The sequence below is a fragment of the Stenotrophomonas sp. AGC87 genome (assembly GCF_057333975.1).
In genome coordinates, this window is record NZ_JBHFHW010000029.1 from 161,028 (window position 1) to 218,698 (window position 57,671).

Sequence of the window (57,671 nt, forward strand, 5' to 3'; positions counted from 1 at the left end):
CACCGACCGTTGGTCGGTGCGCCCTGAAACCGCGATGCATGCGGACAAACAAAAAACCCGCGCTGGCGACAGCGCGGGTTTTTTGCGTTTACGGTAGTGCCGGCCGCTGGCCGGCAACCTCATGAAACCAAGGCCTCAGATCGCCCAGATCCCAGCAATCACCGCCACCACCAGGCCCCACTTGATCACCTGGTAGGCCACCACGCTGCGCTCGCGCAGGGCCTTGGCCTTCAGGCGCACCTTGTAGACGCTGCCGAAGGCCTTGTTGACGCCACCGGTCGGGTCACCCGGCAGGTTTGGCGAGGCACCACCGGCCAGCAGCGTGGAGGCCACCGCGCGGTTGAACAGGCCCGGCAGGCCGAAGCGCAGCGGGCGGGCGATGTCGCAGAACAGGATCACCCGGTCGTCGGGCGTCTCGTTGTGCGCGTGGTGGATGTAGGTCTCATCGAACATCATCCACTCGCCATCACGCCAGCTCTTCTTGATGCCATCCACCACGATGTAGCAGCCATCGTCGTTCGGCGTGGCCAGGCCCAGGTGCAGACGCAGCGAGCCGGCGAAGGGATCGCGGTGCGGGCGCAGTTCGCTGCCCGAGGGCAGCTGGGCGAACATCGCCGCACGCACGTCCGGCAGTGATTCCAGCAGCGCGGTGGTCTTCGGGCACAGCGCCTTGGCCGAGGGGTGCGAGGGGCCGTACCACTTCAGATAGAAGCGCTTCCAGCCACGACGGAAGAACGAGTTGAAGCCGGCATCGTTGAACGTGCTGGACGCGGCGATCTTGTCCGCGTCGCGCAGGGCCAGCGCTTCGTCGCGGATCATCTGCCAGTTCTGGCGCAGCGGCTCGAGCTGCGGGAATTCCTTGCCCGGATCCAGGAACGGCGTGGTCGGTACCTTCGAGAACGCGTACATGATCACGTTGATCGGGGCCATGAAGCTGGAGTGGTCCAGCAGCTGGCGCGACCAGCGCGCACGCACTTTGCCGCGGTAATGGATGTACAGCACGCAGGCGATGAACAGCCCTGCCAGCACGATCTTGATCATCAGTCTTCCTCCGGCATGGCCGGACCCGAAATGGTGGGGGCGATGCACGGCAGTGACCGGCATCGATAGGGCGGCAGGAGGCGGGGACGTGCCGGGGAGGGGCGGCCGCCGATGTCGCGAGCAACAGCATATGGTCGGCAGCGCCCGCGTCGCGGTCAAGCACGAGGTGGGCGGCGTTCAGCGCAGCGTGGCTGAACAGACCGCCTAGACTGTCCCGATGCACGGTCCCGCCGCCTTCGATCCCTACCCCGCCCTCAGCCAAGCCTACCAAGGGTTTTTCGACCCGGTAGCCGGTGCTGTGGCGCCACGTGCGGAGCGCATTGAAGGTTCCTTCGGCGCCCTGCAACTGGATCGCCATGGCCCTGCCGACGCCGCGCTGAGCGTGGTGCTGGTGCATGGCGCCGGCGGTTACGGGCGCATGTTTGCGCCACTGGCACAGCGCCTGGCGGTGGCCGGCCATGAGGTATTGGCCCCCGATCTGCCGGGCTACGGGCTCAGCCCCGCGCCCTGGTCACAGGTGGACTACGCGGCGTGGAAGCGCACCCTGCTGACGCTCATCGAGGCCGAACACGCACAGCGCGCGCGACCCTTCGTCCTGCTCGGTGCCAGCATCGGCGGCTACCTGGCCTATCTGGTCGCCGCCGAATCGCCTTGGGTGCGCGGTCTGGTGGCCACCACCCTGGCCGACCCGCGCGATCCCGCCGTGCAGGCTGCGCTGGTGCGGAAGCCCTGGATGCGTCGGCTGCTGCCTGCCCTGCGCCCCTTGAGCCGGCTGACCCGCGGCCTGCGCGTGCCGGTGCGCTGGTTCACCCACATGGACCGGATGTCGCGCGATCCCGCGCTGTCAGCGCTGGTCTGCCGCGACCCGCTGGGCGGCGGCAACCGGGTACCGCTGGGCCTGCTCGCGTCCTTGTTCGACACCCCGCCAGCCGAGGAGCCCGAGCAGTTCACCCGTTGCCCGGTGTTGATGGTCCATCCCGCGTGCGACGCGTGGACGCCGGTTCAGATCAGCGATCCCTTCTTCGAGCGGCTGGCCGCGCCCCGCCAGCGGGTGCTGCTGGAGGCGTGCGGTCACTTCCCGATAGAACAGCCAGGCCTGGACCAGTTGCGCGACGCACTCCTGCCGTTCCTTCAACGGATTGCTCAATCGCCCGCCACCCAAGCGACTGATTGAAAACGAAATTATTCCAAACGATACAAGATTGTCCGCTTCAGCGTGACGAACTGTTCCACGCTGGGCGACGACATTTCTCCGACATCATCTGGATTCGTGTACTGGCGAGTACTAAAATTAACGAAATCTTTAGTTCCCCACAGTAAGCAGCACCGGTACGCCTGACGCATTGCGCCGACCGCCGGGTCGCACAGACCCCTATGAACACAATTGTTGCCCCGTGTGTCGATGACACCGCCCCCGCCGAGCTGCTCAAGCGCGGCGAACGCCTCCTGGAACCTGACGTCTACCGCACCTGCCTCAATGGTCAGCCCGCGGTGGTCAAGGATTACACCCGTTACCGCGGCACCCCGCTGTCGCCGATCGCGCGCCTGCTGGTCCGCCGCGAAGCACGCATCCTGCAGCGCCTCAGCGGCTGGAAGCACGCCCCGGCCCTGCTCGGCACCATCGGTGGCCTGGCGCTGGGCATGGAGTTCATTCCCGGCCAGACCCTGAGCGCGGCCCAGTCGGTCGGCGTGGAGGTGTTCGAGCAGCTGCAGTACGCGCTCACCCGCCTGCATGCCGCCGGCATCACCCACAACGATCTGCATGGCACCAATGTAATGGTCAGCGGTGGCGTGCCGGTGCTGGTGGATTTCACCTCGGCCTGGCGCAGCCCGCGCTGGCTGCCGGTGCACCCGGTCTCGCGCCAGCTGCGCCGCAGCGACATGAAGAACCTGCTGAAGATGCGCCAGCGCCTGACCGGCGAGCGCCCCAGCGCCTCCGAGGCGGCCCAGGTGGCCGACCCGCGCTGGGTGGCTGGCGTGCGCGCGGCCTGGAAGCGCTTCTACCGCAGGTTCAAGGGCCACGCCTGATCGAGGGTGCCCCCGGGAAAGCCGGCGCGCGTTACAGCGCGTCGGCGTCCAGTTCGCCGGTGCGGATGCGCACCACGCTGCCCAGGTCGTACACGAAGACCTTGCCGTCGCCGATCTTGCCGGTGCCGGCGGCTTTGACAATGGCTTCCACCACCTCCTCGACCTGATTGTCGACGACGGCCACCTCGATCTTCACCTTGGGCAGGAAATCGACCACGTACTCCGCCCCGCGGTAAAGCTCGGTGTGGCCTTTCTGCCGCCCGAAGCCCTTGACCTCGGTGACCGTGATCCCGGTGACGCCGCGCTCGGCCAGTGCTTCGCGCACATCGTCGAGCTTGAACGGCTTGACCACCGCCATGACCATCTTCATCCGTCTGCACTCCTGTGTTCCAGGCTGCGAGGATAACGCCTGTCCGCCGGTGAACGCGATGCACGCGGTCCGTGCTGCCGGCAGCGTGGCGCCTTATCCTTGGCGTATACCCCGCGGAGCCGCAGCATGATCGACCTCAACCACCTCGATGACCTCGCCCGCCGCCTGAGCGACATGGTCCCACCGGGCCTGCGCCAGTCGCGCGAAGAACTGCAGGCCACCTTCAAGACCGCGCTGCAGGCCGGGCTGGGCAAGCTGGACCTGGTGACCCGCGAGGAGTTCGATGTGCAGCGTGCCGTGCTGCTGCGCACCCGCGAGAAGCTGGAGGCGCTGGAGAAGGTGGTGGCCGAGCTGGAAGCGCGTGGGGCGGCTGCGCCTCGCGAGTGAGGCAACGCCAGGATCTGCGGAGGCGGCAGCGGCTGCCCTCCATCCACGATGCGAAAAGGACGTCTGAATGAGTGAACAAGGTTCCCAGATGCTGGCTATCGCCGGTGCCAGCCTCGCGGCGGTGATCGCCGCACTGTGCCTGATGCGGTTCATGCGCATTGACGGTGTGCGCTCGCGCAACGCCTACCGCATCGTGTTCTCCGGGTTGGCCGCCCTGCTCGCACCGACATTGATTGTCGCAGGCCATGGTGTTCTGCCTGCTCCATTCATCGCCTGTATACCTGTCCTGGCGTTCAACCTGACGTCCATCAGCGAACTGGAGCTGGGTGCGCTCGGCCTGCTCGCCATCGGCGCAGGCAAGGGTACCGGGGAGATGTGGGTCTTCACCCTGCCGACCCTGCTGGTGTTTGCACTGATGATGGCCTTGCCTTGGTCGCACGCAAAGCCGCGCCGCAGCGGCGCAGGCGAGTAACGCGCACGATCACACGTCCTGCAGCACGAACCGCTCGATCGCCAACGCTACGCCATCCTCGGCGTTGCTCGCCGTCTCGAAGCGCGCCGTCTGCTTCACCGCCGGAATCGCGTTGCCCATGGCGACGCTTGTCCCGGCGAACTGCAGCATGGTCAGGTCGTTCTCCTGGTCGCCGACCGCCATCACGTTGGCCCGGTCCACCCCCAGATGCGCGGCCAGCTTCTCCAGGCTCGGCCCCTTCCCGGCCCGATGATCGAACACCTCCAGGAAGAACGGCGCGCTCTTGAGCACCGCGAAGCGATCGGTCAGTTCCGACGGCAGGCGCTGGATGGCCGCATCCAGCACCTCCGGCTCATCGATCATCATGAGTTTGATGAACTGCATCGCCGGGTCCATATCCGCCACCCGGCGATACGACAGTGGCACATTCGACAGGTGCGAATCGGCCACTGTGTAGATACTGATGTCCTGGTTGGGCGTATACATGCGCCGGCCATCGAGCGCCTGGAAATGGATGCCCAGCTCGCGCGAGATCCGCTCGCAGAAGACGAAATCCTCGAAGCTCAGCGGAAACTCGATGACGCGCTGGCCGCTACCGATGTTCTGCACCACGGCGCCATTGCAGGCGATGCAGTAATCCTGCTCGCTCTCGATACCCAACTGTTGCAGGAACGGCGCCATGCCGGACACCGGGCGGCCACTGGCCAGCACCACTTGGACGCCCTGCGCGCGGGCGCGCGCGATGGCGTGCATGACCCGGGGCGTGAGCATGTGCGCGGGATCGAGCAGGGTCCCGTCCATATCGATGGCGACCAGTTCGATGGGGCCGGAGCGGTGGTGCATATCCATGGTGTTCGACGGCGTGGAGCGTGGGGGCATCCAGTCTAGCGGCAGTACCGGACACGGTGGCGGCGATTGCCTACCCCACGGCGCGGCAAGTGCCGATGGATCGGGTGCTCCATGCGCTGCCATTGTGCTCGGCATGCTGCAGACCCCGGAAACAACCGCATGAGCCTTGCGCTGGTGCACAGCCGTGCCCGCGCCGGCGTCAAAGCGCCGGCCGTACGGATCGAGGTATTTCTGTCCGGCGGGTTGCCGCATACCCAGATCGTGGGGCTGCCTGCCGCCGCCGTGCGGGAATCGCGTGACCGCGTGCGTGCTGCGCTGATCTGCGCGCGGTTCGAGTTTCCACAGCGGCGCATCACCATCAACCTGGCCCCGGCCGATCTGCCCAAGGAGGGCGGGCGATTCGATCTGGCCATCGCGCTGGGCATTCTCGCCGCCAGCGGTCAGATCGATGCGCAGTCGCTGGACAGGTTCGAGTTCCTGGGCGAGCTGGCCCTCACCGGTGAACTGCGCGGAGTCGACGGCGTCCTGCCTGCCGCGATCGCTGCCGCCCGGGACGGTCGCAGCCTCATCGTGGCCGCCGCGAACAGCGAAGAGGCCGCACTGGCCCAGCACGCCGACGTCCGCGTTGCCCGCACCCTGCTGGAGGTCTGCAGCGCCCTTGAGAGCGGCACGCTGCCACCTGCCGTGGCGGCTGACCCACTGCCGGCCAGCATTCCCGACCTGCGCGACGTGCGCGGCCAGCTGCAGGCGCGCCGGGCGCTGGAGGTCGCGGCGGCCGGCGGGCATCACCTGTTGCTGCTCGGCACGCCCGGCTGCGGCAAGACCCTGCTGGCCTCGCGCCTGCCCGGCATCCTGCCCGCCGCCAGCGAGCTGGAGGCCCTGGAAGCGGCCACCATCGCCTCGTGCAGCGGCCAGGGCATTGATGCGGGACGCTGGCGGCAGCGGCCCTACAGAGCGCCGCACCACACCGCCAGCGCCGTCGCGCTGATTGGCGGCGGCTCGCATCCGCGCCCTGGCGAGATCTCGCTGGCGCACAACGGCGTGTTGTTCCTGGATGAACTGCCCGAATGGAGTCGACACGCGCTGGAGGTCATGCGCGAGCCGATCGAATCCGGGGTGGCCGTGGTCAGCCGCGCGGCCCGCACCGAGCGCTTTCCTGCGCGGTTTCAGCTCGTTGCGGCAATGAATCCGTGCCCGTGTGGCTGGGCCGGGGATCGCAGCGGGCGCTGTCTCTGCACCGAGGAGGTCATCCGTCGCTACCGCGGGCGTGTCTCCGGGCCATTGATGGACCGCATCGATCTGCATGTGGAAGTGCCTCGGCTGGACCCGCGCGAGCTGCGCGATGACGCGCCGCTGGGCGAGGACAGTGCGAGTGTTCGCGCCCGTGTGGTGGCCGCGCGGGAAGTGCAGTTGCTGCGAAGTGGCAAGGCCAATGCACAGCTGCTGCCGTTCGAGCTGAGCGAGCATTGCCGGCTGTCACGAGAGGATCAGCAACTGCTGGAGGATGCAGTGGAGCGGTTGCAGCTGTCAGCGCGCTCGATGCATCGCATCCTGCGGGTGGCGCGGACATTGGCGGATCTGGGCCATGCGCAGGACATCGCGACGGCGCATGTGGCAGAGGCGATCGGGTATCGGCAGTTGGATCGAGGGATGGGGGTGCAATAGCAGTGCATCGGCGACCACCACATCCCACGCCACGCAACCAATCTGCCAGCAACGTTGGCCCTCGCGGTCAAGCACACACAGTGCCAGCAGGGAGCAGGAATCACATGGAGAGACGCTACACATGAAAAATACCGTAGGCATCGGACGCATCGCATCGTCTGCCGTTGTTGCCAGCCCCTCTGCCAGCGCTACGGCACTGCGGCATTCGGCTGCGAATATCGCTCTCTCAAGAGCAGGGGATGCGAGGACCCTCGTCAACGCGGCACTTACCCAGAGAACCGACGCCATGCGCGCCGCAACCGGCGGCCCTACCGATGAGATGCGGACAGCCCTCGCAAAGCTGGCCTCCGACTACCTATCAGGGAATTCCAGGATCAACCCGTTCAAGACGCTTGAGGGAACGCTCCTCATGGGAGTCATAGCGAATACCAATGCGGTCTTCACTGAGGACGAGCGTCGCGCGGCATTCGTCGAAGCGGAGTCTCGAGGAATACTGACGTCCGGGCCCCGCAACAATGCCATCAGCGCCTATACGACGACGCAGGCGTTCCAGAACATCGGTACGAAGACTCTCTTCGCTCACATCGCCCAGCACCGGTCCCAGAAGTGAAGTACTGTCGTTCAGCCGCGCTCAGCGACACACGGAACATGGCACTTCACTGCAATGGCGATGACTTCCAAGCACATCCAAGGAGCGTATGTGGAGCACACAGGTCCGCGCATCGAGATCGACGTGTCGTACCAGCTTGCGGAGTACCGGCAGTTGCTGCATGAAGTCATCGCGATGGACATGGTGGCCAGGAACGAGCATCTGAATCGCGCCAGCCCTTGGAGCTGGCCGATCGTGCAGAGCGTCGTCCTGGCCATTGTGGTGCCGCCGATCTTTGCCTGGAAGATGCTTCGCGTCGGTCGCTGTGCGTTCGTCTTCAGTGCGGCAGGCATCTCGCGCACGAGCAAAGGCAGGACTGCCTTCCGAACATGGCACCAGGTGAAGCACGTGCAGCGGTTGCAGGCGGCTTATCTCATCGAACTGGTAGAGGGCGGCGCGATGCCCATTCCCTTCCGGGAAATGGACACGGAGCAACACCAGCAGTTTGAGCGTCTGCTGGCATCTGTGCCGGTGGTGATCCTGGAACCAGCTCACTGACGGATTGGCAGCCGCCTCAGTAAGCCCGCTCCGGCCCCACCGGCACGATCCCCGACGGATTGAGATGCCGATGGCTCTCGTAATAGTGATGCTTGATGTGCTGGAAGTTCACCGTATCCGCCACCTCGGGAATCGCCATCATCCGCGCCACGAACGCATGCAGGCCAACGAAGTCCGCAATGCGCCGCACGTTGCACTTGAAGTGCACGTAGTACACCGAATCGAAGCGGATCAACGTCGTGAACAGACGGATATCGGCTTCGGTCATGGCATCGCCCACCAGCCACGCGTGTTGCTGCAGTCGCTCGTCCAACCAGGTGAGCGTATCGAACAACGGCCCAACAGCCTCTTCGTACGCCTCCTGCGTTGACGCAAAACCCGCTTGGTAAACTCCGTTGTTGACGGTGGCATAGACGCGTTCGTTGATCGCGTCGATCTCAGCACGCAGCGCGGCCGGATAGAAGTCACCGGCCTTCGCACCCAATCCGTCATAGGCTGTGTTGAACATCCGGATGATGTCCGCCGATTCATTGCTGACGATCGTCCCGCGCTCGCGATCCCACAGCACCGGCACGGTCACCTTGCCGGTCATTCCCGGCTTGGCGGCGGCGTACAGTTCGTGCAGATAGCGCGCGCCGCGTTCGGGCTCCGGCGTCACCTGCGGGCCGGGCTCAAAGTTCCAACCCTGATCGCCCATGTGCCAGTTCACCACCGACGCCGGCACCAGATCTTCCAGGCCCTTCAGCGCGCGCACGATGAGCGTGCGGTGTGCCCACGGGCAGGCGAGACTTACATACAGGCGGAACCGCCCAGGCGCCGCTTTGACACCAGGCTCGCCATTCGGGCCAGCACTGCCGTCGGCGCTCAACCAATCGCGGAAGGTGGACTCCTCGCGCTTGAAATGACCGTCCTTGTCAGCGGCACCCGCGGTGCCTTCCTGCCATGTTCCCTCGACCAGCATGCCCATCGCGGGACTACTCCTCTGATAGTGGTGTGTGGTGCGCCGGTGGTGCGTCCCGGCATCGATACATCGTTGTAGCAAATGCGGCAGCAATGCCCGGTGATAGGTGGCCGCGATCGGCTTATGGTGCATCGGGTTCATCAATGAGACACACGCATCTGCGGCAGAATGTCGACGTATCAATGTGGAGACTTACACCACCATGCGCATCCACCAGATCGATCTTCCCGTGTCCGATGTCGCCGCCACCGTGGCGTACTTCCGCGATGAACTTCAGCTGCCGGTTGAGGGCTCGGCCGTGCGCATCGGCTGGAGCACCCTACAGCTGCAACCCGCAGGATCGAACCCGGTCGGCGGTGTGCACCTGGCGTTCAACGTACCGGCCAATCGCTTCGAAGCGGCCACCGACTGGCTCAGAGCACGCGCCACTCTGCAGCGCGATCTGAAAGGCCATGACCACTTCACCTTCGATGGCCGCTGGGATTCGGAGTCGATCTACTTCACCGGGCCGGACGACCTGATCCTGGAGTTGATCGCGCGGCGGCGCCTCCCTGCCGGCGCGCGTCAGGGGGAGTTCCATGGCAGCGAGATGACCTGCATCAGTGAGGTTGGCCTGCCCGCTGAAGACGTGGGCGAAGTGCAGGCGAAGGCCGAGGCGGCCTTCGGGTTGAATCCGTTGTCACAGCCGACACCGCACTTCGCACCCCTCGGCGATGACGAAGGCCTGTTGATCGTGGTCGATGCCACGCGCCGCTGGTTCCCCGAGCAGAAAGTGCTGCCGAATGCGCGCGGCCTCCGCGTCGTGTTGCATGACGTCGTGCCTGGCGCGGTGGTCGCAGACGATGCGCTGGGCTGGCACCTGCGCTCGGCCTGAGCAGGCCGCAGACGAACGAAGCCCCGCCGGAGCGGGGCTTCAGTTCACACAACAGCCAGCTGGGCTCACTCTTCCTCGTCCTGCTGGCCGCCCTGCTGCTGGTTCTGGTTGCGCTGCTGCTGTTCCTGCTGCTGTTGCTGCTGCTGATCGCGACCACGTTCGGCCTGCTCACCGCGCTGATTCGGGTTCTGCTGGTTCTGCTGAGCCATCTCGATTCTCCGGTTGCCGCAAACGGAATGTCGCGGTCGGGGCCATCCTCTGCAGGGGCAGGTTAACGACGTGTGGGGGTTTGCATACGAACACGTCAACGCATCCGCGCCGACGTCTTCCGCGGTGTCAGGGCCCATGCAGCAGTAGGCGTTGCCCTGCATATGAACGGTTCGAATTCCCTTATTCCAAGGCCTTCCAACCCCCTCAATGTGTCACTGAACAGGGCATCTTCCAGCCTGCGCATGGAGATGACGCGCAGATGACGATCACGGCATCACCGGTGGCACATAGGTGAGCGTCATGCCGAGCAGCCACAGCAAGCCAAGCACCAGCGGGATGTGCACCAGCAGCTGGATGAAGGTGAAGCCGACGATGTCACGCGCCTTCAACCCAAGCACACCCAGCAGCGGCAGCATCCAGAACGGGTTGATCAGGTTCGGCAGCGCCTCGGCCGCGTTGTAGACCTGCACCGCCCAGCCCAGGTGGGCCTTGAGCTCGTTGGCAGCCTGCATGACGTACGGTGCTTCGATGATCCACTTGCCGCCGCCGGACGGCACGAAGAAGCCGAGCACCGCCGAGTACACGCCCATCACCAGCGCAAAGGTGTCGGTGGTGGCGATATGCACGAACAGCGTGGAGAGGCGATGGGCGAGGGTCTCATCGCCACTGCCGGCGGCGTGGGTGAGGATCATCGCGATGCCGCCATACAGCGGGAACTGGATCAGCACGCCGGTGGTGCTCGGTACGGCTTTGGCCACGGCGTTGAGGAAGCTGCGCGGGCGCCAGTGCAGCAGCAGGCCGAGCGAGATGAACAGGAAGTTGTAGGTGTTGAGGTTGGCGATGGCGGTGACGACCGGCTTGCTGGCGAACTCGCCGAACAGCCAGCCGAACGCGAGCAGCGAGAGCAGCACGGTCAGCAGCGGGCTGTACTCCAGCCACTCGCCGGGGCGGGTGCGCGGCTGCAGCGGCTCGGCCTCGGCGCGGGCGGCGCCTTCGAAGTCTTTGGCCGTGCGCGCGGTGGCGGCGCCGGGTGCGGTGAGCCAGGCAATCAGCAGCGACACCAGGATCAGCGCGGATGTCAGCGCGATCGACTGCCACAGGAAGATGGTTTCGGTGAAGGGCAGCACGCCGGTGATTTCCACCAGGCCGGGCGGCATGCTGGCCGGGTTGGCCTGCAGCTGGGCGGCCGAGGAGCTCAGGCCCATCGCCCAGACCGCGCCGAGGCCAAGGTAGGCCGAGGCACCGGCGGCGCGGTAGTCCATGTTGAGTGCTTCGCGACGCGCCAGTGCGCGCACCAGCAGGCCGCCGAACACCAGCGAGAAGCCCCAGCTGAGCAGCGAGGCGAGCATGCTGATCAGGCCGACATAGACCACCGCCCCACGGCCGGTCTTGGGCACACGGGCCAACAGCTCGATGAAGCGCGCCACGATCGGTGCGGTGGCGACCGCATAGCCACCGATGACCACGAAGGCCATCTGCATGGTGAAGGGGATCAGGCTCCAGAAGCCCTCGCCGAAGGCGGTGGCGGTGGCCTGCGGAGTTGCGCCGAAGCCCATCGCGGCGGCCGCGACGATGACCACGCCGAGCACCGCGAACACATAGGCATCCGGGAACCACTTTTCCGCCCAGGCGGCCGAGCGCAGTGCCGCGCGCGCCATCCAGCCGTCCTGCACCACCGTCGACGTGTTCATGGCCCACCCTCCCCGATCATTCAATGGGAGCGATTCTGGGCGCTGGGAACGGCGCTGTCAGTCGCCTAATGGTCGTAGTGCATGGGTCGGGTACCCCCTCAGCGCAGCGCCAGCGATACCGCGATGCCGGCGAACAGCGCGGCCCCGACCCAGTTGTTGTGCAGGAAGGCCTTGAAGCACGGGTCGCGCTCGCGCTTGCGGGCGATCCAGAACTCGTAGGCGATCAACCCTGCGGCAACGCCGACGCCGACGCCGTAATAGAACCCCAGCCCGGCGCGCAGGCCGACGAGCGCCATCGTGCCCAGGAACAGCGCGTAGAGAATCCCCTGGATGACCAGGTCCAGATCCCCGAACAGGATCGCGGTCGAATGCGAGCCCATCTTCAGGTCGTCATCGCGGTCGACCATGGCGTACCAAGTGTCATACGCGGTGGACCACAGGATGTTGGCGCCGTACAGCAGCCAGCCGATCACCGGCACCTCGCCCTGCACCGCGGCGAAGGCCATCGGGATGCCCCAGCCGAAGGCCATGCCGAGGTAGACCTGCGGCAGGTGGGTGTAGCGCTTCAGGTAAGGATAGCTGGCGGCCAGGAACACGCCGATGAAGCTCATGCCGATGGTGAGCCAGTTCAGGGTCAGCACCAGGGCGAAGGCGACGATCATCAGCCCGGCGAACAGGGCCAGCGCCTCACGGCCGGACACGGCCCCACTGGCCAGCGGGCGGTCCTTGGTGCGCTTGACGTGCGGGTCCAGCCAGCGGTCGGCGTAATCGTTGATCACGCACCCGGCCGAGCGGGTCAGCCAGACGCCGGCGGTGAACACGAACAGCGTCCACAGCGGCGGCCGCCCGCCGGAGGCCAGCCACAGCGCCCACCAGGTGGGCCAGAGCAGCAGCAGGGTGCCGATCGGGCGGTCGGCGCGCATCAGTTTCCAGTAGTGCCGCCAGCGCGACGGGGGCGCCGCCTCGGGCGCTTCAAAACGTTCGTAAGCCATCGGTAAAGGATACCGCCTGGGCTGGCCGGGCGCGCCGCCGCCGGGCGCATCGGTGCAGGGGGCAGACCTGCGCGGCGTTTACGGATAGAATGCTCCTCCCGCGCCGCTTTGGCGGTCCGTGGCCCCATCAGGCGGCCCGGCGGGACGCAGGACACAACGCGCTCGTAGCTCAGCCGGATAGAGTAGTGGCTTCCGAAGCCATTGGTCGGGGGTTCGAATCCCTCCGGGCGCACCATCTTCGCCATCTTCCCTTGCAGGTATTTCCGCTGCTGCGCGCCTTTGTGCGCTCGGACGGAGTGCCGTGCCGGCTGCCGCGCGCGAACGCACCGGATCGGGTGCCGCACAGATGACGCCACTCGAAGGGCTGGTCTTCCCACCGGCCTGGAGTGACGACACCTGCACGGCGCCCCGGTAGAACAGGTCAGCCGGCGGCGAGGTCGGCGAAGCGACCCAGCGAAGCCAGGTGGAAATACACCGGCGCCAGCCAGCCCTGGCGATGCCAGTGCACGAGGGTGGCATCCGGCAGCGCATCCAGGCGTGCGGGATCGACGACATGGAAACCCTGCAGGCTGTGGCGGCGGCCATCGGCCAGGACCACGTCGGCCTGGCGCTCGATCAGCACGCCGGCCTCGGCCAATGCGGCAGTGAAGGCTCGCGTGGCGATGTCTTCGCGGGTGAAGGCGTCGCAGAACTGCAGGGCATGACGCGTCATGGCCGAGGGCTGGTCGCCCTCGAACAGCGGCTGCCCCTGCTCGCCTTCCTGCACCACCATGTCCGCGTCGGCATCGATGGCCAGCACGTAGCCGTCCGGATCGGTAGTGCGCGCAAACACGAACGGGTAGCGCCGCACGTAGGCGGGAATGTAGGCGCGGGCCTGCCACTGGTCAGCGATGACGAAGCGGTTCTGCCCTGCTTCCAGGCCGAGCACGGCGAGCGGCAGATGATCGGGACCGGCGAAGACCAGCGGATACGCACGCGAGGCTTCGGCGAACTCACCGATCATCAGCGGAATCGAGTGACTGCCGGCAGCAAACGCGGCGCCGGTCTGGCGGACCCGCCAGTGGGCGTGGAACTGCGACGACAGTATGACCGGGCGGCGGTAGAGCATGGGCCAGCTGGCCGGTGGCGTGGCGTTGTCAGCCTGTGCCGAGCCGGTATCGACATCGTCGCTGACATCAGGCGCGAGGGTAGTGTCGGTGTTCATGGTGGGATTCCAAGGTAGGGCGGCAGTGGGGGGGGGCATGCCGCCTCCCGAAGACATGCCGGGTGTCGATCAGAAACCTGCGTTGACTTCCAGCTGGAAGACGTCGATCGACAACGGGGCGCCGGTCACTTCCTTGGCGGCCATCCAGCGCCCGGTCAGCCACACGTTCTTGTCGAACATGTAGGAGCTGCTCAGGTAGTAGCCCTTGGCATTGGTGCCACCGAGGTGGAAGTTGGAATCATTGTAGGCATCGGGCAGCGCATCGCCTTCCAGGCGTTTGTAGCCCACCGCCAGGTTCCAGTCACCGGCCTGCTTCATCGCCAGCTGGCCGAAGGTCGCCTGGGCCATATACGCCATGTCGCCGCTCTGGATGTCCTGCGGCCCGGCCATGCCGTTGGCGGCGGTGCCCAGGTTGGTGACGATGCCGCCCTGCGCGCGTTCCCACATGCGGTTGGGATCGTAGGCCAGGTTCTTGATCGCGTGCCCTTCCAAGCGCAGGGCATTGCCCGCGAACAGCGGCGTTTCCCAGGCCAGGTTGAGGTCGAGCAGTTCGAACTCGGAGGCCAGGCCGACGTACTGCGGCATCGGCGTGTTGGCCGGATCGAGCGGATTGAGCGCGATGTTCCGCAGCAGCATCAGCGTGTTGCCCTTCTGCATGAACGCAGGGCGCGACCAGTCGCTGCTGCAGAAGTCCGCACCGGCATACAGCGCGCACGGCTGCGAGTACTCGCCGGCGATGTTGCGGAAATCGTAGTAGCCGACCGCGGCGCGCAGCTTCTGCGCATCACCGAACTGCCACTCGGCGCCGACCTGCGCGCCGTTGAGCCACTTGTTCTCGCTCTTCATCTTGTCCTGGCTGGTGTTGGGGAAGCTGTCGGAGGAGTACTCCAGCGGCGTCAGCCCCAGCGTGGCGAAAAAGGACAGACCGTCATCGCCGATCGGCTGCGCGTATTTGAACGCCAGGCCGTCGAAGTTGAGGTCGTTGGAGAACAGCGTGTCAGTGGACCAGTACGGGTTGCCGAAGCGGCCACCGAGGATGTCCAGCCCCGCCACCGGTGACCACGACAGCCACGCCTGGTCGAGCCAGGCATCTTTCTTGGCCAGGCCGCCGCCCAGCGTCTGGGTGGACGACACCGGGCCGTTGTCGTTGCCGGTGGCCAGGCGCACGCCGGCACGGGTGTGCTCACCCAGTTCGGCGATCACGCCCAGGCGTGCACGGATGCGCCAGGAATTGTTGCGGTCCTGGCGGGTATTGCGCAGCGGCGGCAGATCCAGGTTGGTGTTGCCGTTGACGTCGTAGCCGTTGCCGGCGTTGATCCGCGCCCAGTCCACTTCGATGTCGCTGTTGCGCTCGGAGTACAGGCGGCTTTCGTTGCGCACGCGCACATCGCCCTGCACGCGCAGGCGCTGGGTCCATTCGGGTACCTGGTCCGGCGCGGCCCAGCGTTCGGCCTTGGCCTCGGCCATGACGCTGGCTTTGACCTCTTCGCGGATCTCATCACGCACGGTCTGCGGGATGTAGGGCACGCGCACGTCACCGGGCTGTGCGGCAATCGCGGTGGTGGCCGGCGCTGCCGGGGCTGCGGCCGATTCGCGCTGCGCTTCCAGCAGCAGGGCCTGGCCGGCCTCGGGCTTGAGCGCGCCGCTGTCCATCAGGCCGCGGATCAGCTTGATCATGGTGCTCTCGCCGCCCGCGGCCTGGGCGTGGGCGCCGCCGCTGACCAGAACCAGCGCGACGCCGGTGGCGATGGCGGTGCTGCGCAGTCCCAGCAGCGCGGAGTGAAGGGTTGAACGGGTCATCGGCTTGCTCGCAGAAAGAAAATATCAGGGAAGAAGAAAGACAGCGCAGCTCATCCGGCCGGGCGACGGCCCTGCACCAGCACGCGTGCGGGGAAGCTCAACGACGCCGGTGGCCGCTCGTCGATGCGGCCGATCGCGCGGATCGCCTGCAGCACCGCTTCATCGGCTTCGGTGTTGCCGCTGCCGCGCGCGAGCTCGACGCGGGTCACCTGCCCGGCGTCATCCAGCCAGACGTTGACCGTCAGCTGGAAGGCCAGGCGCTGCACCTTGGGATCACGTGCCACGGCTTGTTGCAGCACGTAGCCCAGGTAACGGCCGTAACTCGCGTTGCCGGCGCCACCGGCACCGACGCCACTGCGCCCGCCGCCGGAACCGGATTGGATACCGAAGCTGTCGCCGCCGGCCTGCGCGTCGGCATCCATCGTCACCGGGTCGGCGGTGTCCGGCGTCGGCGCCTCTTCGGTGGGCTTGGGTACCTCGTCCAGCGGCTCGGGCTCGGGCATGACCTCTTCAGGGGTCACCTCCGGCTCGGGCTCGGGCTCCGGTGGGGGCGGCGGCGGTGGCGGCGGCAACATCACCATCGGGATCTCGGCCACGGGCCGGCGGGTACTGGCGGTGTCCTTGAACAGCAGGTACCAGAGCAGCAACGCCACGGCCGCCAGGCCGACGATCAACGCCGCCACGGGCCACCAGCGGCGCCACGCAGGCACGCTGTCACCGCTGCGGGAGTGGAGGGAAGTCACGCCCTCACCCCTGCACTTTGCCGGTGACCAGGCCGACCTGGGTCAGCTCGATCTTGCGCAGCAGGTCGAGCACTTCGACTACACGCGCGTACTGCACCTGCGCATCGCCGCGCACGATCACCGGGATATCCGGGTTCAGCGCTTTCTCCGTGCGCAGGCGATCCTCCAGCTCGGCCAGGCTGACCGGGTAGGCGTCCAGGAAGATCTGGCCGGCGTTGTCGACCGTGATCGCCTTGGTCTTGGGCTTCTCCAGCGCCATGCTGGAACTGGCCTTCGGCAGGTTGACCTCGATCCCGGGAATGGTGGCGTTGCTGGTGAGGATGAAGATCACCAGCACCACCAGCAGCACGTCCACGAACGGGGTGACGTTGATGCCTTTTTCGCGTTTCTTGATGCCGAACCGCTTTGCCCTGGCCATGGTGGTCTCCTCAGGCCAGCGCCGGGCGCGCTGCGGCGGCCGGTGCGGTGCGGTCGAACTCTTCGGCCAGGCGCGCGGTGAACTCATCGACAAACACCGACATGTCCGCCGCGATCGCTTCAGCGCGCGAGGCCAGCCAGTTGTAGCCAAACAGCGCCGGTATCGCGACGCCCAGGCCGGCTGCCGTACACAGCAAGGCGGCTGCCATGCCCGGGGCCACCGAGTTGATGTCCACCGCGCCGGCCATCGCCGCCACCGCAAACACCAGCATGATGCCGATCACGGTGCCGAACAGGCCGATGTACGGCGCGCCTTCGATCGTGGTGGAGAGCCAGTTCATGCGCTTGGACATGCGCTCGGTCTCGCGCGTGACTTCGGCATCCATCGAGGCGCGGATAGAGGTGATCGCCGCGGCGGTGAGGCCGTGGTGGTGCGAACCGCGGCCGTCCATTTCGTCCATCGCGATGCGGTACAGGCGCCACAGCGTGGAGTCGTCGCGAATCTGCGGGGCCAGGCTGCCGGTACGTTCCAGCGCCTGCAGCGATGCGACCGGTGCACCGGTGACCTTCTTGTACTGGGCGGTGAAAGCCTCGTTGGCCTTGGCCACGGTACCGAAGTAGCGGCTCTTGGCGATCATGATCGCCCACGACAGCAGCAGCATCAGGCCCAGCACGATCACCACCACCCAGGCATCGACCGGCATCGCCTTGAGGATGAAGCCGAAGTGGCTCACACCGGCCGATTGCTCGTCTTCGCCGAACGCGATCAGGCGCGACTCGGCGCCCTGCGCGGTGGCATCGGCCAGCAGCGCGGTGGCCGGGCGCGCCACTTTGGACACGCGCACTTCATCGATCACACCCAGGAACGGCTGCGCGGCCGGGAGGGCCGCCGCATCACCCGCGGCGCCCGAGGCGAGTGCGTCACCACCGAGCAGGGCTTCACCGGTGAAGGCCGGCAGGCCGGTGGCAAGCCGCACCGCTTCGCGGCCGGCGACGTACAGGATCACCGCATTCTCGGTGCTGGTCACCGCCACGTGTGCCCACTGGCCGGCCACCAGTGCCGGGATCGGCTGGCTGCGCTGGTCGTTGACGCGCACGTAGGGCACGCCGTTGTCGAGGCCGACGAGCAGGACGTTGTCGCCTTCGCGGCGGCTGTAGATCGCCTGGTCCGGGCCGAGCTGGTCCGGTTTGATCCAGGCCGAGACGGTCATCGCACCATTGGCCACCACCGCAAGCGACGGTGCGCCCGGCAAGTGCAGCGGTGTACCTGCGAACTGGGCGCCACGGCCGATGATGGCGCCGTCGGCCGGCTTGAACTCACCGGTGAGCGTGTTGACGTAGGCGGTGGTGTCGCGTGCCTCGGTGCCGCTGTCGGCGAAGTGATAGACCGCGCTGTAGTCCGGATCGAACACGCGCTGGCCATTGGCCGCCCCCGGTGCCCCGGCGTTGCCGTAGTACATCCAGATCGTCTGCGCCGCGGTACCGCTGATCGTAGGCACATCCACCCAGATCAGGGCCATGCCCAGCGCCGCGTCGTACTGCTCCACCTGGTGGTTGAGCACCGTGTGGCCATCGGCACCGATGAAGCGCAGGTCGTTGCCGCCCTCGGCAACGCCATCAAAGGCGAAGTTGCCGGTGTGCAGGCGGATGAGCACGGGGGTGCGCCCGAGATTGCCGCCCAGGGCGGCACCGTTGGGGCTGGCATCGAGCGTGATCGGTTTGCGGTACTTCCAATCGGCCTGCCACCACGCGGTTTCCGCGTGGGCGACGCCGAGCGTGGACATGCTCAGACAGAACAACAACAGGGCAAGAAGGCGTTGCATGGACGGTATCTCCGGAAAATGCTTGGGAAAGTCAGGCTCAGTAGCTGGCGCCGACGCTCAGGTGCAGGCGGTTGGCATCTTTGGTCGTGGTCGGGCCGTCGCGCAGCGTCCGGCCGTAGTCGAAGCGGAGGTTGTAGTGCTCGCCGATGCGCAGGCTGCTGCCCACGCCGATGGCGCTCATCGCGGCGCTGTCGGCCTGCTCAGGCAGTGGCCGGCGCAGGCCCAGCCAGGCGCCATCGAGGAAGCCGTAGAAGCGCCAGTCCTGCAGGCCCCACAGGCCGAGCGGACGCGTGCGCCATTCCAGCGTGGCCAGCGCGCCGTAATCGCCGATGCCTTCGGCCGAGCGATAGCCACGTGTAGTGAACATGCCGCCGGCGGCGAACTGCTCGCCGGAGACCAGCGGCTGGTCAGTCATCTGCGCCGACAGCCGCGCGAACCACTGCGCACCACTGGCCAGCGTGTAGGTGTCGCTCAGCTCCAGCTTGAGCGCGAAGAAGCTGGGATCGGCGTAGGCGCGCTTCCAGTCGAACTCATCGTCCGTGCTGCCATAGCCGAACAGGCTGCGTGCACCGAACACCGCCTGCACGCCGACATTGAGCTGGTGCTTGGTGCCCTGGCGGAAGCCGCTGTAGGCCACGGTCACCGGCGCGTACTTGAGCGGGGCGAAATCCGAGGCCTGGCCGACCATCGCGACCGATTCGTCCAGATCCTTGAAGTCGACACCGGCCGAGAGCTGGTGCCACCAGGCGCCCGTCATCGGGAAGGTGTGGCTGAGCTTGACGCCGACCGCGTGGCCCTTGCCGGTGACATTGGTCTGGCCGGTGGACACCACGTTGCTGTCGGAGCGGTAGCCGGAGAAATCCAGCATCCAGTCCGGGCTGCCCAACGGCAGACCGTAGGCACCGGACCACACGTTGGCCTGGTCCAGGTCCTGCGGCGCGGCGAAGAAGGTCAGCGAGGCGGTGTGCTCGCGCTGCCAGAGGTTGTCGTGGCCGACGGTAAGGATGCTGCGCAGCGGCTCGGTGTCCACGCTGTGGTCGTTGTTGAGCGTGGCGCTGTAGCGCCAAGGGGATGTGTCGTCGACCTTGAGCTCCACATCCATCGTGCCGTCGGCAACACCTGGCTTGACCAGCGGCACGACCTGACGCTTGCCGCCGCGGTTGAGTTCGGTCAGCTGCGCCTGCGCGCGCTCGAAGTCCGGCACGGCGCCTGCCTGCAGCGCCGGCACGCGCTCGGCCAGACGTGCAGGATCGTTGTGCTCGGCGCCGACCACCTTGACTTGGCCGATGCGGGTTTCGGTGACCTGCAGGATCACTACGCCGCCATCGACCTGCTGCTCGGGCAGATCCACATAAACCGACTGGTAGCCCTTGCCCTGGTAGGCCGACTGCAGCGCCGCACGGGCCGCCTCGACGTCCTGCAGGGTGCGGCCGGGGCCGAGATGCGGGGAGACGGCCTGCTCGATGTCGCGCGCGCCGAGCACGGTGTTGCCGCGCACCAGGTACTCGTTGATGTTGACGCGGGCAGCCGGAGTCGCCATCGGGGCCGCGCCGCCGTCGGCAGGCGCGGTCTGTGCGTTGGCCAGCGAGATCGCGCAGAGCAGGCCCAGTGGCAGGGATGCCCGTGCCAGCGCCGGGGAGATTGAAGACATCAGTGGCTTCTCAATACGGAAAGGGAGGCAGATGCGCAGGAGGTGAGCGTGCGCAACGGCGGTAACAGTGCCGTTGCACCGGCAAGGCAGTTGCGCGCGCGCGTGGGGTTGGCCACGCACGCTGGCCAGGGGCAGGAAAGACGTCGGCATCACTGTCGCTTCGTCGTCGCAGCGTCGAGGCGGGCGCGCTGCTCGGTGCTCAGCTCGCCCATGCCGACCACCTGCACCACGCTGTCCGGGTCGTAGCGATCCTCGTGCTTCGGCGGTGCCACGCTGCTGGTTTCGCTGCCAAAGCCCAGCACCTGCACGCTGATGGTGGAGGGGCGGGTCTGCTGCGTCTGGCGCTTGACCATCTCCTGCGCCGCCTGCACTGCGGTGTTCGCCGCCGCGCTGGCCGAGGTCAGCGCGCTGACGTTGACCGCCGCGACCACCGGAATGCCCACCGCCTTGCCCTGTACCTGGATGTTGTCGGCATTGAGCACCTGCAGTGCAGCCAGGTTGACGTTGCCCGAGACCCGGATACCGGCCTCACCCGCATCGATGGTGCCCAGCGGCGCGATCAGGTCGATGTCGCCCGGCGGAATCTCCGCGATCGGGTTGAGCGTGGCGATGCCTGCGCCGGTGCTGGGTGCATTCGGCGACAGGGTCACGTTGCCCACGGTGTCGTACGCGCGGCGCTGCGGGGTGTACACCACGGTGGTCTTGCTGCCGCGGCCCGCATTGATATCGCCTTGCGCCGACCACCCCAGGATGTTGCCGCCGAAGGTGGTGAAGATACGGCTCTGGCCCATCAGGATGCTGTCGCGGGCGTAGATGGCGATGTCGCCCTCGCCCTGGGTCATGACGCCCGAGCCCGGGCCGGGTACGAACCCGCCGTCGATCCCCACCAGGGTGCGGCCACCGGGGGTCATGATCTGGATGTCGCCGCCGAACTGGGTGTGGATGCCGGCATCCAGTACTTCGTAGTACGCCACCCCGTAGCCCGGCCTGCCCATGGCAACCCACTCTTCTTTGCTGATGTACGTCTTGCCCGGCGTCGGGCGATCCTTGCCGATGCCATTGGTGCTGACGTACTCATCGATGTACTGCGCACTGCTGAACAGGGTGAGGTCGCCCTGGTAGCGCCCGGCCTTGTCTGTACCATCCGACCCAGGCAGCAGGGTGGCGATCGCTTCGCGGCCACGTACATAGCTGCCGAAACGCCGGCCATCGGCGTCGTTGTACTCGCGGCCGGCCGCCTTGAGTTCGGCGTAATACACGTTACGTAGGAAGGCACGCTGCTGCTCGGCCGGCAACGCATCGAAGAAGGCGCGCGCATCCATCGTAGTGGGATTGAACGTCACGCCCAGCCGGTTGATGCCGCCGAAGCGATCGCTCAACCAGTTGACCAGGTGCAGTTGGCTTTCCAACCGGTACTCACGGGCCAGCGAGCGATTGGTCGCGCTGCCACCGTCAGCGAGAGCGGCCTGCCTGGCCTGGTCCAGTTCGCCCTGCTTGGTCGTCAGGTAAGCGACCGCACCCGCCTCATCGCCGCTGTAGCCGAACTCCTTGCGCAACCAGCCGGTCAGCGACAACGACCCGTTGTAGAGGGTCACCGCCTTGCCGGTCTGGTCGGCCAGCGGGCGATCAGGATCGGCGAGATTGGCCGCATCCAGATAGCGATCCGCGAACCCGTTCCAGTTCGCACCCGCACCCATGCCAGCGGCCACCACAATGCTGGCGCCGTTGCTGCGGTCGCCCGGCTTCACGTCAACCACTGCACCGAGGGATTTGATCTCGCCCTTGTCGGCCAGATACACGTTGCGACCGGCGGTGACTTCCAGCAGGCCTGGGCCGGCGACGTAGAAGCTGCTGGCACGGATATCACGGCCAGCCTCCACGACTGAGATGTCATCGGCGTGGCCATGAGCGATGAGATTGCCACGGCCCTCGCCCACGGTGTCCTTCTGGCCGAGCCGGGTACCGCTGTCACTGATGTCGCGGCCCGCACGCACTGCGACGGGAATCGAGCCGTCGTAGCGGTCACCGTCGCGCCCTTGGAAGCCCAGTGCGGCCACCTGGCCCATGCGCAGGCCGACGATGTCGCCGTCTACGGCGTAGTAGCGGGCAGGCTGCTGGCCTACCCCGGCGTAGCCTGACGTGGCCTGGCTGCCGAAGTTCAGCAGGGAGGCGTTGCTCAGGCGTCCATTGCCATCGCTGATCCAGTCGTTGAAGCCGACATTGGCCGGGGCCGCGTTGTGTACCTGCACCGGATCGAAGCCGTACTGACCACCGCCAGTCTGCGCGGTGATGCCCAGGAACGCCGGACGGTACGGGCTGCTCAACCCTGCCGGATCCGCCGTGGACGCGGTGATGGCGTAGCCGCCGGCAAAGATCGACCCACCGGCCAGCAGACTCAGCTCACCGGTGCCAGTGACGTTGGTGAATTGGCTGCCCTGCGGCGAGGGCGCCAACGTGAGGCCACGCAGGATGCGCAGTGGCGTAGTGCCGAAGTTGTTGCGTAATGCGGCGGTACCGACGCCGTAGTACATGCTGCCGTTGGCGGCTGCGGCCCGCAGGATGGACGGATAGAAGCTGCCATCGTAGGTGCCCGATGCGTTTCCGCCGCGGCGGCCAACCGCCACATCTTCGTGCGTACCGCCTTCGGCCCAGTCCGTGGTCGGTGTCAGGTTGCCGCCGGCACTGAAGAGATCGACGCTGGTTGCCGGCGTCCACAGCGAGAACGCGCTCCAGCCAAGGCCCGCGTGGTACTGCCCGTCGTAGGTGAACGGGGTGGAATTGAGCAGCTTGGTACGGCCCGCATCGGCAACGCCGCCCAGCACCAGGTCACCGCGCGTATCCAGCTTCGCTGCTGCATCGCCAAGGACCAGCACCGGGCCACCGCCCGCGTAGGCACGGCCGGCGCTGAACGGATCACCGCCGCGCGAGTCCAGGTGGTCGGCCACGCCGTATCGCAACTCCAGCCCGCCGAGTGCGCCGGCCTCCACCCGCAGCGCACCGCGCAGGTTGACCAGGGTGCTGTTGAGATCATGGTCGTTCTGGCGGATGCCGGCATTGGGGTTGAGGCTGCCGCCCAGCCGCAGATCCAGATCGCCGCCGCCGGTCAGTATCAGCTCGCCCGAAGCGTTCATGCGGCCGGTGCTTGCCACGGCCAGATTCAGGCCTTGGCTGCGAGGCGCGAAGTTCGCCTGGCCGATCCCGCCGTTGATGTTGTCCTTCGCATCACCGCGCGCCGTCATGATGCCGGCATTGCCTCGCGCCTCGACCACCAGGTTGCCGCCGCCCAGCGTACCTACGCCGGTGAAGCCGACCAGGTACGGGTCGTTGATGAACAGATCCCGCTCGTAAGGGTAGTAGGTGCCATCCACCATTCCAGGCACATACGTGCCGAAGTTGATCCACCACGCCGCCGGCGTTCCCTCGGCCCCGGTGGTGACACTCCCGGTCCCCTGCCGCCACAGCCAGTTGGCCACTGCAGCCGTGCCGATCTGGGCACGCACCATACCCAACGGAAGGTCCGGCCGGATGTCGCCGCCGGAACCGACCAGATCGCCATGAATATCGCCACCGGCGCGAAGCAGCACGTTGCCGCCCTGATCGGGATACCAGGCGCTGTAGAGGCTCTGCTCGCCACCATCCACCAGATGCTGGTAGGCCGTGCCTTCCTTTTTCCACAGAAGGCTGCCATCGGTGAGCAGGCCACGCGGCAGGTTGTAGGGGTCACGTCCGTCGCTGCCCACCGTGGCTGCCGATGCAGTGCCGGCCGTGTAGATGCCATACAGCGAGCGCATCTGCAGATCGCCACCGGACACCAGATCAAGATCGCCGGTACCGGTGCGCAGCACACTGAACAGTTGCTCGCGCGCGGGGCGCGCGCGGTTTTCGTAATCCGGCGCGGTGCCTTCGCTTTCCTGCGCGATGGTATCGCCCAGTCCCCAGTCATTGAGCTCCAGCGGATTCTCACCGATGAACCCCCACAGGAACAGGATATCCAGGTCCTCCTGCGCGATGATCGCGCCGGGCACCAGCACGAACGGCATGCCCATCATTTCCCACTGCTCGACGTCGAGATTCTCGGACCAGCGATAGATCGCCGGCGAACCGGTGCCGGGGATCGGGCTGAGCTCACTGCCCATGCCGTAATGGCTGTCACCCAGACGCAACGTGCCGGTCCCGCTGGCAGCAACGGCACGATTGTCGGCAGCGTCCAGATCCGCGCCGGCCACCAGACGCAGGTCGAACGAGCGCGAGCCGGCGGGCAGCATCGGGGCCAACGCCCAGGTGCGGCCCTGGTTTCCATCTGCATCGGCCGGGCGCAGATTGACCATCTCCGCTCCGCCGGGCAGCTTGACCTGGGTCTCGGAGGGAAGGATCGCGCCCTTGGCCAGCAGCAGCGGCTGCGCCAACTGCATGCCCACCGGCAACGTCGCGCCCGCCGGCCAGATGCCTGCGGCAACGCGCGCATCCGCCGGCAGTTGGAATCCGGCGTCCAGTCGGGTGCCCGTCGGCAGGGTCACTGCCGCGGTTACAACGCTGCCGGCCGCATGCAGTACCGCGCCGTCGGCGTCCCGGATGGCTGCGCCGAGCACCACGCCCGGGGCGAGCAACAGTGGTCCGTCCAGCACCATGGTTGATGGCAGCACTGCCCCTGCGGGCAAGGTCATCGCAGCGGCGGGCACGTCAAAGTTCAGCACATGGCCAAGCTGGAAGCTGGTCCCGGTATCCAGTGTCACCACGCCGCCATGCGGAATGAGCACCTCCCCGCCGAAAGGCAGACGTCCCTGCGGAAGGACCCAGCCCCGATCATCCGGCGTGGTCCCCAGGGTCAGGCGCGAGCCGTCGAACCCATCGCTGATGCTGCCAAACACCGCCAGGTCACCAGCGGCACGCAGCACCAGTGCGCCGGCTTCGCCGGAGCCGTACACCGCAGTCTTCCGGGTGGCCGGATTCAGGCTGGCGTAGCGATGGCCGGAAAGGTCGATGTCGCCATCGACATGCAGATTGCCGTCGGCATTGCGCGTTGGATCACCGCTGGTGACGATTTCCACACCCGGGCGCAGGTGGAACTGGTCGCCGTAAGCGCGCAATCCCGCCAGCTTGCCATCGATCAACGCCGGGTTGGCCAAGGCGTTGTCGATGAACGCAACGCTGTCGGCATGTTTTCCGTCCAGGTAGGCCTGGTCGATCACCTGGTAGGTGCGCCCGTCCGTAGTCGTGTCGGTGCCGATGGCGGCATCGTCGTAGCGCTGGAAGGCATTGACGGTGACCGAGCGGGCGCCATCGATACGGACCGGCGCCACTGCATCGATGGCGATGTCGTTGCCGCGCGCGCCACCCAGACGCGGGGCGTTCAACGCGACGGTGCCGAAGTTCCGGTCCGCGCCGGTGACGCCGAGGTCCAGCCGTGCGCCACCAGCGATCAACAGCACGCCTTGACCCGAATCGATCTCGATCACCGCACGGTTGGGCGCGTCGATGGCCTGACCGTAACTATCCCTGCGCAACACGCTGGCGTGTGCGTCGAGCATGGCGCTGCCGGCGAGCGTGACGCCCTGCGAGGCCGCCAGGCGGATGCTGCCGACCTGCTCACCACTGGCATCGATACGCCCGTTGACCCGCAGGTGTCCGTTGTCCACGGAGAGATTGATCTCACGTGCTTTGAACTCATCGCCGATGACCAGATCGCCCTGCTTGAGCTGGATACTGCGGCCGCCGAAGAACTGCCCCTGGTTGAGGCGCGTGTTGAGGCCTGCGAAGTCGCCGATGTGCTGTGCACGCAGATCCAGATAGCCGCTGGCGTAGGGCACCCAGGTGCCGCCGGCGTCGTAGCGGCCGCTGCTGCCACCGCTGAGCTGGCCAGCCAGCGTGACGGTGCCGGCCGCGGCATCGAGGGCGAACGCACTGAGTCGGCCAGCGCGATTGTTGACCGCAGAGACATCGATGCGCGAATCCGCCGCCTGGAGGATATTGCCGCCGTGGCTCAGGAGATTGACATCGCCACCCCAGCTGTAGCGGCTGACGTCGAAGAAATCCATCCTGCGTCCGGCAAGGTCCAGCTGCGCACCGGCATCCAGCACGAGGTCGCGCTGGGCGGTGAGCGACAGCTTTCCGCTGGGCAGCAGCATTGCGGTGTCCAGAGTCAACGCTGCACCGGCGTCAAGCGAAAGCTCCGCGCCCAGCGCACCGGTCAGCGCGGCATTGTCGACGGGCGTGCGGGTGCTGCCTTGCGGTGCGCTCACGGAAATGTTGCCGCCCGCGCTGATGTGATTCACCGAGCCTGCCTTGCCGGTGAGCAGCGGCGTACTGATCCGCAGATCACCGCCGCTGTAGCCGAACGCGTGTTGCTGAGCGTCCCAGCCTCCCTGTGTCTGGTGTACTGCGAGGCTGCCCTGGTGATTGGCGGTGATCCGCTCGCTGGCATTGAGCGCCACCGTGGCAAAGCCCAAGGTACGGCGGTCGTGCGAGGCCACCGTATTGGGCTGGCTCTGCTCTGCATAGCCAAACACGATCTGGCGCGCATCGATCTCCAGTTGGCCGCTGCCCGTTCCGGCTCCCCCAGCCACCACGGCACCTGCAGGCGCAGCGCTGCCATTCCAGACCAGCGAGTCGGTCTGGATGCGTGCAACGTCATCGACGCTACCGAAGCCATGGATCGCCGGGGTCGTGAGCACCAGTTCGTCCAGCGTGGACTTACCGGCGCTGTCGAGCGTGGAGAGCTGCACCGATTCGTAGAAGTTGACCGAATCGGCCGCCGTCAGCACCAGCCGCTCCAACGCCGGCGCACCCGTGCTCGTATCACCCCGCAGCAGACGATCCAGCACCTGCTGGTTCAGTGTCAGTCCCGGTGGCAGCAGGCCATCGGTCGCCAGTCTTGCCAGCGCGGCGGTGCTACCGACGTTGATGCTGCCCACCGCCAGCACCAGATTGCGCGCGCCATAGCGCGCGGATTCGGCCAGCTCGAATCGAGCCGTCGTTGCGGCGGTGAGTGTGCCACCGGCGTATAGCGCGGCGCTGCCGGTGCATGCGGCTTCCGTGACGCATACGCCGATACGTATGTCGCCCTGGCCCGAGCGGACATCGTTGCTGAGCGTCGGCGCCAGCATGTCCAGCCAGCCATTGGACACGGCCAGCACCGAGGCCTGGCCCGGGTCGAACATGTAACCGGCACGGGAATCCCATGCCGCATCGCCGCGACCCAGGGTGGTGATGGTCGCGCCCTGCTCCAGGGTGATGCCGCCATCCTTCTTGCCGGTTACCAGAAACACCTGTGCGGCGCTTAGTTCCGCACCTTCGCGCATCACGATGCTGTGGGCGGCGTTGTAGACATTACCGAAGCCCACCTTGTAGGCGTTCTGGGTGATGCGGTTGAGCTGGAACAGCGAGGTCGGCGTGCCGCCGATGGTGACGGTGTTGGCGCCGATCGCGTTGATCGAATCGGCGTGCAGCGAAAGGCCATCGAAGTCGACGGTCGGGGATTGACCCGGTCCCAGCAGTTCGATCGCCCGCGCGTTGCTCAGTACGACCAGTTCGCTGCCGAAGCCGCCCGTGGCAGGCGCCTGGGTGACCGTGCCAGGCGCGATCGTCACCCCCGGGTCGTCGATCGGCCGCATGCCCAGATCCAACGTCAATCGGCCGGCGTCGCGTTCCAGGCGCGGCCGCGGTGCGCCATCACGCAGCGCCCAGTCCAGGCCGAACTGCGCGTAGCTGGTTTCGTTGTACTGCGAGTACTGCCGCAGCGTATCCGCCGACGTTACGATGACCTGCGCGTTGACCGAATCCTGGATCTGCGTATTGGCTGTGCTGAAACGCGCCGAGGTGGTCCAGGAACCATTGCGCATGGCCGTGCTGGCGCCAAACCGAGCGTGGCTCTCGGCCAGGCCGTTGACCTCCACACGGAAAGCACCCGGCATCAGGGCATACGTGGACGGCAGCAACGTATAAGTGCCGGCGGGCAGCCCGGGAACGCCCTCGCCGATCTGGATCTGGCGGCCGATGGCCGGATCGCCGGCCCCCTTCTCGGCGGCGACCGGCGCCGCTCCTGGCTGAGCCCCGGGCATGATCGCGTAGACCGGATTGGTGGACAGCCCTGGCAGCACGAATCCTTCGCCATGGGGCGCGATCTGTACCAGCGGGTGCAGGCGAGCATCCGTAGAGCCGCCCCGACCGCTCAAGAACGCCGCGCCGCTCAGCTCGCCGCCGCCGGTCAGATCGATCACCGCCCCCGCATCCACCACGATCTGCTCGCCGCGCAGGGTGACACCACCGAGTTCGGCACCGTCGCCGCCAATGCCTTTGTAGACGGCGTCGATGCCGTCGTAGACATAGGTGAGCCCGTCCTTGGTACCGCCATAAGGCAGTCTCAGCCCAGCACCGCTGGTGGAGCTGATGCTGCCCGGCTGCAGGTGGACCCGGGCGCCAGTGGCGATGGCGCTGTTCTCGGACTGGCCTAGAATGAGGCTGCCCAGCGGTGCGCGCAGCACGCCGCCCTGTTCGATGTTTGCCGACATCAACCGCAGGCTGCCGAAGGCGCTCAGCGGCATCGCCGGCTCGGCGCCGGCTGTCCGCTCTATACGCAGGTGGCGGTCCGGGTCATACGCAGCCTTGAATTGTCCGTCCGTATCGACACGGCCCACCTTGCCCGCGCGGATCTCCGTGATCGCGTTGGTTGCCGGGTAGATCTGGCTGGCAGCCATGACCAGATTGCCGACCGTATCGAGCGAGGTGCGATCACGCACTTTCGACTTGAGCAGGCGCAGATCGCCTTCACTGCGCAGCTCCACCGTATCGAAGCCACTCCGCTGCACTTCGATCTTGCCGGTGACCTGGGACAGCTGGCCCGAGGTGCCAAAGGCCACACTCTCCAGGATGTCGATCGTGCTGGCGTCCACGCGCAGGTGGGTGTCATCCAGCACCAGCGGCAGACGCGTGATATCAGGCAGCGGCAGCGTGTGGTGATCCTTGGCGGTACGGGTGCTGCCGGCCAACCGGACATAGGGCGCAGCCAACGTGACCTGTGCACCGGACACACTCTCCTCGGCCAGGCTGAGCGAGTTGCTGATCAGACGCAGACTCTGGCCCAGCGTCAGATCGACCCTGTCCTGGAAGCTGAGCACGCCGCTGACCAGTACACCCAGGGTGCCGAAGCCACCGGCCTGCACCTGGTCGACCCCGAGCGCGCCTTGGCCGTACTGCATGGCCGGATCCGCCTGGCCTGGCCTCAGGTCGGTCGCCAACCCTGAGCCGGGGTGCGCCTGCGCCATGACCATTTCGCGAAGCGAGCGCACGCGGGCATCGGGAACGTCCGTGTTCAGGTAGTTCGGCGTCTCCAGCGTCACCGACAGCGTGCCGCCCGCAGCCCCCTGGCCACCTGCCGCTGCGCGCATCGATCCATCCAGGAACAGGCCGTTGAAGCTGGCCAGATGGACGACGCCGCCATCGCTGGCCAACGGGGTGGCGCCCAACTGCGGCAGGTCCACGGTAGCGGCAGCACCGGACGCTTCCAGGCGGGCCCCCGGGCGCACCACGACGAAGGCATCCACGCCATCCGCCGCCGTGGCATCGGGATCGTATCGGCCACCGATCTGGATGCGTCCGCCGTCCGTTACCTCGCCAAAGCGCTGCCCGGCCGCGTCGATTCCCGAATGGGCCGCACCGGACACATCAAGCAGGGCCTGTTCACCGATCCAGAACGAGCGATCGTGACCCTTCGCCGAGGCGCCCTCCTGGCCGAATCCATGGTCCAGCAGATTGATCTGACCCGTATTGGCCTGCAGCGTGCCCTCGACCGTCATCTGCCCGCCCGTGGTGAGGCCGATGCTGCGGCCGCTGTCCACCTGCAGGTGCGCGCCACGCCCGATCGACAACGAGGCGATGGAGCCGATGCCATACCCCGCCGTCAATTGAAGGTCCGCGCCACGGCGCTGGGACAACGTGCCCTTGGCAACGTCGGCCGTGAACTCCGGCGCCAACCAGGTCTGCAGTGCGCCCTCCGGTTCACTGTCCGTGGACAGGCCACGGGCGAGCAGCGGATTCACCCGCAGCACCGGCATGGTCACGCGGAGATCGGCAGTCGGGGCCACCGCCAGACTCTGGTGGCCGGTCACCTCGTAGCGCGAGAAGCCGCGGTCGAACACCCCCACATCCAGCTGGAAGGGACGGGCCACGGCGACATCCTGCGCCAACACGTTACCGGCGCCGATACGGGTGCCTGCAGGCAGGAGCAGATCGGTGGCCGCGATCGTGCCGGCACGGATCATGGCCGCGCTTGGCTGGACACCGATGCCACGTGGGAATGCGTCGCCCGGCACCACGTAGTTGACCGGGAATCCCCCCAGGTTGGTGGTGATCTGATTGATCACCGTACCTGCGGGCAGCACGACCGGCGCGGACCAGAAGCTCACCGAATAGGCCAACCCGGTGCTGGTACGCACAACGTAGCTGTCGTTGCTGCCCAGCGGCTTGGGCAGCGTCCATGGCGCCTGCAATGTCAGATGGCTCGCTGGATCGGCCGGATTCACCACGGGCTGGGTGCCGATGGATTCCCCTGCGCCCGCTTGTACACGCGTGTAGTGATAGTCCACCGGCAGCACGCTGCCTGCGGTGATCTGGATGCCCTCCGCCGCGATCAGATCGACCGGGGAGGCCTCACCCGCACGCAGCATTCCATCGCTGCCGGCAACTTGGCCACCGATGACGACGGCGTTGCCCGTCTGCAGGCGCAGCGTGCCGCCGCCCTTGATGCCATGACCGCGCAGTTCACCCTCCAGCGTCAGCTGGCCCGCCGGCGCAGCATCCGTGCCGACGGCAAAGCGACCGTTGGCAATCACCGACACGTCGCCGCCCCGGCCACCCTCCAGCGCATCGTTGGCCTTGAGCGTGGCGCCCGAGGAAACATCCAGGCGCGCGCCACGCGATACCACGACATCATCGCTGCCGTGCAGCGTGATGGAGCCGCCGTCGATGAAGGGCAATCCAGCAATCCCCTCTGCGGTGGCCTGCAGGTTGTTCCAGATACCCCGCGCGTCAAGCAGCACGTCCTCGCCAAGGGCGGTGCGCGCGCGGGTGCCTGTGCGCGGTGCGGCGATCGGGCTGTCCAGCCACCCATTGGAGGGCGTCCACTGGGACACCTGGTCACCCAGGGCGATGGACCCGCCCCGTGCCACAAGATCCGCATCGACCTGCACATCGACGGCGTGCAGCCCGATCCCGCCGCCGGCAGCGACCTGTATCGCTTCCTCCACGTTCACGCTGTCGCGGGCAAGTACCAGCAGCCTGCCCAATGCAAGCTCATTGAGCCAGGCCGCATCCAGGTGCACCGCTGGCGATACAGTGGTCGTCTCGCCGGCGTCCCCATCCGGAGCAGCACCACCGATCATCACCCGAGAGGTGATGGCCGAGGGCGAGTACGTAAGACCCCGGGTGTTTTTGTCATTGATCGCAGTGAGCTGGCCGATGATCAACTGGCCATTGCGCGCCACTGCCGTCTGCGCCTGCAGATAGCCATCCAGGTCCTTTTCACGCGCGCGGATCTGACGGTCGCCCTGGAAGGTCGTGGTTTCCACGTCACCGGCGAGTGCTGCCGATTGTGTGGCGATCACCAGCCGACCTGCATCCCGGCCGACCACATAGCCGTTCTCCAGCTGCTGCTGGCGCCCGATCAACGGGTTGTAGTGGTAATCGGTGGTGCCCCATCGCGCATGCGTGTCTTCAAAGCCACGATAGAGGCCGCTGTAGAGCAGGTCGCCGGGCGCCGTGGACGCGTTGTAGAGCTTGCCGTCGGCGCCCTTGAGATGGCTCTGCTGGATATAGCCGGTCTGGACGTCCAGCGTGCCGCCGGACAGATTGATGCTGGAGCCCCGCTGCGTCGTCAGGTTGCCGCCTGAGAACTGCACCGTGCCACCCTGCGCGGACCATTCGCCGATGCCATGGCCGGTGACACCCAGGTATCCCCCGACTTCCAGCAGACCACCGGCGGTGTACCAGCGGTCGGTCTCATAGCCGTTGGTGCCAGCCGGGACCAGGACCAGATCGCGGCGGTCCAACCAGATGTTCTTGCTGTTGAGGGACTTGTCGTCGCGGTTGACCGATGCGTCGCGTTGTTCGTTGCCCTGTACGTTGATCTGGACGTTGTTGGCTTCCATCGCGATCTTGACGCCGACATGCCCGGACACGTCGATACGCGCGCCATCGGCGACGTTGCTGCTGCCCACCGCATCAACCATCACCTGGCCGCCAGTGGCCAGGGTGAGGCTCCCACCCTCGATATCGATATCTCCACCACTGATGATCTGCACCAGTGACTGATCGCGCCGATGTTGGATACCGTCGCCGGCATTGACCGCGTCCAGCATCAACGTCTCGCGCTGGACATCCAGTGCGGTGGTCGCCGTGTCGTCGAGGGCGATCACGGTCAGGCTGCCCGCGCCGAGCGTGACGTTGCCCTCCACGTCCTTGCGCTCGGTCTGCAGGTGGACGGTGCCACGGGTGTTCACCGAGCTGGTCGAGACCAGCGCACCCTGCTGGCGCACATCATGGCCGGCCAGGGTGATGTCGCCGGTGGTCGCCTGGATCAGGCCACTGTTGCTGACCACACCGCTGGCGGGGCCGACGGCAGCATCGGCTGCCACCGGCTTGCGCAGCGTGGTGACGACGTTGCCACGGGTCGTGGAGGTCTGGTTCTGGTCGGTGCCCATGCCCTTGCGGATCACGAACGCATCGCCGGCGGCCAGCGTGGTCTGGCCGTTGGCGGTGGTGATCTGGCCGTGGTTGTGCACCTGGCGGCCGAGCAGCAGCACGTAGCCGCCGCCTTCGGTGACCGAGGTGGGGACTGCCGTGGTGATCTGCGCGCCGCGCTCCACCACTACGTCGCCGGTAGCCGCGCCGTGGGCGAAGCTGTTGGCGGTGGTGGTCAGTTCATTGCCGAAGGTCGGGATGTAGGCATTGCCCTGCGCGTCGCTGTACAGACCCTTGCGGAACTGCGCATCGCTGATGTTGACCGCCGAGGCGGCCAGGTTCTTGACGTTGACCTGGCTGCTGCCGTCGAACACCACGCCATTGCGGTTGACCAGCATCACCGTGCCCTGGCCCTGGATGCGGCCGAGAATCTGCGACGGGAGCGCATTGGGATCATTGACCCGGTTGAGCAGCGACCAGCTCGCCTGCTGGTCGAAATCGACCACGGTGTTGCGACCGACGTTGAAGGTCTCCCAGTTGAGGATGGCCTTGTCGCCGGTCTGCGCGATGCTGACGGTGGTGGTGCCGTCCTTGCTGCTCTGGGTGGGGGCGCTGGCGTTGAACCAGCCGCGCGTCAGGGCGTCGTCATCGATCTTCAGCCCGCCCTCGCCCAGCCCATCGGGCACCTGGCCGGCGCGCCGCCGCGCCGCATCGCGGGCGGTCTGCTGCATGCGCTGCTGCATGGCGATCGCCTGCGCGGCAGTGTTGAGGTTCTCCAGCGACGTCTTGAGCGTCTCGCGCGCCTGCTGCGCCTGTTGATCGGTACGCACCAGGTTGGATGGCATGCCGTTGGGCAGGCGACCGGTCTGCGCGGCGGTCTGCTGCTGCGCGCCCTTGTTGGCGAACCATGCCGGGCTGAAGGCCTGCTGCGCGTTGACGCCAGCGGCAACGCCGCCAGCCATCAGCAACACCGCGATGGCCTGCGACAGCGCGCGCACCTGCGGTACCTGCGAGGGCCTGCTTCCGATCGAACCGCTCTGCTGCTTCACCATCGCTGTCACCCGTCGCAATATCGTTCGCTGATAAGGGCAAGCGCGTGCTGCCGTCCTGCAGCGCGATCCCGTCCATGGCAGGAGCGAGCGTGGCAGTGCAATGCGTTGCGCTTGTTACGAGGGATAAGACGGGGGCGGGTGACAACGACTGAACCATTGCAACAAAAAATTCATCTGCGCACGACGCGATCGCGATGCGGTGTCTGATCGTCATGTCGGTGTCATCGGAGCATGCTTGGATCACGCGCGTTCGCGCGGTGCACGAGCGCGGCTCAACTGAGCAGAACGACGCCGCCGGGCATGCTGACCACCTTCGCGCCATAGGCATCGCGCACCAGATCGATGAAGGTATCGATGCGCGCCAGTGGAATGCGCGCCTGTACGCGCCGGGCCGGCAATGCGCTGCCGGTCAGCACAAGGCGACCAGTGCGGTAGCGGTTGATCTCATCGACCACGTCCTGCAGCGGTTGATCATCGAACACCAGCCAACCGCGCCGCCATGCATCGATGGTGTCGGTCGCCACCGGCGCCACAGAGGCGATCCGGTCTACGGTCAGGCGTGCCTGCCAGGAGGGCTGCAGCACCACGGTGCGCGCCTCCCGCACCAGTTCGGCCCGCCCGGCAAGGCAGGTGATGCGGATATCGCCGCCGACACAGCGCACGTTGACCCGCGCACCCGGTGCGGGTAACAGCCGCGCGCCTTCAACGCCGATCACGAACCCGGCAGCCGCCGAGGCCGGCAATGCGAACTGCGCCTCGCCCTGGCTCACCACGATCCCGGCCGAGCCGTCGGCGGGACGACGCATCGTGGTGCGCGCGGCCATGGCCACGGCCACGCTGCCGATGCTGAGGTCGCGGCGCTCGCCGGTCGCGGTGCGGTAGTCGGCACCCAGCGCGTCCAGCGCCGGCCACAGCCCCAGCGGCGACTGCACCGCCACCCAGCCGACCGCGGCGGCGGCCACAGCGCTGCCCAGGAACGCACGGCGGCCTGGATTGAAACGGCGGGGGCGCTGCCGTACCGGGAGGACGGTTGCGGATGCGGGCAGCGGCACGCCGGCGTTCGGCACCGTGGCCTGGGCCGGGCCCGTACTGCCCTGCAGTGCCGGCGCCAGCGCCGACCACAGCCGGCGTGCCTGGGCGAACGCCACGGCATGGCGGGGGTCGAGCGCGCGCCAGCGGCGGAACGCGTCCGCCTCGGCAGCCGTCACCGGGCCGGTCTGCAGGCGCAGCAGCCAATCATGCGCTTGCGCCTGCACATCAGCGGGCGATGGGGATACGGAGGTCTTCATATCAGTCATGACGGTTTTCCCGCCCCGGGACCGAAACGCTGCACGAGCGGCCGGTCCAGCCGACCTGCGCAGTGCTGCAGCGCCTTCTTGAGGTCCTTGCCAATCATCCGCGAGGAGACCCCGTGCTGGTCGGCGATGGTGTCGATCGGCTGCTGGTCGATGCGCGCGGCGATCAGGATGGCGCGCTGGCGCTCGGGCAGCTCGCGCAGGGCATCGGCCAGTGCCGCGATCTCGGCCTGGCCATGCGCCACATCGGACGGGTCCAGGTAATCCGGGGCTTCGTCCATCAGCGCCTCCACCTCGGCACCGGTCAGCACCCGGCCGTGGGCGATGCGCTGATCGGTCGCGGCATTGACCGCCATGCGGAACAGGTAGGCCACCGGATTGCGCTGCGGCTGTGTGCTGCCCATGCGCTCCACCCGCAGCCAGGTCTCCTGCAGCGCATCCATGGCCAGGTCATCCGAGCCCAGCCGGCGCCGCAGGCGCTTGCGGAAGGCTTCGTAGTGATCCAGGAACAGGGTGCGCAGACCGCTCATCACCGGCTCCGGCACGGCGGCGTCGCGCCCGGTGTTTCGGGCAGCAACAGCAGGGTGATCGGTTGCGGCAGGTCGGCTGGCAGCCCCGGCAACGGCAGGTCGCGCAGCCGTCGGAGGATCGCCGCGTCGCGCTGGGTGTCGCCGGTGGAGTCCAGCAATTCAGGGGCGCGGATACGACGATCCGCGTCGGTCAGCCAAAAGCGCAGGCTCGCCCGGTACGCGCCCGGCCGGGTCAACGCCGCGCTGCACAGCGCTTGTTCCAGCGATTGCTGGATGACGCGGGCACCGCGCTGGCGGGTTCGCTCCGGCAACGATGGCGTGCTCACGGGCGTGGTGTCGGGCAACGCGTCATCGGCATCCGCCACCGAACCCACCGGGACCAGCGTGAACGCGCCGCTTTCCACGAAATGCGGGGCCAACCCCGTTCCGGTCAGCATCCGCTGCAATGCGTCGTGCGGCGCATATCGCCCTGAGACCGTAGCCGAACGCAGGCCACCCAACAATCGGGCATCGATCAGTACCGCCACCCCGGTGATCTCCCCATAGGACTGCAAGGCCTCCGGCAGCGGCTGCGCCGGAACATCGAACGTGTATTGCGTGTGCGTGGCATCGAGGATGTCCTGCGCCAGCGTCATCTTCGGCGGCCAGGCCATCGCCAGCAGGATGAGGAGCCAGTTGCAGCGACGCAGACGGTATCCGCGTCGGTTGCCCGTGCGCCTGTCTGCCCGCCCCTGTTGGTCATGCGCCCCGGTGTCATAAAACTGCATGCAAGACGCGCCAGCATCACAACGCCAAGCCGGTCACGTTAGGTCGGCTTCATTGCAGAGCGGTGACACCCATGCCGAGCCCTCGATCACCCGCCACGGCGGGCCTGTGCATCGCCCTGCTGGTGGTGCCCTGGGTTGCCCGCGCGCAGACCGACCCGCCGCCCGCGTGCATCGAGGTGGAGGTCAACGGCGAGCGCATCCGTGATTACGATTGCTTCAGCCGGCTGCTCGCGCCTGCGGCGGCCTCGGCGGCACCCGCACAGGCACCCGGCTCCCTGCTGATCGTCCGCCAGCCGCCATCGGCGCTGGGGCTGGCCCATCGCGCGGCCACCCAGCAACGCATGGGCAATACCTTCGGAATATCCACCCAACCACAGCGTCCGCCACCGCCGCCACCACCGGTCAGGCCCGGACGATGACGCTCAGGGGATAGGCGTGTCGCCGGCCGCAGTGGGGATGAGTGAAAGCCCAAGATTCAACGGCTGGCGCATGTCCGGCGGCGGTGCGGCGGGCAACGGCGCAGCACTGAGCAGCGCACTCAGCTCGGCATCTGCCACGGCATCGCCCAGTGAGGCGAAGCGGCTATCGATGATGTTGCCGGTGGTATCGATCCACAACGACACGGTCAGCGCGGCCCCCGGATCCTTGCGCTCGGCAAGACGGGCCTGCAACCGCTCAACGCGCGGATCGCCGGTGTTGCTCAGGCGCTGCGAGAGCACCTCACCCGACTGCGCGGCATAGGCCATCCAGTGCGCAGGCGCGGCATCGGCGGCCGTGGCGGCGCCCGCCACGACCAGCCCACCCAACACGCTCCAGCGGCGGGCCTGCTGCCACCATCGGTGCAGCCGCGCTCTCCACCCACACCTATGTTCTGCCACTGCCGTCATGCTGCCGCCCCCGAAATGGAACCGGGCCGCGCAGGGCGGCCCGGTGGGCGATTACTGTGCGGCCCGTGCGTGACAGAACGATGGCGGGTGGTATCGCTCAGTACGTCCCATCAAACGCGAAGATCGGCTTGCGCTGCTTCCACAGCCCGGCGGTGAAATCCGGGAACTCCAGCGTCTGGAAGCTGTTGGCGATGGACTGCTCGGACAGCGGTGTGATCGCGCTCCAGGTGATCGCATCGTAGATGTCGATCGGCATCGGTGCCTTGGCCTTGAGAGCCTCCACGAAGGCATGGATGACGAACCAGTCCATGCCACCGTGGCCGGCGCTGGCAGCGGTATCGGCATGCTGCTTCCACAGCGGGTGCTCGTACTGATCCTGATAGGCCTGGAACGGTTCCCACTTGTGCGGCGGGCTGCGGCCTTCGATATGGATGGACTGGTTCACGTCCATCCACAGGCCCTTGGTGCCCTGCACGCGGAAGCCCATCGAGTACGGGCGCGGCAGCGAGGTGTCGTGCTGCAGCAGGATGGTCTCGCCGTTTTCGCAGGCCAGGGTAGTGGTGACGATGTCGCCGAGCTTGAAGGTGACCTTGGTGCTCGGATGCTTGGTGCCGCCGCTCTTGGCCACGGTGTAGTCGTGCAGGCCGCGTGCCTTGCTGGCAAACGCATTGATGTGGGTGAAGCGGTTGCCACGGTTGATGCCGGTGTACATCGCGCACGGGCCGATGCCATGGCTGGGGTACAACTCGCCATTGCGCCTCACCGAATGCTCGGTGCGCCAGCGTGCTTCGGACCAGCCCTTGGCACCGAACTCCACGCCGCTGTCATACGGCTGGCTGGGATCGCCGGAATTGAACTTCACCCCGCGCAGATCGTGCTGGTAACCGCCCTGCAGGTGCACGAGTTCGCCGAACAGGCCTTGCCGCACCATCTGCAGCGCCGCCATCACGTCGCGGCGGTAGCAGACGTTCTCCAGCAGCATGTAGGGCGTACCGGTCGCCAGCTGGGTCTTGAGGACATCCCAGTGGTCCTGCAGGGTGATGCCGGCCACCACTTCGCAACCCACCGCGATCTTGGCCTGCATGGCCGCGATCGCCATCGGTGCATGGTATTCCCACGGCGTGGCGATGATCACCCCGTCCAGGCCGCGCTGCTCGATCAACCGCTTCCAGGCGTTGACGTCGCCATCCTGGCCGTACGCCTTGGGCGCCGGTTTGCCGGCCTTGGCCACCATGTCCATGCCGCGCTTGAGCATGATCGGTTCGATATCGCACAGCGCGACCACCTCCACGTCATCGCGGCGGACCAGCTCTTTGAGCAGCACCTGGCCGCGCATGCCGGTGCCGATCAGGCCCAGCCGCACCTTGCGCGCGCGTGCCCAGGCGGGCGTGTTGGGCAGCAGGCTGGTGGCGGCGACGGCCGCGCTGGCGGCGATGAATTCTCTGCGTTTCATGGACAGTACCTCGTGTGAAGATCGCACCGGCCGGGACCGGCGCGGGGGAAGCATCAGAACTTATAGCCGACGGTGAGACTGTAGCCGCGACCGAAGATGGTGGCGTAATCACTGGAATCGCCGAGGAAGCTGTTCGGGTCATAGAACGGCAGACGGTCGAACAGGTTCTTGATGGTGAAGCCGACGTTCCAGTGGGCATCCGGGCGCCAGGCCACGCTCAGGTTGGCGGTCCACCACGACGGGGCGCCATCGCACTTGCTCTGCTCCACCGGCAGGTAGCCGGCGGTGCAGCTCTGCGGATTGTTGTCTTCCTCGTCGATCTGCTGCAGCGCCCACTTGGTGCCGCCCACGTAATTGACGAAGACGCTGGTGGTGACCTGCTTGTAGCTCCAGTCCGCGTTCAACGTGGCGCGCAGGCGCGGGTTGTTGTAGTAGCCGACCAGGTCGCCGTAGTACCAGCCGCTTTCATCATCCAGGTAGGAACGGTTGCGGTTGGCGATGGTGGCGGCCACACCGATGTTGAGGTTGCCCCACTCGCCCAGCGAGAAGCGGCTGCGCGCATCGATGTCGAAGCCGTCGATCAGGGTCTTGCCACGGTTCTTGTACTGGCCCACCACGCTGGCCACGTTGCCCACGCTGTAGCCGGGCAGCGTGCCGGGACAGGCCACGCCGCTGGCCGGGTCGGCACACATCGCCGCCAGGGCAGCCAGGTTGGCGCGGTCGCTTTCCGTGATCGGCGAACGGGTCGAAGAGATGATGTCTTCGTCGCGGGTGAAATCCGGGGCGACGATTTCATTGCTGCGGTAGATGAACCAGTAATCGGCCGACACCGACAACCACTGCGTCGGCTCGTAGACGAAGCCGAGCGTCGTGATCTTGGCCTTCTCCGGCTTCAGATCCGGGTTGGGTTGGGTCATGCGCGCCACGGTGCGGCTGCAGTCGGTATTGAGCAGCGTATTGCCGAGGTCGACATCCCCCCCGCGCTGCGACTGCAACAGCAGGTTGGCGATGGCGTTGGTCTCGTTGCAGCGCACTTCATCGCGATAGCCGCCCAGCTGGGCGAACACACCCCCGTTGCCGGACTCGGCCAGGCTGGGGGCGCGGAAGCCGGTGGAGTAGGTGCCGCGCAGCATCAGCTGATCGAACATCTGGTACTTCAGGCCGATCTTCGGGGCCAGGTTGGCGCTGAAGTCCGGGTACTTGTCCACGCGCAGTGCGGCGTCCAGTTCCAGCTTCTCGGTGAGCGGCGCCACCGTCTCGGCGAACAGCGCATAGGTGTTGCGCTTGCCGTCGAACCACGAGCCACCCTGCTGGGTGATCAGGCCGTTGGCCGCGTCCGGGTTGCCCGGCGTGTAGAAGGTTTCGCGGCTGGCGTTGAAGCCGAAGGCCGCACGCACTTCGCCGGCCGGCATCTGGAACAGCGGGCCCTCGATCTTGCCATCCAGGGTATGCAGGCGCGTCCAGGACTGGATGTCGAAGGTGGGGAACGCTTCGCGGATCAGCGCGGCGTTGGCCTCGCTGATCTCACCGAATTTGTATGCCGGATGGTCGGAAATGATCACGCGGCCAGTGCCCGGGTCGACCGAGTACGGACCAAAGGCCTTCTCGAAGCCGGCCAGGTTCACGTTGGTGGTCTGGTAGGTGACCGAGTGGCTGCCGGCGGTGGCGAACGCGGTTTCCCAGTTCCAGTCGCCGATGTCACCGCGCATTCCGGCCACCACGCGGTAGCTCTGGTCGGTGTTGCGCTGGCCGAAGTGGTTGGCACCCACGTCCTGCAGCAGGTACTGCAGGCCGACCACGCCGCCCATCAGTGCCTTCAGCTCGGGCGAGGCGTGGTTGTATTCGTTGTTCGGGCCCAGGTACGGATACAGGAACTGGTTGACCGTGGTGCCGGTGTTGCGCGAGAACCAGCTGGTCGGGTTGCCGGTGGTGGTGCCGTAGGCGCGCGGCGTGCCACCGTTGGCGGTCAGGTCGATGTCGGTGTAGGTCGCTTCGGCGAAGGCTTCGGTGCTGTCGCCGATCAGGAAGTGCGCGTTTACATAAGCAGTGTTCCGCTCGGACTTGGCGCCGGCGTCGATCTCGTTGTTCATCCACGTCTCCCAGATACAGCGCGGGCCGGCCGCTTCGCTGGTGAGCACGTTGTTGCAGCCCGGGGCGGCTTCCTGCACGCGGCGGCCGGTGACCGGGTCGAACGCGAAGTAGCTGCCCGGGTTGAACTCGCCCGGCTTGCTGCCGGTGCCCAGGCGCAGGTTGGGCAGGTAGTTGGGGTTGTTGACGTAGTACTGGTCGGGCCGCTTGTCGTAGAAGTCGCTCAGCGGAATCGCATCGCGCCGGTACAGATTGACCGAGGCGTACACGTTGTAGCGGTCTTCATCCAGATCGCCGAAGCCGGCGGTGATGCTGCCCTGGTGTTCGCCGTAGGAGCTGATCCGCGAGGATTTGTCCGTGGTGAGGTTGATCTCCGCGCCCTGGTAGGAGCGTTTGGTGATCACGTTGATCACGCCGGCCACCGCATCGGTGCCGTACACGGCCGAAGCACCGTCGGTCAGCACTTCCATGCGTTCGATCGCTGCGGCGGGGATCGCATCGATGTTGACGAACTGGGTCTGGAAGCCGGCCGGCGCCCCGTAGTAGGACAGGCGGCGGCCGTTCAACAGCACCAGCGTGCCCTGTGCGCCGAGGCCACGCAGGTTGGCCTGCGAGGCACCGTCCGAGCCGGTGAACAGTGAACGCGAGTCCTGCTGGCCCGGCCGCGCGGCGGGCAGGTTGTCGAGCACCTGCAACAGCGTGCGCGCGCCCATGTTCTCGATGTCCTGCTTGCTGATCACCTGCACCGGCGAGGCGGTTTCCACATCACTGCGGCGGATGTTGGAGCCGGTCACTTCGATGCGCGACAGCTCGGTGGCTTTGGTATCGGGCGTTGCGTCCTGGGCGCTGGCACTGCCGACCACCGCAACGGCCAGGCCGAGTGCGATGGACAAGGGGGTGGCGGTGATGCGGCGATGGCGATGGCGATGGCGTTCGGTCAACATCTTGGGCTCCTTGTTCGATCCGCAGCGTGGGGCTGGCGGTGGATGGGTGTGTTCGGGCAAACGTCCCCCGTGCCGCGGCCAAAGGGCCGCAGACGGGAAACGGGAGAGAGCGGTGCTTCGGAAGGCGGTTCGGTTACGGCGACACGATGCTGGCGGTATCGCCCTCCTGGCCGATCAGGGCGGCATTGGCCCAGTTGCCACAGACCTGCGCGGGGTGGTCACCCTGCGCCCCGAGCGTGCGCAGGCTCAGCCGCTGCAGGCCGCGCACGTCCAGCTCCGGTTTGACCACGCCGGGTGCGTTGACCAGCCCGCTGTCATACAGCAACCGACCTTCACCCCACACCTGGAACTGCATGCCGCCGGCGGTGCGGCACTGATCATCGATCCCCAGGTCGGCGCGCAGCAGGCGCCAGCCGCCGCCCAGCTGCAGATCGATCCGGCTGCTGGCGTTGACGCCCAGGCCGCGGCGGAAATGCAGCCCGTTCATGCGCATTTCGGCCTCGCCCCCGAAGGCGTGGTCGGTGGCGATGCTGGCCTTCAACGGGCCGGGCAGCGGCAACGCGGACAGGTACAGCTGCTGCGCTGGGCCCTCCGCCTGCGGGTGCTCCAGCACGTGGAACGTGGACAGCACGATCGGGCCGACATCGCGCGGCTGCAGCGCATCCACCGCACGCGCCACGCTGCCCTGCGCCGCGGTCACCATCGGGTCGGCACCGCTGGCACCGTCGCCTTCCGGGTTCTGCGTGCTGAGCACGCGGAAGCGCAGCAGGCGGCCGGCATGGGCGGGGAAGTCGATCTGCTGCATGCCTTGCTGCAGGGTCAGGCGGCCGCGCTTGATCGGCTCACCCCATTCGCCGTTGCTGTCGGCCATGTAGATTTCGTAATCGCGGATCTGCCCACTCTTCCAGTGCTGGTCGTTGCGCGGCGCCAGTTCGATGCCGTCGATCAGCTTGCGTTCGCCGAAGCCGAGCACCCATTCGTGCGCACCGGTCTTGACCGCCTGGTTGCGCACCGTGCGGAACCACGTGGCCGGATCATCGTCGAAGGCCTTCTCCATTTCGTAGCCCTGCTCCTCGGCCGGGCGGTTGACCACCAGCAGGCTGTCGGAGGGCAGCGCGCGGCCCAGTTCCGGTGCGGCCGGGAAGGCATCGTCGGCAGGTGCGGCGGCGATCGGCAGCTCCAGCTGCAGCGCGAGTGCCTGGCGGATGTCGGTCGGTGCGGTGCGCACATGCAGGGTGCCGCGGCGCTCGGCCGCATCGAAGTACCAGCCCTCGCCTGCGGCCTGCCACGCTGCCGGGTCGGCCAGCATCGGCAGCGCGCGGCCATCCAGCGTCACCGCGGCGGGGCGCTGGCGGCTGAGCACGCGCAGCGCATAACGGCGCTGCGGCAGCTGGCCGGCGTACTGGCCCTGCACCGCCTCGATGCGCACCTGCACCGGGCCACTGCCCTGCGCTGGTCCCTGCACCGTGATCGCCTGCGTGCTCGATTCGCCTTTCTCATAGCGGCGGGTGGCGCCATCATCTTCGTACAGCGTGTACTGCGAGGTGCCCTGCGGGTACAGATCGAAGGTCACTTCATCCAGCGGCTTCTCACCGTCGTAGAGCATCGCCGGATACATCGGGATGATCGCCCCGGCGCGCACGAACACCGGGATCGTGGCCAGATCGACCGCGCGATCCAGCGAACGTCCCTCGGCACCGGCGGCCAACTGGCGGCCGTCCCAGTAGTCGATCCAGCGGCCCTGCGGCAGGTGGATGTCGCGGCGCCAGCCACGGCTCGCGGCCTGGCTGCGGTACACCGGCGCGATCAGCAGCTCGCGGCCGAGCAGGAACTGGTACTTGTGCGCTTCGGTATAGGCCTGCGGGTCCTGCGGGTAGTCCCACATCAGCGCGCGCAGCAGCGGCGCGCCGCTGGTCGCCGCATCGTGTGCCAGCCCGTACATGTACGGGGTCATGCGCATCTTCAGCTTGAGGTAGTCGCGGTTGACGCTGCGGTAGGGTTCATCGAACCACCACGGGTGCTTGCGCGCGTTGCCGGACCAACCGGACATGCCCATCAGCACAGGGGTGAAGCTCTTCCACTGCAGGTCACGGGTGAAGGTCTCGGCGCTGCCACCGAAGATCGCATCCACGTCCCCACTGGCGTAGGCCATGCCGGACAGGCCCGAGCCGATCAGGGTCGGGATGTGCCAGCGGATGTAATGCCAGCTGCTGCTCTGGTCGCCGGTCCAGGCCACCGCGTAACGCTGGATGCCGCCCCAGCCCATCACCGTCCACAGGAACGGGCGCGAGTCGGAATTGTTCAGGATGCCGTTGAAGGCGGACTGGTTGGCGTCCATCGCGAACTGGTAGCCCTTGCCGGTCCAGGCCACGTCCAGCTTCTGCACGCGGCTGCCGGCAGTACCGACTTCCCAGGCGATCTTGTCGACGCCGTTCTCGGTCCACAGGCCGGTCTTGAAGCCGTATTTGGCCAGGCCCTGCACGGTTTCGGGCAGCTTCTTGTAGCCGCAGCCGTAACCATCGTTGGGCAGGATCCAGCCGCCGGGCATGTCGTGCTCTCGGTACTGCCTGGCCACGCTGTCCACCACATCGGGGGTGGTGCCGGTGGGGCCGTCGCGCCAGCCGTCGGGCACGCTGCCGGGCTTCTTGATGTTGTCGCCATCGTTGTAGCAGTCGGCATCGCCATAGGAGAACGCCCAGCGCGGCAGCAAGCCGGCGCGGCCGGTCAGCGTGGTGTAGCGGTCCAGCAGGGTGTGCAGGCTGGGCCCGACGAAGTAGTACGCATCGAAGCGGTCCTCGCGGTGCAGCAGCGTGGCCTGGTCGGCCTGGCGCAGATCATAGGTGCCGTCGCTCCACGTGTTGCGCAGCATGCCCCAGCCCCGCGAGCTCAGCAGCATCGGCGCCGGGTTGGGGCGATCGCCTTCTTCCCAGCCACCGGAATACGAGACCTCCAGTTCGCGGCCCTTGAACTCGAAGCGACCGTTCTGCTGGCCGCCGCCGTAGAAGTGCTCATCGCCTTCGCTGGAGAGCACCTGCACGCTCTGGTCCTTGTCCAGGTCCAGCGGCTGCAGTTCGTGCCACAAGGCGACATCGCGTCCGCCCTCGCGGCGATCCAGCGACAGGCGCAGTGGCTGGCGCTGGATACGCAGCACCAGGGCGTCGGTACGGATACGCACCTCGTTGCCATCTTCCTCTACCTCGAAGGCGACCTTCGCGGGTGGCTGCGGCAGCACGATCGGGGCAGCCTTGTCACCGGCATCGGTCAGCGTGCCGTTGCGGCCGGCGCGCACACGCAGCACGTCATCGCGCAGCAACTCCACGCGCAGCGTGGCGCCGGTATCGGTGCTGAGTGTCCAGCCGGCGGTGCCGTCTTTGGCGGGGGCAGCGGTGATCGCACGCAGGTTGCCCACCGGCGCCGCGTTGGCAGTGGCAGCCAGAGCCACTGCGGTGAGCAGTGCGATCGTCAGACCAGTGCGTCGAAACCGGAAGTCCACCTTGCCCCCAAGCCCGCGGTCAGCGGGAAACTGAAACCAGTGCGGCCGACTCTAGGGCAGGGTCTCGAAAGATGTCAACAAATTGCAAAGAAAAAGGAAGGATATTTTGCTATAAACGAAAGATGCGGCATCGCGGCACTTTCCAAACGCCACCTGAATACGCATTTTCTGCCCGCTGAGACCTTGGTGCAGCGCGGCATTCCCCGCCATCTTCGACGACCACCCCACGAGCGAAGGACGAAAACTGTGACCGATAGACCTTTTCTTTATCTTTCGATATTTGACATTTCGAAAGAAAACGCAGAAGGTGCGGTCGCCCAACAGGAATTGCGAATGGACGCTTCTCTGCTCCCTGATTTGCCCACGTGGCAGCGCCTCGGTGGCGCCTATACCGCCGAAGAAATCGCCCAGCAGCCCCGCTTGTGGGCTGCGCTGGCCGGCCTGCTGGAGGCCGCGCAGGCGCGCGTCGATGGCTTCCTCGGGCAGGCCCTGCGCGATCCCAACCAGCTCGTGATCTTCACCGGCGCCGGCAGCTCGGGCTTCATCGCCGAGATGGTGGCCGACCAGATCAATGCGCAGTGGCCCGCCGAGGTGCGCGCCGTGCATACCACCAGCCTGCTGACCCATCCGGCGCTGTACCTGCGCCGCGATCGACCGACCCTGCTGGTGTCGTTCGGGCGCAGCGGCTCCAGCCCGGAGAGCGTGGCCGCGGTGGATCTGGTCCGCGACCAGGTCGACCACGCGCGCTTCCTGGATATCACCTGCAACGCCGCGGGCGAACTCGCCACGCGTGGCCACGGCCGCAGCGATACGTTGTCGCTGCTGATGCCGCCGGCCAGCTGCGACCGCGCCTTCGCCATGACCAGCAGCCTGAGCTGCATGCTGCTGGCCGCGCTGAGTGTGTTCGACAGCGCTCCGTGGGCAGCGCGCCTGGAGCGTCTTCGCACGTTGGCCAGCCATGGCGAGCGTGCGCTGGAAGCCTGGGATGCCGCGGTGGCCACCCTCGCCCAGGCACCGTATTCGCGTGTCATCTATCTCGGCAGCGGTCCGCTGGAAGCGGTCGCCCGCGAGGCCGCGCTGAAAGTGCTCGAACTCACCGCCGGCCGCGTGCTGGCGCTGGCCAATACGCCGCTGGGGTTCCGCCATGGGCCCAAGTCCACCCTCAACGGCGAGACCCTGGTGGTGATGCTGCGCAGCGCGCAGCCGCTGGCCCGCCGCTACGAGCAGGACCTGTTGAACGAACTGCGCCGCGACGGCATCGCCGGGCGGGTGCTGTCGATCGGGCCGGATGACGTGGACCGCGCCGAGGGCGACTTCGTCCTCGCCGCACCCGCGCTGCCCGATCCGTGGCTGGCTCCGCTGTGGCTACTGGTGCCGCAGTGCTATGCGCTGCAGCGTTCGGCCGCGCTCGGCATGACCCCGGACAATCCCTTCCCCGACGGCACGGTCAACCGTGTGGTGCAGGGCGTGACCATCCACCCCCACGGCTGAGCACGCATGCAGACCTGGTACGGGATCGACATCGGCGGCACCAAGATCGAACTGGTCGCGTGCGACGCCACGCTGGGGGTCCATCACCGCCAACGCGTGGCGACGCCGACCCGCGACTACGCCGCGTTCCTGCAGGCGATCGTCGATCTGGTCGATGCGGCCGATGCCGCACTCGGCGAGCGCGGCGTGGGGGTCGGCATCGGCCTGCCCGGCGTGCGTGATCGTGCAAGTGGCCGCCAGCTCAGCGCCAACGTGCCCAGCCTGACCGGCCAGACGGTCGGTGCGGACCTGCAGGCACGCCTGCAGCGCCCGCTGGAGCTGGGCAATGACCTGCAGTGTTTTGCCTTGTCCGAAGCCCATGACGGCGCCGCCGCCGGCTACCCCAGCATGTTCGGGGCGATCCTCGGCACGGGGGCGGGCGGTGGCTTCTGCGTCGGCGGCCGGCTGATCGCCGGTCACAACGGCATCGCCGGCGAGTGGGGCCACTGGAGCCTGCCCGCCACGCTGCAGCAGCGCCACGACCTGCCAGTGCTGGACTGTGGCTGCGGCCTGCGCGGCTGCCTGGAGCGTTACGTGTCCGGCAGCGGCCTGGCGATGATCCATGAACGCCGTGGCGGCGACGCGCTGGATGCCGCCGAGGTGGTCGCACGCGCCCAGGCCGGCGATGCCATCGCACGGCAGGCCCTGGCGATCCACCGCGACCTGCTCGGCTACAGCTTCGCCAGTCTGATCCTCGCGCTGGACCCACACGTGATCGTGCTCGGCGGTGGGCTCTCCAAGTTGGAGCAGCTGTACCGCGATCTGCCGGCCGCAATCGCGCCCTACCTGTTCACCGGCGTACGCGTGCCGCCGATCCTGCCGCCCACCTTCGGCGATGCCGGCGGTGCGCGGGGCGCCGCACTGCTCGCGCGCCAGCACCACCTTTCCCCCTGAACACCGCTGTTACTGGAGTTGCCATGTCCGCCGTCCAATCGTTGATCGCCGCCCATCGCCAGGGCCACCCCGTCGGGCTGTACAGCGTCTGCTGCAGCAACGCGCAGGTGCTGCTGGCAGCGATGCAGGTCGCGCAGCGCTACGACACCCTGCTGCTGATCGAAGCGACCTCCAACCAGGTCGATCAGTTCGGCGGCTATACCGGCATGACCCCGCCGCAGTACCGCGACTACGTGATGCAGCTGGCGCGCGATGCCGGCTTCCCGGCCGAGCGGCTGGTGCTCGGGGGCGACCACCTCGGTCCCAACGCCTGGCAGAAGGGCCCGGCAGACGCCGCAATGGCAAACGCGCGCGAACTGATCGCCGCCTATGTCGCCGCCGGTTTCCATAAGATCCACCTGGACTGCAGCATGTCCTGCGCCGATGACCCGTCCCCGCTGCCGGACGCCATCGTCGCCGCACGCTCGGCCGAACTGGCGCGCATCGCCGAGCGCACGGCGGCCGAGCACGGGCTGCCGCCACCGGTCTACGTGATCGGCACCGAGGTACCGATTCCCGGCGGTGAGGCCTCGCTGGCTGGTGGCCTGCAGGTGACCACGCCGGCCGCTGCGGCGACCACGCTGGCGATCCACCGCGAGGCGTTCTCCGCCCCGGACCTGCTGCCGGCCTGGGAGCGCGTGATCGCGATGGTGGTGCAGCCTGGCGTGGATTTCGACCACAGCAGCGTGCACTACTATGATCCGGCCGCCGCCGCGGAGCTGTCGGCCTTCGTCGAGCAGCAGCCGCGCATCGTGTTCGAAGCGCACTCCACCGATTACCAGACCGAAGCTGGCCTGCACGCGCTGGTCCGCGATCATTTCGCGATCCTGAAAGTCGGCCCGGCGGCGACCTATGCGTTCCGCGAGGCGGTGTTCGCGCTGGCGATGATCGAGCGCGAACTGCTGCCCGCCGCGCGATGCTCGCATCTGATCGAGGTGCTGGACCGCTGCATGGTCGACGCACCGGGCAGCTGGCGCAGCTACTACCAGGGCGACGAGCACGAACTGCGCCTGCTGCGCGCGTACTCGCTCAGTGATCGCAGCCGCTATTACTGGGGCGAGCCAGCGGTACAGGCCGCGCTGGATTCGCTGGTCGCCAATCTCACCGCGCACGCGCCGCCGCAGATGCTGCTCAGCCAGTTCATGCCCGAGCAGCTCAAGGCGATCGAGGCCGGTGAACTGCAGCCGGCGCCGTTGGCGCTGATCCAGCACAAGGTGGCGCTGCGCCTGGCCGAGTATGCCCGGGCCTGCAATCGCAACGTCTCGGGTGGGCATAACGAAACCGGACAGGCCAAGGAGCTTTCGGAACGGTAAGCTTCGGCTTTCCCTTTCGAACGGAATCGCCCCCATGCGAAACACCCGGCAGCGCCGCCAACAGATCCTCCAGACCCTGGTCGAGCACGGCAATGTGCAGGTCAGCGAGCTGGTGGCGCGCTTTGCGGTCTCGGCAGTCACCATCCGCGCCGATCTGACCCACATCGAGTCGCAGGGGCTGGCCACGCGCACCCACGGGGGCGCGACGCTGGTACGCACGCCGCCGCAGGAACAGGACATTCACGAAAAGGACGCGCTGAACCTGCCGATGAAGGACCGCATCGGCATCGAGGCGGCCAAGCTGGTCAAGGCCGGCGACAACATCATCATCGACTCCGGCTCGACCACGATGACCCTGGCGCGCCACCTGCGCGGGCATCGCGATGTCACGGTCATGACCAACGGGCTCAACATCGCCTGGGAGCTGGCCAACGCGCCCGGCGTGGAGCTGCTGCTCACCGGCGGGCTGCTGCGCAAGCAGTCGCTCTCGCTGCATGGCAGCCAGGCCGAGGCAAGCCTCAACACCTACAGCTTCGACACCCTGTTCCTGGGCGTGGATGGCCTGGACCTGCAGTTCGGCCTCACCACCCACCATGAGGCCGAAGCCAGCCTCAACCACCGCATGGTCGAGCGCGCGCGCCGCATCGTGGTGCTGACCGACGCCTCCAAGTTCGGCCGGGTCAGCCTGCACCGCATCGCGCGGCTGGACCAGGTCCATACCATCATCACCGACGGCAGCATCGAGCCCGAGTACCTGGAAGGGCTGCAGCGGCTGGGCGTCGAAGTGATCATCGCCGAGTCCCCGCCTTGACCGAGTCCCGCTCCCTGCACGGCCGCCTGCTCACCGACACCGGTTGGGTCCGCGGCGATATCCATTTCGAGAAGCGCATCACCGCGATCGATACCGCGCACGCCGATCCGCGGAATGACGACGACGTCCCGCTGATCCTGCCCGGCTTCATCGACCTGCATGTGCATGGCGGCGCCGGGGTGGACATCATGCAGGGCGGGAGGACTGCGCAGACGGTGGCACGCGCGCATGCCCGGCACGGCACCACCGCACTGCTGGGCACCACCATGACCGCGCAGGAGGACGACATTACCCGCGCGCTTGAAGGTCTTTCCACCGCGATCGCCACGCGCGCACCCGGCATGGCCCGCGTACTCGGCGTACACCTGGAGGGCCCCTTCATCAGTGCGCAGCGCCTGGGCGCACAGCCACCGCTGGTGGTGGAGGCCACGCTGGCCGACGTGCAGCGCCTGCATGCAATCGCACCGATCAAGGTGCTTACCCTTGCGCCGGAGATCGGCCAGCACCTGGCGCTGATTCCCGCGCTGAGCGCACTCGGCATCCGCGTGCAGCTTGGCCACAGTGCCGGCAGCTATGAGGATGGCGTGGCCGCATTGAACGCCGGTGCGGCCGGCTTCACCCATCTGTTCAATGGCATGACCGGCGTGGATCACTATCACCCGGGCATCGCGACCGCTGCACTGGCGCATGCGCAGTACGCCGAACTCATTCCCGATCTGCAGCACGTGCATCCCGGCGCGATCCGCACCGCCCTGCGCGCGATCCCGCGTTTGTACTGCGTGACCGATGCGACCGCCGCCACCGGCATGCCCGATGGCGAGTACGCACTCGGCGTACAGCGCGTGCACAAGTGCCTGGGCTGCGTGCGGCTGTCGAGCGGCTCGCTGGCCGGCAGTGCGCTGACCATGGATCAGGCGCTGCGCAACCTGGTCTCGCTCGGCCTGGATATCGCCGATGCCTCCCACCGGCTGTCGCGCTACCCGGCCGACTACCTCGGCATCGACGACCGCGGCCGCATCGCGACCGGTGCCTGGGCGGACCTGGTGGTGCTCGACCATGACCTGCGCGTGCGCGGCGTGATGGTGGAAGGCGATGACATCGCGCTCGACTGAGCGCTGACTCCCGCGCCGCCATGGCGCACGCACTTGCAGACAGGACCGGCACGATGAACGACGTTTCCGCAGCCATGCCCGTGCACGCCGGCGCCTCCGCGCCGCGCTGGCCGGTACGCTATCTGTTGTTCATCGGCGGCATGGGCGGGCTGCTCTACGGCATCGACATCGGCATCATCGCCGGTGCCCTGCCCTATCTGGAGGCCACCGCCACCACGAGCTGGCACCTGACCAGCCAGCAGTTGGGTTTCGTGGTCGCCGCAGTGCTGCTGGGCAGTGTGCTGTCTTCGCTGTTCGCCGGGATGGTCGCTGACCTGATCGGCCGCCGTGGCGCGATGCTGCTGGCCGGCGTGCTGTTCACCGCGAGCATTCCGGTGATGGCCCTGTCCGATGGCTATGGCGCGCTGTTGATGGGGCGCCTGCTGCAGGGCATCAGCGGCGGCCTGATCGGCGTGGTGGTGCCGCTCTATCTGGCCGAAGTGCTCAGCCCGGAACGACGTGGGCGTGGCGCGGCGATGTTCCAGCTGCTGCTGACCATCGGCCTGGTGTTGGCCGCCGTGATCGGGCTGTACCACGCGCATGCCGTGGATGCCGCGACCGCCGCGGTGCGCCATCTGCCCGGTGCGGAGCAGCAGCGCCTGCTGTTCGACGTCAAGGACCATGCGTGGCGTACCATTTTCTGGAGCTGCCTGCTGCCCGGCCTGGTGTTCACCGGGGGTGTGCTGCTGATCAGTGAATCCCCGCGCTGGCTGGTGCGCCGTGGCCGCATCGATACAGCGCGCCACGCCCTGCAGCGTACTGTCGCCGCGGGCGACGTGGAGTCGACCCTGCAGCGCATGCAGGCGCCGGAGGAGCTCCAGATCGGCCGCAACGGCAAGCGCGACCCGCTGCTCAGCCGCCGCTACGTGTGGCCGTTCGTGCTGGCCTGCCTGGTGCTGGCCTTCACCCAGGCCACCGGCATCAACTCGGTGCTGGCCTACGCGGTCAACATCCTCAACCAGGCTGGCCTGCCCGGCTCGGTGGCCAACGGCGCCGACGTGGCGATCAAGCTGCTCAATGCAGTGATGACCGTGGTCGCACTGGTGCTGGTGGACCGCAAAGGCCGCAAGTTCCTGCTGATGCTGGGCAGTGGCGGGATCACCCTGTCGCTGCTGGCGGCTGCAGTGTTGTTCGTGCAGAGCGAGCGCGGGCGGCTGGATGTGCAGGCCGCGCTGCAGCAGCAGGTGAGCGGCACCACCCTGTCGCTGCCACTGGATGCCGCGCAATGGCAGCGGCTGGATGGCAACGCCGGCGCCGCACCGCAGCAGCTGACCGTGTCGTATGCCTACGGTGGCTTCAGCAACGTGCGCTCACTGCGCAGCGACAACCCGATCGACGCCACGCTGCAGATCCGTCGCGAAGACGCGGTGTCGGCCGACAGCGTGATCGGCCGCTTCTTCCGCACGCTGCATCTCAACCCGTTCCCGGACCCGGCGCAGGCCGCCAACGCGCCGCTGGTGATCGAACGTGCGGTGATCGGCCCGGTGCCCTCGCCCACCCACGGCTGGCTGGTCGCCGGCTGCATCCTGCTGTTCGTCGCGTTCTTCGCGGTGGGCCCGGGCGTGTGCGTGTGGCTGGCGCTGTCCGAGCTGATGCCAACCCGCATCCGCTCCAACGGCATGAGCATCGCGCTGCTGATCAACCAGTTCGTCTCTACCGTGATCGCCGCGATCTTCCTGCCTACTGTCGGCCATCATGGCTACGCCAGCATGTTCTTCTTCTGGGCCGGCTGTACGTTGCTGTACTTCCTGATCGCCGCGTTCTGGCTGCCGGAGACCAAGGGCAAATCGCTGGAGCAGATCGAGGCGAATTTCCGCTGAGGCCGTCGGCAACGGCGAGGCACTCAGGGCGCCTTGCCGGTCACCTCGGTATACAGCCGGTCGGCTTCGGCGGTGCTGCCCAGCCCGGTCACCTGCATGGACTGCGCGAAGGGGCCGGCGATGACGGCGACATTGAGGACCTGATCGCCGACGGTGAACGCCACACGCTTGGCGACGCGCGCTTCCGTCGCGGCGAGGATGCGCGGTGCCGCGGCCTCCGTGAAGCGCAGGATCAGCGTCCCGTGTCCGGTGGTCCCGTCGCTGCCCACGGCTACCGAGGCGATGTCGGCCGTGGTGATGAAGGCTGGCTCGATCAAGGACAGCGCGTTGCCGTCGCGATCCTTGAGCGTGGTGACGCCGGGGCGCTGCGCATCCTCGGCCACCTCCCGCATCTGGATGCGTGCGTTCGCCAGCGGTGCGACGCCCGCTGGCGTCTCGGACGCGGCGGGTGCGGGCGCTGGCTGGGTGCAGGCGCTGAGGCCGGCCCCCAGCGCCATCGTCATGATCAACAGACTGCTGCGCATGCGTGTCTCTCCGTCAAGAAGGGCACGAGTATCGCCGCTGCGCATACTCAGCGCAGGCGGCGGATGCGCCAGGCGACCATGATCTGCAGCACGCCGTAGAGCAGGCTGCCGATGCCGACCCACAGCGTGGTGACGGCAATGCCTGCCATCGGATTGGCCACCATCATCGCGCCGAGCACGATCGCCAGCACGCCGCTGAGGATCAGCAGCCACTCGCCCTGGATTTCCTTGCGCACCCGGATCGCGAACACGATGCGGTAGATGCCGGCAACGATCAGCCAGGCGGCCAGCAGCAGGATCAGCACACTGGCCGTGGCCAATGGGTTGAGCACGGCCAGCACACCGAATACCACCGAGGCCAGCGCGTAGACCAGCAGCCACCCCCGCGGCACGCCACTGCGGCCGAACAGCGCGAACAGGCTGATCAGGCCTTCCACCAGTGCCATCACGCCGATCGCCCAGGCCAGTGCGGTGGCGGCCGAAAGCGGCCGTGCGATCGCGATCAGGCCGAAGACCACGGCGACCACGCCGTACAGCATCAGCACCCACCAGCTGCGGCCGATGGCAGTGAGAAGCGGTGAGGTGCGCGGATCCGGCGGCAGGTTCATGGGACGTCCTTGCGAGGGTGATGACAGCCCGATGGTACGTCCTCGCAGCGTGCAAGGCGCGGCAACGGCGCTTACGGCACGCGCGCACAGACCCAGACCTGCATCGGGCCGGCACCGGCGTACTGCAGGGCGCGCAATGCGGCATCGGTGGTTGCCCCGGTGGTCATTACATCGTCGACGATCGTCAGCCCGGCGGGTGGATGGCCGCGTACCGCGAACGCATCGCGCAGATTGCAGCGCCGGGCATCCGCGTCCAGATTCGATTGCGCTGCGGTTTCGCGGGTGCGCTGCAGCCCGTTCCAGAGCGGGCAGCACAGCCCGCGCGCCAGCGGCTTGCTCAGTTCCAGCGCCTGGTTGTAACCGCGCTGGCGCAACCGGCGACGGTGCAGCGGCATCGGCTGCAGCGGCCCGGCCAGAAACGGCGGCACGCGCTGCAGCATCAGTTGTGAGAGCAGCCGGCCGGCGGCCAGGTCCTGGTGGAATTTGAACCGGATCAGCAACCGGTCGATCGGCGGCGCATACAGGAACGCGGCACTGGCCGCCGCCTGGCGGGGATACTCGTCCACGCAGCGCTCGCAGTGATCCCCCGCCGCATCACCCGGGTCGTTCGCCGCCAACGGCAGTGCGCAGCGACGGCAGGCACGGTCGTTCCACGGTAGCGCCTGATGACAGGCGCGGCACAGATCCATCCCGTCCTCGCCCGGGCACTCGCAGACCAGGCAGCGCAGCGGCAGGATCTGCCAGCCGAGCCAGCCCAGGGCGCCGTAAACTTTAGACAAGAGCATATGGTTGACAGATGAGGGCCGCCTCACCAGACTGCCGCCCTTTCGTTCCACTATCTGTCAGGACACTCCCATGGCTTCTGTCATCCGACACGACTGGCACCGCGAGGAACTGCTGGCGCTGTTCGCGCTGCCCTTCCCGGTGCTGCTGCACCGCGCGGCCAGCGTGCACCGCGAGCAGTTCGATCCGGCAGAAGTGCAGGTCTCGACCCTGCTGTCGGTCAAGACCGGCGGCTGCCCGGAAGACTGCGCGTACTGCCCGCAGGCGCAGCGCTACAGCACCGGGGTGGATGCCCAGAAGCTGATGGCCACCGACGACGTGGTCGCCAAGGCCCGCCAGGCCAAGGCGGCTGGCGCCTCCCGGTTCTGCATGGGCGCGGCCTGGCGTTCGCCCAAAGACCGCGATATCCCCAAGGTGGCGGCGATGATCCGCGAGGTGAAGGCACTCGGCCTGGAGACCTGCGCCACGCTGGGCATGCTCAGCGGCGCACAGGCCACCGCCCTGCGCGAGGCCGGGCTGGACTACTACAACCACAACCTGGATACCGCGCCGGACTACTACGATTCGATCATCCACACGCGCCAGTACCAGGACCGCCTGGACACGCTGGCGCACGTGCGCGCAGCCGGGCTGAAGACCTGCTGCGGTGGCATCGTCGGCATGGGTGAGACGCGCGAACACCGGGCTGGGCTGCTGCTGGCGCTGGCCACCCTGCCCGCCCACCCGGATTCGGTGCCGATCAACCGCCTGGTACAGGTCGCCGGGACGCCGCTGCATGGCACCGCCGAGTTGGACCCCTTCGAATTCGTGCGGATGATCGCGGTGGCCCGCATCGTGATGCCACGTGCGATGGTGCGGCTCTCGGCTGGGCGCGAGGCGATGAGCGACGAGCTGCAGGCGCTGTGCTTCCTGGCCGGGGCCAACTCCATCTTCTACGGCGAAAAGCTGCTGACCACCGGCAACCCGGACACCGAACTCGATCTGGCCCTGTTCGAACGGCTGGGCCTGCGCCCGATGCCGGTCACGGTGGATGCCGACGGGCACGACCACCCGGGCACGGTCCACGCCGACATCACCGCCGGCGGCGGCTGCGGGCGGGCGGCCTGAGCCCCGAGCAGCGGGCCCGGCAACCGGGTACGCTAACGGCCCACCCGGACCCCCTGACGACCATGGCCCGTCCTGACCTGCACGACCGCATCCAGGCCCTGCGCAAGCTCCGCGACGCGCAGGGGCGCCTTCGCGTGCGCCGCGTGGTGAGCCGGCGCGATGGCGTGCGGCTGGACGTCGATGGCCAGTGGCTCACCGGTTTCTGCAGCAATGACTATCTGGGCCTGTCGCAGCAGTTCGGCGTGGTCAGCGCATTGCAGGATGCGGCCGCGCGCGAAGGCACTGGCGCCACCGGATCGCACCTGATCTGCGGCCACCACGCGCTGCATGAAGCACTTGAACGGGAAATGGCCGATTGGCTCGGCTATCCGCGGGCGCTGCTGTTCGGCAGTGGCTTCGCCGCCAACCTCGCGGTGCAGCAGGCGCTGCTCAGCGAAGAAGACGATGTATGCGTGCAGGACCGGCTCAACCACGCCAGCCTGCTCGATGCATCGCGCCTGGCCGGTTGCCGCCTGCGCCGCTACCCGCATCTGGATACCGAAGGCGCGCTGCGCCAACTCAAGCACGCGCCCAACGGCGCGGCGATGCTGGCCACCGACGGCGTCTTCAGCATGGACGGCGACATCGCCCCGCTGCGGTCGTTGTCGCTGGTGGCGCGCATGCAGGAAGCGCTGCTGTACGTCGATGACGCGCACGGCATCGGCGTGGTCGGTGAACACGGCCGCGGCTGCGTGGCCGATGCGGGCCTGGGCGTCAATGATGTGCCGCTGCAGCTGGCCACGCTCGGCAAGGCGCTCGGCGGCAGCGGTGCGGTCGTGCTCGGCGATGAGGCGATGATCCAGCACCTGGCCGAAACCGCGCGCCCTTACATCTACACCACCGCCGTGCCGCCGGCGCAGGCGGCCGCCGCCCTGGCCGCGGTGAAACTGGCCCGCCGCGATGACTGGCGCCGCGAAAAGCTCACTGAACTGATTGGCATCTTCCGCACCGGCGCGCGCCAGCACGGCCTGGAACTGATGCCATCGGATACCCCGATCCAGCCACTGCTGTGCGGCGCCGAATCGACGGTGATGGGCATGTCGGCCGCGCTGGAAGCCGCCGGTTTCCTGGTCAGCGCGATCCGTCCGCCCACCGTACCGGAGGGCAAGGCGCGCCTGCGGGTGACCCTGTCCGCCCTGCACGCACCCGCCGAGGTGCGCGCACTGGTCGATGCGATCGCGCACGCCCGCGACACCGTGGTGCAGCCGCCATCGCTGACTGCCCTGACCGCGTGACAGCGCTGGGTTGAGCATGCAGATCGATGTCATCGGCCAAGGCCCCGCGCTGGTCCTGATCCACGGCTGGGCCCTGCACGGCGGCGTGTTCGCGCCGTTGGTGGACCGCCTGTCGGCGCACATGCAGCTGCACCTGGTGGACCTGCCGGGCCACGGCGCCAGCCGCGATGACACCACGCCGCTGCGCCTGCCGTACGTGGTCAATGCCATCGCCGCAGCCACGCCGCCGGCGGTCTGGTGCGGCTGGTCGCTCGGGGGTCTGTTCGCGCTGCATGCTGCCGCGACCCTGCCCCAGGTGCGTGCGCTGGCGA

General features: G+C 67.3%; 42 protein-coding genes and 1 tRNA gene (1 of these 43 only partly in view). 19 read left to right on the top strand and 24 right to left on the bottom strand.

Going from position 1 to position 57,671, the window contains the following annotated elements:
• Positions 1-135: 135 nt before the first annotated feature.
• Complete coding sequence (locus ACE026_RS10755; protein WP_070472400.1) at positions 136-1,041, bottom strand: aspartyl/asparaginyl beta-hydroxylase domain-containing protein; 906 nt, start codon at positions 1,039-1,041, stop codon at positions 136-138.
• Positions 1,042-1,258: 217 nt separating this feature from the next.
• Here ACE026_RS10755 and ACE026_RS10760 point away from each other — a divergent pair, with 217 nt between their 5' ends.
• Together ACE026_RS10760 and ACE026_RS10765 are read left to right on the top strand one after the other, a co-directional pair.
• On the top strand, positions 1,259-2,215 hold the full coding sequence (locus ACE026_RS10760; protein ID WP_486038987.1) for an alpha/beta fold hydrolase: 957 nt from the start codon (positions 1,259-1,261) through the stop codon (positions 2,213-2,215).
• A 200-nt stretch (positions 2,216-2,415) separates the two neighbouring features.
• Complete coding sequence (locus ACE026_RS10765) at positions 2,416-3,069, top strand: RIO1 family regulatory kinase/ATPase domain-containing protein (RefSeq protein ID WP_486038988.1); 654 nt, start codon at positions 2,416-2,418, stop codon at positions 3,067-3,069.
• Positions 3,070-3,100: 31 nt separating this feature from the next.
• On the opposite strand, the gene ACE026_RS10770 is transcribed toward ACE026_RS10765, so the two are convergent.
• A complete protein-coding gene (locus ACE026_RS10770) occupies positions 3,101-3,439 on the bottom strand; it encodes a P-II family nitrogen regulator (RefSeq protein ID WP_070472404.1) in 339 nt (112 codons plus the stop codon).
• 126 nt (positions 3,440-3,565) lie between these two features.
• Between ACE026_RS10770 and ubiK the strand changes: the two genes are divergently transcribed.
• On the top strand, positions 3,566-3,826 hold the full coding sequence (ubiK, locus tag ACE026_RS10775) for a ubiquinone biosynthesis accessory factor UbiK (RefSeq protein ID WP_121040696.1): 261 nt from the start codon (positions 3,566-3,568) through the stop codon (positions 3,824-3,826).
• Between the two features lie 67 nt (positions 3,827-3,893).
• Entirely contained in the window at positions 3,894-4,298 is a 405-nt protein-coding gene (locus ACE026_RS10780; RefSeq protein ID WP_486038989.1) for a hypothetical protein, read from the top strand.
• A 9-nt stretch (positions 4,299-4,307) separates the two neighbouring features.
• On the opposite strand, the gene yidA is transcribed toward ACE026_RS10780, so the two are convergent.
• The gene (gene yidA / locus ACE026_RS10785; RefSeq protein ID WP_486038990.1) at positions 4,308-5,147 is read right to left on the bottom strand and encodes a sugar-phosphatase; all 840 of its coding nucleotides are present in this window, start codon (positions 5,145-5,147) and stop codon (positions 4,308-4,310) included.
• Positions 5,148-5,306: 159 nt separating this feature from the next.
• On the opposite strand from yidA, the gene ACE026_RS10790 reads away from it, so the two are divergent.
• The 3 genes from ACE026_RS10790 (at position 5,307) to ACE026_RS10800 (ending at position 7,959) form a co-directional block, all read left to right on the top strand.
• Positions 5,307-6,812 carry a YifB family Mg chelatase-like AAA ATPase gene (locus tag ACE026_RS10790; RefSeq protein ID WP_486038991.1) on the top strand — a complete coding sequence of 502 codons (1,506 nt, stop codon included), beginning with the start codon at positions 5,307-5,309 and terminating at the stop codon, positions 6,810-6,812.
• 121 nt (positions 6,813-6,933) lie between these two features.
• On the top strand, positions 6,934-7,422 hold the full coding sequence (locus ACE026_RS10795; RefSeq protein ID WP_486038992.1) for a hypothetical protein: 489 nt from the start codon (positions 6,934-6,936) through the stop codon (positions 7,420-7,422).
• A 60-nt stretch (positions 7,423-7,482) separates the two neighbouring features.
• The gene (locus tag ACE026_RS10800) at positions 7,483-7,959 is read left to right on the top strand and encodes a YcxB family protein (protein ID WP_486038993.1); all 477 of its coding nucleotides are present in this window, start codon (positions 7,483-7,485) and stop codon (positions 7,957-7,959) included.
• Between the two features lie 16 nt (positions 7,960-7,975).
• On the opposite strand, the gene ACE026_RS10805 is transcribed toward ACE026_RS10800, so the two are convergent.
• Positions 7,976-8,926, bottom strand: a complete 951-nt coding sequence (locus ACE026_RS10805; RefSeq protein WP_486039140.1) for a glutathione S-transferase family protein — start codon at positions 8,924-8,926, stop codon at positions 7,976-7,978.
• 196 nt (positions 8,927-9,122) lie between these two features.
• On the opposite strand from ACE026_RS10805, the gene ACE026_RS10810 reads away from it, so the two are divergent.
• Entirely contained in the window at positions 9,123-9,794 is a 672-nt protein-coding gene (locus ACE026_RS10810; RefSeq protein WP_486038994.1) for a VOC family protein, read from the top strand.
• A 65-nt stretch (positions 9,795-9,859) separates the two neighbouring features.
• On the opposite strand, the gene ACE026_RS10815 is transcribed toward ACE026_RS10810, so the two are convergent.
• The 3 genes from ACE026_RS10815 to ubiA all read right to left on the bottom strand — a co-directional run bounded on the left by ACE026_RS10815 (position 9,860) and on the right by ubiA (position 12,687).
• On the bottom strand, positions 9,860-10,003 hold the full coding sequence (locus ACE026_RS10815) for a hypothetical protein (protein WP_346467656.1): 144 nt from the start codon (positions 10,001-10,003) through the stop codon (positions 9,860-9,862).
• Between the two features lie 267 nt (positions 10,004-10,270).
• On the bottom strand, positions 10,271-11,662 hold the full coding sequence (locus tag ACE026_RS10820) for a short-chain fatty acid transporter (protein ID WP_486039141.1): 1,392 nt from the start codon (positions 11,660-11,662) through the stop codon (positions 10,271-10,273).
• Positions 11,663-11,793: 131 nt separating this feature from the next.
• A complete protein-coding gene (ubiA, locus tag ACE026_RS10825; RefSeq protein WP_486038995.1) occupies positions 11,794-12,687 on the bottom strand; it encodes a 4-hydroxybenzoate octaprenyltransferase in 894 nt (297 codons plus the stop codon).
• 158 nt (positions 12,688-12,845) lie between these two features.
• Between ubiA and ACE026_RS10830 the strand changes: the two genes are divergently transcribed.
• Positions 12,846-12,922 (top strand) — tRNA-Arg (locus ACE026_RS10830).
• A gap of 186 nt (positions 12,923-13,108) precedes the next feature.
• On the opposite strand, the gene ACE026_RS10835 is transcribed toward ACE026_RS10830, so the two are convergent.
• The 10 genes from ACE026_RS10835 to ACE026_RS10880 form a co-directional block, all read right to left on the bottom strand.
• On the bottom strand, positions 13,109-13,891 hold the full coding sequence (locus ACE026_RS10835; protein ID WP_486038996.1) for a SapC family protein: 783 nt from the start codon (positions 13,889-13,891) through the stop codon (positions 13,109-13,111).
• Positions 13,892-13,960: 69 nt separating this feature from the next.
• Positions 13,961-15,691 (bottom strand): putative porin, encoded by a 1,731-nt coding sequence (locus ACE026_RS10840; RefSeq protein ID WP_486038997.1) that lies wholly within the window; start codon positions 15,689-15,691, stop codon positions 13,961-13,963.
• 50 nt (positions 15,692-15,741) lie between these two features.
• Positions 15,742-16,434 carry an energy transducer TonB family protein gene (locus ACE026_RS10845; protein ID WP_486038998.1) on the bottom strand — a complete coding sequence of 231 codons (693 nt, stop codon included), beginning with the start codon at positions 16,432-16,434 and terminating at the stop codon, positions 15,742-15,744.
• A gap of 4 nt (positions 16,435-16,438) precedes the next feature.
• Positions 16,439-16,852, bottom strand: a complete 414-nt coding sequence (locus ACE026_RS10850; protein ID WP_088433529.1) for an ExbD/TolR family protein — start codon at positions 16,850-16,852, stop codon at positions 16,439-16,441.
• A gap of 10 nt (positions 16,853-16,862) precedes the next feature.
• Positions 16,863-18,674: a DUF2341 domain-containing protein gene (locus ACE026_RS10855; RefSeq protein WP_486038999.1), complete on the bottom strand. Its 1,812-nt coding sequence runs from the start codon at positions 18,672-18,674 to the stop codon at positions 16,863-16,865.
• 37 nt (positions 18,675-18,711) lie between these two features.
• Positions 18,712-20,325 carry a ShlB/FhaC/HecB family hemolysin secretion/activation protein gene (locus tag ACE026_RS10860; RefSeq protein ID WP_486039000.1) on the bottom strand — a complete coding sequence of 538 codons (1,614 nt, stop codon included), beginning with the start codon at positions 20,323-20,325 and terminating at the stop codon, positions 18,712-18,714.
• A 149-nt stretch (positions 20,326-20,474) separates the two neighbouring features.
• The gene (locus tag ACE026_RS10865) at positions 20,475-34,049 is read right to left on the bottom strand and encodes a filamentous haemagglutinin family protein (RefSeq protein ID WP_486039001.1); all 13,575 of its coding nucleotides are present in this window, start codon (positions 34,047-34,049) and stop codon (positions 20,475-20,477) included.
• 272 nt (positions 34,050-34,321) lie between these two features.
• Entirely contained in the window at positions 34,322-35,347 is a 1,026-nt protein-coding gene (locus ACE026_RS10870) for a FecR family protein (protein WP_486039002.1), read from the bottom strand.
• Positions 35,344-35,874: an RNA polymerase sigma factor gene (locus tag ACE026_RS10875; protein WP_486039003.1), complete on the bottom strand. Its 531-nt coding sequence runs from the start codon at positions 35,872-35,874 to the stop codon at positions 35,344-35,346. The genes ACE026_RS10870 and ACE026_RS10875 overlap by 4 nt, the downstream gene beginning before the upstream one ends.
• A complete protein-coding gene (locus ACE026_RS10880) occupies positions 35,874-36,641 on the bottom strand; it encodes an STN domain-containing protein (protein WP_486039004.1) in 768 nt (255 codons plus the stop codon). The genes ACE026_RS10875 and ACE026_RS10880 overlap by 1 nt, the downstream gene beginning before the upstream one ends.
• A gap of 71 nt (positions 36,642-36,712) precedes the next feature.
• On the opposite strand from ACE026_RS10880, the gene ACE026_RS10885 reads away from it, so the two are divergent.
• Complete coding sequence (locus ACE026_RS10885; RefSeq protein ID WP_486039005.1) at positions 36,713-37,060, top strand: hypothetical protein; 348 nt, start codon at positions 36,713-36,715, stop codon at positions 37,058-37,060.
• 3 nt (positions 37,061-37,063) lie between these two features.
• Here ACE026_RS10885 and ACE026_RS10890 read toward each other — a convergent pair whose 3' ends face one another.
• From ACE026_RS10890 to ACE026_RS10905, 4 genes are all read right to left on the bottom strand, one after another.
• Positions 37,064-37,528, bottom strand: a complete 465-nt coding sequence (locus ACE026_RS10890) for a hypothetical protein (RefSeq protein WP_486039006.1) — start codon at positions 37,526-37,528, stop codon at positions 37,064-37,066.
• Between the two features lie 97 nt (positions 37,529-37,625).
• A complete protein-coding gene (locus ACE026_RS10895; RefSeq protein ID WP_486039007.1) occupies positions 37,626-38,981 on the bottom strand; it encodes a Gfo/Idh/MocA family protein in 1,356 nt (451 codons plus the stop codon).
• Positions 38,982-39,034: 53 nt separating this feature from the next.
• Entirely contained in the window at positions 39,035-42,013 is a 2,979-nt protein-coding gene (locus ACE026_RS10900) for a TonB-dependent receptor plug domain-containing protein (RefSeq protein ID WP_486039008.1), read from the bottom strand.
• Between the two features lie 133 nt (positions 42,014-42,146).
• Positions 42,147-45,506 carry a TIM-barrel domain-containing protein gene (locus ACE026_RS10905; protein WP_486039009.1) on the bottom strand — a complete coding sequence of 1,120 codons (3,360 nt, stop codon included), beginning with the start codon at positions 45,504-45,506 and terminating at the stop codon, positions 42,147-42,149.
• 333 nt (positions 45,507-45,839) lie between these two features.
• Here ACE026_RS10905 and ACE026_RS10910 point away from each other — a divergent pair, with 333 nt between their 5' ends.
• Genes ACE026_RS10910 through ACE026_RS10935 form a run of 6 tightly spaced genes read left to right on the top strand, consistent with a single transcriptional unit; the run spans position 45,840 to position 53,064 of the window.
• Positions 45,840-46,997 carry an SIS domain-containing protein gene (locus ACE026_RS10910; protein ID WP_486039010.1) on the top strand — a complete coding sequence of 386 codons (1,158 nt, stop codon included), beginning with the start codon at positions 45,840-45,842 and terminating at the stop codon, positions 46,995-46,997.
• 6 nt (positions 46,998-47,003) lie between these two features.
• A complete protein-coding gene (locus ACE026_RS10915; protein WP_486039011.1) occupies positions 47,004-47,930 on the top strand; it encodes an ROK family protein in 927 nt (308 codons plus the stop codon).
• Positions 47,931-47,953: 23 nt separating this feature from the next.
• Positions 47,954-49,282 (top strand): D-tagatose-bisphosphate aldolase, class II, non-catalytic subunit, encoded by a 1,329-nt coding sequence (locus tag ACE026_RS10920; RefSeq protein ID WP_486039012.1) that lies wholly within the window; start codon positions 47,954-47,956, stop codon positions 49,280-49,282.
• Positions 49,283-49,316: 34 nt separating this feature from the next.
• On the top strand, positions 49,317-50,093 hold the full coding sequence (locus tag ACE026_RS10925) for a DeoR family transcriptional regulator (protein ID WP_123729905.1): 777 nt from the start codon (positions 49,317-49,319) through the stop codon (positions 50,091-50,093).
• Complete coding sequence (nagA, locus tag ACE026_RS10930) at positions 50,090-51,205, top strand: N-acetylglucosamine-6-phosphate deacetylase (RefSeq protein WP_486039013.1); 1,116 nt, start codon at positions 50,090-50,092, stop codon at positions 51,203-51,205. The genes ACE026_RS10925 and nagA overlap by 4 nt, the downstream gene beginning before the upstream one ends.
• Positions 51,206-51,258: 53 nt before the next feature.
• The gene (locus tag ACE026_RS10935; protein ID WP_486039014.1) at positions 51,259-53,064 is read left to right on the top strand and encodes an MFS transporter; all 1,806 of its coding nucleotides are present in this window, start codon (positions 51,259-51,261) and stop codon (positions 53,062-53,064) included.
• Positions 53,065-53,087: 23 nt separating this feature from the next.
• On the opposite strand, the gene ACE026_RS10940 is transcribed toward ACE026_RS10935, so the two are convergent.
• From ACE026_RS10940 to ACE026_RS10950, 3 genes are all read right to left on the bottom strand, one after another.
• Positions 53,088-53,588, bottom strand: coding sequence for a SecDF P1 head subdomain-containing protein (locus ACE026_RS10940; RefSeq protein WP_486039015.1), 501 nt, complete (start codon positions 53,586-53,588; stop codon positions 53,088-53,090).
• Between the two features lie 47 nt (positions 53,589-53,635).
• Positions 53,636-54,196, bottom strand: a complete 561-nt coding sequence (locus tag ACE026_RS10945; RefSeq protein ID WP_486039016.1) for an HdeD family acid-resistance protein — start codon at positions 54,194-54,196, stop codon at positions 53,636-53,638.
• Between the two features lie 71 nt (positions 54,197-54,267).
• Positions 54,268-54,981: a double zinc ribbon domain-containing protein gene (locus ACE026_RS10950; protein WP_486039017.1), complete on the bottom strand. Its 714-nt coding sequence runs from the start codon at positions 54,979-54,981 to the stop codon at positions 54,268-54,270.
• Positions 54,982-55,051: 70 nt separating this feature from the next.
• Here ACE026_RS10950 and bioB point away from each other — a divergent pair, with 70 nt between their 5' ends.
• The 3 genes from bioB to bioH all read left to right on the top strand — a co-directional run.
• The gene (gene bioB, locus ACE026_RS10955; RefSeq protein WP_486039018.1) at positions 55,052-56,086 is read left to right on the top strand and encodes a biotin synthase BioB; all 1,035 of its coding nucleotides are present in this window, start codon (positions 55,052-55,054) and stop codon (positions 56,084-56,086) included.
• Positions 56,087-56,148: 62 nt separating this feature from the next.
• Positions 56,149-57,360 carry an 8-amino-7-oxononanoate synthase gene (bioF, locus tag ACE026_RS10960; protein WP_486039019.1) on the top strand — a complete coding sequence of 404 codons (1,212 nt, stop codon included), beginning with the start codon at positions 56,149-56,151 and terminating at the stop codon, positions 57,358-57,360.
• A gap of 16 nt (positions 57,361-57,376) precedes the next feature.
• Positions 57,377-57,671, top strand: the beginning of a protein-coding gene (bioH, locus tag ACE026_RS10965; protein ID WP_486039020.1) for a pimeloyl-ACP methyl ester esterase BioH. Its footprint extends 467 nt past the window's final position; 295 of the gene's 762 nt are visible here — the first part of the coding sequence; its start codon is at positions 57,377-57,379; its stop codon lies beyond the right edge, outside the window.

What these genes read in the sequence shown, in the direction of transcription:
- ACE026_RS10755 (WP_070472400.1), bottom strand. Translation starts at nt 1,041, where the DNA reads ATGATCAAGATCGTGCTGGCAGGGCTGTTCATCGCCTGCGTGCTGTAC.
- ACE026_RS10760 (WP_486038987.1), top strand. Translation starts at nt 1,259, where the DNA reads ATGCACGGTCCCGCCGCCTTCGATCCCTACCCCGCCCTCAGCCAAGCC.
- ACE026_RS10765 (WP_486038988.1), top strand. Translation starts at nt 2,416, where the DNA reads ATGAACACAATTGTTGCCCCGTGTGTCGATGACACCGCCCCCGCCGAG.
- ACE026_RS10770 (WP_070472404.1), bottom strand. Translation starts at nt 3,439, where the DNA reads ATGAAGATGGTCATGGCGGTGGTCAAGCCGTTCAAGCTCGACGATGTG.
- ubiK (WP_121040696.1), top strand. Translation starts at nt 3,566, where the DNA reads ATGATCGACCTCAACCACCTCGATGACCTCGCCCGCCGCCTGAGCGAC.
- ACE026_RS10780 (WP_486038989.1), top strand. Translation starts at nt 3,894, where the DNA reads ATGAGTGAACAAGGTTCCCAGATGCTGGCTATCGCCGGTGCCAGCCTC.
- yidA (WP_486038990.1), bottom strand. Translation starts at nt 5,147, where the DNA reads ATGGATATGCACCACCGCTCCGGCCCCATCGAACTGGTCGCCATCGAT.
- ACE026_RS10790 (WP_486038991.1), top strand. Translation starts at nt 5,307, where the DNA reads ATGAGCCTTGCGCTGGTGCACAGCCGTGCCCGCGCCGGCGTCAAAGCG.
- ACE026_RS10795 (WP_486038992.1), top strand. Translation starts at nt 6,934, where the DNA reads ATGAAAAATACCGTAGGCATCGGACGCATCGCATCGTCTGCCGTTGTT.
- ACE026_RS10800 (WP_486038993.1), top strand. Translation starts at nt 7,483, where the DNA reads ATGACTTCCAAGCACATCCAAGGAGCGTATGTGGAGCACACAGGTCCG.
- ACE026_RS10805 (WP_486039140.1), bottom strand. Translation starts at nt 8,926, where the DNA reads ATGGGCATGCTGGTCGAGGGAACATGGCAGGAAGGCACCGCGGGTGCC.
- ACE026_RS10810 (WP_486038994.1), top strand. Translation starts at nt 9,123, where the DNA reads ATGCGCATCCACCAGATCGATCTTCCCGTGTCCGATGTCGCCGCCACC.
- ACE026_RS10815 (WP_346467656.1), bottom strand. Translation starts at nt 10,003, where the DNA reads ATGGCTCAGCAGAACCAGCAGAACCCGAATCAGCGCGGTGAGCAGGCC.
- ACE026_RS10820 (WP_486039141.1), bottom strand. Translation starts at nt 11,662, where the DNA reads ATGGCGCGCGCGGCACTGCGCTCGGCCGCCTGGGCGGAAAAGTGGTTC.
- ubiA (WP_486038995.1), bottom strand. Translation starts at nt 12,687, where the DNA reads ATGGCTTACGAACGTTTTGAAGCGCCCGAGGCGGCGCCCCCGTCGCGC.
- ACE026_RS10835 (WP_486038996.1), bottom strand. Translation starts at nt 13,891, where the DNA reads ATGAACACCGACACTACCCTCGCGCCTGATGTCAGCGACGATGTCGAT.
- ACE026_RS10840 (WP_486038997.1), bottom strand. Translation starts at nt 15,691, where the DNA reads ATGACCCGTTCAACCCTTCACTCCGCGCTGCTGGGACTGCGCAGCACC.
- ACE026_RS10850 (WP_088433529.1), bottom strand. Translation starts at nt 16,852, where the DNA reads ATGGCCAGGGCAAAGCGGTTCGGCATCAAGAAACGCGAAAAAGGCATC.
- ACE026_RS10855 (WP_486038999.1), bottom strand. Translation starts at nt 18,674, where the DNA reads ATGCAACGCCTTCTTGCCCTGTTGTTGTTCTGTCTGAGCATGTCCACG.
- ACE026_RS10860 (WP_486039000.1), bottom strand. Translation starts at nt 20,325, where the DNA reads ATGTCTTCAATCTCCCCGGCGCTGGCACGGGCATCCCTGCCACTGGGC.
- ACE026_RS10865 (WP_486039001.1), bottom strand. Translation starts at nt 34,049, where the DNA reads ATGGTGAAGCAGCAGAGCGGTTCGATCGGAAGCAGGCCCTCGCAGGTA.
- ACE026_RS10870 (WP_486039002.1), bottom strand. Translation starts at nt 35,347, where the DNA reads ATGACTGATATGAAGACCTCCGTATCCCCATCGCCCGCTGATGTGCAG.
- ACE026_RS10875 (WP_486039003.1), bottom strand. Translation starts at nt 35,874, where the DNA reads ATGAGCGGTCTGCGCACCCTGTTCCTGGATCACTACGAAGCCTTCCGC.
- ACE026_RS10880 (WP_486039004.1), bottom strand. Translation starts at nt 36,641, where the DNA reads ATGCAGTTTTATGACACCGGGGCGCATGACCAACAGGGGCGGGCAGAC.
- ACE026_RS10885 (WP_486039005.1), top strand. Translation starts at nt 36,713, where the DNA reads ATGCCGAGCCCTCGATCACCCGCCACGGCGGGCCTGTGCATCGCCCTG.
- ACE026_RS10890 (WP_486039006.1), bottom strand. Translation starts at nt 37,528, where the DNA reads ATGACGGCAGTGGCAGAACATAGGTGTGGGTGGAGAGCGCGGCTGCAC.
- ACE026_RS10895 (WP_486039007.1), bottom strand. Translation starts at nt 38,981, where the DNA reads ATGAAACGCAGAGAATTCATCGCCGCCAGCGCGGCCGTCGCCGCCACC.
- ACE026_RS10900 (WP_486039008.1), bottom strand. Translation starts at nt 42,013, where the DNA reads ATGTTGACCGAACGCCATCGCCATCGCCATCGCCGCATCACCGCCACC.
- ACE026_RS10910 (WP_486039010.1), top strand. Translation starts at nt 45,840, where the DNA reads ATGGACGCTTCTCTGCTCCCTGATTTGCCCACGTGGCAGCGCCTCGGT.
- ACE026_RS10915 (WP_486039011.1), top strand. Translation starts at nt 47,004, where the DNA reads ATGCAGACCTGGTACGGGATCGACATCGGCGGCACCAAGATCGAACTG.
- ACE026_RS10920 (WP_486039012.1), top strand. Translation starts at nt 47,954, where the DNA reads ATGTCCGCCGTCCAATCGTTGATCGCCGCCCATCGCCAGGGCCACCCC.
- ACE026_RS10925 (WP_123729905.1), top strand. Translation starts at nt 49,317, where the DNA reads ATGCGAAACACCCGGCAGCGCCGCCAACAGATCCTCCAGACCCTGGTC.
- ACE026_RS10935 (WP_486039014.1), top strand. Translation starts at nt 51,259, where the DNA reads ATGAACGACGTTTCCGCAGCCATGCCCGTGCACGCCGGCGCCTCCGCG.
- ACE026_RS10940 (WP_486039015.1), bottom strand. Translation starts at nt 53,588, where the DNA reads ATGCGCAGCAGTCTGTTGATCATGACGATGGCGCTGGGGGCCGGCCTC.
- ACE026_RS10945 (WP_486039016.1), bottom strand. Translation starts at nt 54,196, where the DNA reads ATGAACCTGCCGCCGGATCCGCGCACCTCACCGCTTCTCACTGCCATC.
- ACE026_RS10950 (WP_486039017.1), bottom strand. Translation starts at nt 54,981, where the DNA reads ATGCTCTTGTCTAAAGTTTACGGCGCCCTGGGCTGGCTCGGCTGGCAG.
- bioB (WP_486039018.1), top strand. Translation starts at nt 55,052, where the DNA reads ATGGCTTCTGTCATCCGACACGACTGGCACCGCGAGGAACTGCTGGCG.
- bioF (WP_486039019.1), top strand. Translation starts at nt 56,149, where the DNA reads ATGGCCCGTCCTGACCTGCACGACCGCATCCAGGCCCTGCGCAAGCTC.